The 57,671-nt window shown below is 42.6% G+C and carries 56 protein-coding genes (1 of these 56 running past the window's edge); 32 read left to right on the top strand and 24 right to left on the bottom strand.

What is annotated here, in order from left to right; genetic code table 11:
- Positions 1-1,101: the 3' end of a GAF domain-containing protein gene (locus L1283_RS08145; protein ID WP_429625999.1), read on the top strand. It extends 1,230 nt beyond the left edge of the window; 1,101 of the gene's 2,331 nt are visible here — the last part of the coding sequence; its start codon lies beyond the left edge, outside the window; its stop codon occupies positions 1,099-1,101.
- Here L1283_RS08145 and L1283_RS08140 read toward each other — a convergent pair.
- The 11 genes from L1283_RS08140 to L1283_RS08090 form a co-directional block, all read right to left on the bottom strand.
- Entirely contained in the window at positions 1,098-2,108 is a 1,011-nt protein-coding gene (locus tag L1283_RS08140; RefSeq protein ID WP_312352528.1) for an NAD-dependent epimerase/dehydratase family protein, read from the bottom strand. The two genes, L1283_RS08145 and L1283_RS08140, sit on opposite strands and share 4 nt — an antisense overlap.
- 63 nt (positions 2,109-2,171) lie before the next feature.
- Positions 2,172-2,747: a Crp/Fnr family transcriptional regulator gene (locus tag L1283_RS08135; protein WP_312352529.1), complete on the bottom strand. Its 576-nt coding sequence runs from the start codon at positions 2,745-2,747 to the stop codon at positions 2,172-2,174.
- A gap of 392 nt (positions 2,748-3,139) precedes the next feature.
- The gene (locus L1283_RS08130) at positions 3,140-3,982 is read right to left on the bottom strand and encodes a helix-turn-helix domain-containing protein (protein ID WP_312352530.1); all 843 of its coding nucleotides are present in this window, start codon (positions 3,980-3,982) and stop codon (positions 3,140-3,142) included.
- 221 nt (positions 3,983-4,203) lie between these two features.
- The gene (locus L1283_RS08125; protein ID WP_088161793.1) at positions 4,204-4,959 is read right to left on the bottom strand and encodes an SDR family oxidoreductase; all 756 of its coding nucleotides are present in this window, start codon (positions 4,957-4,959) and stop codon (positions 4,204-4,206) included.
- 439 nt (positions 4,960-5,398) lie between these two features.
- A complete protein-coding gene (gene mdlD / locus L1283_RS08120; protein WP_312352531.1) occupies positions 5,399-6,718 on the bottom strand; it encodes an NAD(P)-dependent benzaldehyde dehydrogenase MdlD in 1,320 nt (439 codons plus the stop codon).
- Between the two features lie 444 nt (positions 6,719-7,162).
- Positions 7,163-8,089: a helix-turn-helix domain-containing protein gene (locus L1283_RS08115; RefSeq protein WP_312352532.1), complete on the bottom strand. Its 927-nt coding sequence runs from the start codon at positions 8,087-8,089 to the stop codon at positions 7,163-7,165.
- A 58-nt stretch (positions 8,090-8,147) separates the two neighbouring features.
- Entirely contained in the window at positions 8,148-8,924 is a 777-nt protein-coding gene (locus tag L1283_RS08110) for an SDR family NAD(P)-dependent oxidoreductase (protein WP_312352533.1), read from the bottom strand.
- 147 nt (positions 8,925-9,071) lie between these two features.
- A complete protein-coding gene (locus L1283_RS08105; RefSeq protein ID WP_312352534.1) occupies positions 9,072-9,722 on the bottom strand; it encodes a transcriptional regulator in 651 nt (216 codons plus the stop codon).
- A gap of 273 nt (positions 9,723-9,995) precedes the next feature.
- Complete coding sequence (locus L1283_RS08100) at positions 9,996-10,439, bottom strand: hypothetical protein (RefSeq protein WP_088161798.1); 444 nt, start codon at positions 10,437-10,439, stop codon at positions 9,996-9,998.
- Between the two features lie 187 nt (positions 10,440-10,626).
- Positions 10,627-10,896: a hypothetical protein gene (locus L1283_RS08095; RefSeq protein WP_075992928.1), complete on the bottom strand. Its 270-nt coding sequence runs from the start codon at positions 10,894-10,896 to the stop codon at positions 10,627-10,629.
- A gap of 284 nt (positions 10,897-11,180) precedes the next feature.
- Positions 11,181-11,681, bottom strand: a complete 501-nt coding sequence (locus tag L1283_RS08090; RefSeq protein WP_312352535.1) for a helix-turn-helix domain-containing protein — start codon at positions 11,679-11,681, stop codon at positions 11,181-11,183.
- Positions 11,682-11,825: 144 nt separating this feature from the next.
- Here L1283_RS08090 and L1283_RS08085 point away from each other — a divergent pair, with 144 nt between their 5' ends.
- The 3 genes from L1283_RS08085 (at position 11,826) to L1283_RS08075 (ending at position 14,283) form a co-directional block, all read left to right on the top strand.
- Positions 11,826-12,185 (top strand): hypothetical protein, encoded by a 360-nt coding sequence (locus L1283_RS08085; protein ID WP_088161801.1) that lies wholly within the window; start codon positions 11,826-11,828, stop codon positions 12,183-12,185.
- A 100-nt stretch (positions 12,186-12,285) separates the two neighbouring features.
- Positions 12,286-13,281 carry an aldo/keto reductase gene (locus tag L1283_RS08080; protein ID WP_145326933.1) on the top strand — a complete coding sequence of 332 codons (996 nt, stop codon included), beginning with the start codon at positions 12,286-12,288 and terminating at the stop codon, positions 13,279-13,281.
- A 78-nt stretch (positions 13,282-13,359) separates the two neighbouring features.
- Positions 13,360-14,283, top strand: a complete 924-nt coding sequence (locus L1283_RS08075; protein WP_145326934.1) for a helix-turn-helix domain-containing protein — start codon at positions 13,360-13,362, stop codon at positions 14,281-14,283.
- Between the two features lie 63 nt (positions 14,284-14,346).
- On the opposite strand, the gene L1283_RS08070 is transcribed toward L1283_RS08075, so the two are convergent.
- The gene (locus tag L1283_RS08070) at positions 14,347-14,607 is read right to left on the bottom strand and encodes a hypothetical protein (protein WP_112376336.1); all 261 of its coding nucleotides are present in this window, start codon (positions 14,605-14,607) and stop codon (positions 14,347-14,349) included.
- 279 nt (positions 14,608-14,886) lie between these two features.
- On the opposite strand from L1283_RS08070, the gene L1283_RS08065 reads away from it, so the two are divergent.
- The 12 genes from L1283_RS08065 to L1283_RS08010 all read left to right on the top strand — a co-directional run bounded on the left by L1283_RS08065 (position 14,887) and on the right by L1283_RS08010 (position 28,361).
- Complete coding sequence (locus L1283_RS08065; RefSeq protein WP_145326935.1) at positions 14,887-15,690, top strand: SDR family oxidoreductase; 804 nt, start codon at positions 14,887-14,889, stop codon at positions 15,688-15,690.
- Between the two features lie 64 nt (positions 15,691-15,754).
- On the top strand, positions 15,755-16,666 hold the full coding sequence (locus tag L1283_RS08060) for a helix-turn-helix domain-containing protein (protein WP_286768085.1): 912 nt from the start codon (positions 15,755-15,757) through the stop codon (positions 16,664-16,666).
- Positions 16,667-16,975: 309 nt separating this feature from the next.
- A complete protein-coding gene (locus L1283_RS08055) occupies positions 16,976-18,037 on the top strand; it encodes a fatty acid desaturase family protein (RefSeq protein ID WP_286768086.1) in 1,062 nt (353 codons plus the stop codon).
- Positions 18,038-18,411: 374 nt separating this feature from the next.
- Complete coding sequence (locus tag L1283_RS08050; protein WP_075992936.1) at positions 18,412-18,858, top strand: Hsp20/alpha crystallin family protein; 447 nt, start codon at positions 18,412-18,414, stop codon at positions 18,856-18,858.
- 77 nt (positions 18,859-18,935) lie between these two features.
- The gene (locus tag L1283_RS08045; RefSeq protein ID WP_120334036.1) at positions 18,936-19,226 is read left to right on the top strand and encodes a hypothetical protein; all 291 of its coding nucleotides are present in this window, start codon (positions 18,936-18,938) and stop codon (positions 19,224-19,226) included.
- Positions 19,227-19,434: 208 nt separating this feature from the next.
- Positions 19,435-20,289, top strand: coding sequence for an NEW3 domain-containing protein (locus L1283_RS08040; protein ID WP_145326936.1), 855 nt, complete (start codon positions 19,435-19,437; stop codon positions 20,287-20,289).
- A 21-nt stretch (positions 20,290-20,310) separates the two neighbouring features.
- On the top strand, positions 20,311-21,312 hold the full coding sequence (locus tag L1283_RS08035; protein ID WP_312352536.1) for an ABC transporter ATP-binding protein: 1,002 nt from the start codon (positions 20,311-20,313) through the stop codon (positions 21,310-21,312).
- Positions 21,275-22,267: an ABC transporter permease gene (locus tag L1283_RS08030; protein ID WP_075992940.1), complete on the top strand. Its 993-nt coding sequence runs from the start codon at positions 21,275-21,277 to the stop codon at positions 22,265-22,267. Before L1283_RS08035 ends, L1283_RS08030 begins: the two co-directional genes overlap by 38 nt.
- A 378-nt stretch (positions 22,268-22,645) precedes the next feature.
- Positions 22,646-24,064 (top strand): SDR family oxidoreductase, encoded by a 1,419-nt coding sequence (locus L1283_RS08025; protein WP_312352537.1) that lies wholly within the window; start codon positions 22,646-22,648, stop codon positions 24,062-24,064.
- Between the two features lie 19 nt (positions 24,065-24,083).
- Entirely contained in the window at positions 24,084-24,692 is a 609-nt protein-coding gene (locus tag L1283_RS08020; RefSeq protein WP_145326938.1) for a flavin reductase family protein, read from the top strand.
- A 120-nt stretch (positions 24,693-24,812) separates the two neighbouring features.
- On the top strand, positions 24,813-26,789 hold the full coding sequence (locus L1283_RS08015; protein ID WP_312352538.1) for a PAS domain-containing sensor histidine kinase: 1,977 nt from the start codon (positions 24,813-24,815) through the stop codon (positions 26,787-26,789).
- 87 nt (positions 26,790-26,876) lie between these two features.
- Positions 26,877-28,361: a DHA2 family efflux MFS transporter permease subunit gene (locus L1283_RS08010; protein ID WP_312352539.1), complete on the top strand. Its 1,485-nt coding sequence runs from the start codon at positions 26,877-26,879 to the stop codon at positions 28,359-28,361.
- Between the two features lie 12 nt (positions 28,362-28,373).
- On the opposite strand, the gene L1283_RS08005 is transcribed toward L1283_RS08010, so the two are convergent.
- Together L1283_RS08005 and L1283_RS08000 are read right to left on the bottom strand one after the other, a co-directional pair.
- On the bottom strand, positions 28,374-29,180 hold the full coding sequence (locus L1283_RS08005; protein ID WP_312352540.1) for a helix-turn-helix domain-containing protein: 807 nt from the start codon (positions 29,178-29,180) through the stop codon (positions 28,374-28,376).
- A gap of 62 nt (positions 29,181-29,242) precedes the next feature.
- Positions 29,243-30,658, bottom strand: coding sequence for an aldehyde dehydrogenase family protein (locus L1283_RS08000; RefSeq protein WP_312352541.1), 1,416 nt, complete (start codon positions 30,656-30,658; stop codon positions 29,243-29,245).
- A gap of 198 nt (positions 30,659-30,856) precedes the next feature.
- Between L1283_RS08000 and L1283_RS07995 the strand changes: the two genes are divergently transcribed.
- The 3 genes from L1283_RS07995 (at position 30,857) to L1283_RS07985 (ending at position 33,286) form a co-directional block, all read left to right on the top strand.
- The gene (locus L1283_RS07995) at positions 30,857-31,714 is read left to right on the top strand and encodes a helix-turn-helix domain-containing protein (RefSeq protein ID WP_159332984.1); all 858 of its coding nucleotides are present in this window, start codon (positions 30,857-30,859) and stop codon (positions 31,712-31,714) included.
- A gap of 109 nt (positions 31,715-31,823) precedes the next feature.
- Complete coding sequence (locus L1283_RS07990; protein ID WP_159332985.1) at positions 31,824-32,237, top strand: OsmC family protein; 414 nt, start codon at positions 31,824-31,826, stop codon at positions 32,235-32,237.
- A gap of 5 nt (positions 32,238-32,242) precedes the next feature.
- The gene (locus tag L1283_RS07985) at positions 32,243-33,286 is read left to right on the top strand and encodes an alpha/beta hydrolase (protein WP_201303543.1); all 1,044 of its coding nucleotides are present in this window, start codon (positions 32,243-32,245) and stop codon (positions 33,284-33,286) included.
- A 108-nt stretch (positions 33,287-33,394) separates the two neighbouring features.
- Here L1283_RS07985 and L1283_RS07980 read toward each other — a convergent pair whose 3' ends face one another.
- A complete protein-coding gene (locus tag L1283_RS07980; protein ID WP_159332986.1) occupies positions 33,395-33,736 on the bottom strand; it encodes a winged helix-turn-helix transcriptional regulator in 342 nt (113 codons plus the stop codon).
- Between the two features lie 105 nt (positions 33,737-33,841).
- Here L1283_RS07980 and L1283_RS07975 point away from each other — a divergent pair, with 105 nt between their 5' ends.
- The 4 genes from L1283_RS07975 to L1283_RS07960 all read left to right on the top strand — a co-directional run bounded on the left by L1283_RS07975 (position 33,842) and on the right by L1283_RS07960 (position 36,589).
- Positions 33,842-34,804, top strand: coding sequence for an aldo/keto reductase (locus tag L1283_RS07975; RefSeq protein WP_201639139.1), 963 nt, complete (start codon positions 33,842-33,844; stop codon positions 34,802-34,804).
- 132 nt (positions 34,805-34,936) lie between these two features.
- Entirely contained in the window at positions 34,937-35,050 is a 114-nt protein-coding gene (locus L1283_RS07970) for a DUF1398 domain-containing protein (protein ID WP_236560215.1), read from the top strand.
- A 14-nt stretch (positions 35,051-35,064) separates the two neighbouring features.
- Complete coding sequence (locus L1283_RS07965) at positions 35,065-35,631, top strand: hypothetical protein (protein ID WP_159332988.1); 567 nt, start codon at positions 35,065-35,067, stop codon at positions 35,629-35,631.
- A 22-nt stretch (positions 35,632-35,653) separates the two neighbouring features.
- Complete coding sequence (locus L1283_RS07960; RefSeq protein ID WP_159332989.1) at positions 35,654-36,589, top strand: 1-phosphofructokinase family hexose kinase; 936 nt, start codon at positions 35,654-35,656, stop codon at positions 36,587-36,589.
- Between the two features lie 235 nt (positions 36,590-36,824).
- On the opposite strand, the gene L1283_RS07955 is transcribed toward L1283_RS07960, so the two are convergent.
- From L1283_RS07955 to L1283_RS07940, 4 genes are all read right to left on the bottom strand, one after another.
- Positions 36,825-37,181: a hypothetical protein gene (locus tag L1283_RS07955; protein WP_201639138.1), complete on the bottom strand. Its 357-nt coding sequence runs from the start codon at positions 37,179-37,181 to the stop codon at positions 36,825-36,827.
- A gap of 130 nt (positions 37,182-37,311) precedes the next feature.
- A complete protein-coding gene (locus tag L1283_RS07950) occupies positions 37,312-37,755 on the bottom strand; it encodes a DUF5675 family protein (RefSeq protein ID WP_201639137.1) in 444 nt (147 codons plus the stop codon).
- Positions 37,756-37,769: 14 nt separating this feature from the next.
- A complete protein-coding gene (locus tag L1283_RS07945; protein ID WP_070561183.1) occupies positions 37,770-38,324 on the bottom strand; it encodes a DUF6266 family protein in 555 nt (184 codons plus the stop codon).
- 70 nt (positions 38,325-38,394) lie between these two features.
- The gene (locus L1283_RS07940) at positions 38,395-39,039 is read right to left on the bottom strand and encodes a DUF6266 family protein (protein ID WP_070561184.1); all 645 of its coding nucleotides are present in this window, start codon (positions 39,037-39,039) and stop codon (positions 38,395-38,397) included.
- Positions 39,040-39,138: 99 nt separating this feature from the next.
- Between L1283_RS07940 and L1283_RS07935 the strand changes: the two genes are divergently transcribed.
- A complete protein-coding gene (locus tag L1283_RS07935) occupies positions 39,139-39,465 on the top strand; it encodes a hypothetical protein (RefSeq protein ID WP_312352542.1) in 327 nt (108 codons plus the stop codon).
- Here the strand turns inward: L1283_RS07935 and L1283_RS07930 are convergent.
- Positions 39,462-39,845: a hypothetical protein gene (locus L1283_RS07930; RefSeq protein WP_201639136.1), complete on the bottom strand. Its 384-nt coding sequence runs from the start codon at positions 39,843-39,845 to the stop codon at positions 39,462-39,464. The genes L1283_RS07935 and L1283_RS07930 overlap by 4 nt on opposite strands.
- A 100-nt stretch (positions 39,846-39,945) precedes the next feature.
- Positions 39,946-40,968, bottom strand: coding sequence for a hypothetical protein (locus L1283_RS07925; protein WP_115049132.1), 1,023 nt, complete (start codon positions 40,966-40,968; stop codon positions 39,946-39,948).
- A gap of 190 nt (positions 40,969-41,158) precedes the next feature.
- Here L1283_RS07925 and L1283_RS07920 point away from each other — a divergent pair, with 190 nt between their 5' ends.
- The 4 genes from L1283_RS07920 to L1283_RS07905 all read left to right on the top strand — a co-directional run bounded on the left by L1283_RS07920 (position 41,159) and on the right by L1283_RS07905 (position 44,351).
- A complete protein-coding gene (locus L1283_RS07920; protein ID WP_070561187.1) occupies positions 41,159-41,545 on the top strand; it encodes a hypothetical protein in 387 nt (128 codons plus the stop codon).
- A gap of 85 nt (positions 41,546-41,630) precedes the next feature.
- Positions 41,631-42,638, top strand: coding sequence for a helix-turn-helix domain-containing protein (locus L1283_RS07915; protein WP_201639133.1), 1,008 nt, complete (start codon positions 41,631-41,633; stop codon positions 42,636-42,638).
- 34 nt (positions 42,639-42,672) lie between these two features.
- Positions 42,673-43,347, top strand: coding sequence for a hypothetical protein (locus tag L1283_RS07910; RefSeq protein WP_312194235.1), 675 nt, complete (start codon positions 42,673-42,675; stop codon positions 43,345-43,347).
- 635 nt (positions 43,348-43,982) lie between these two features.
- Positions 43,983-44,351, top strand: a complete 369-nt coding sequence (locus L1283_RS07905; protein ID WP_070561190.1) for a hypothetical protein — start codon at positions 43,983-43,985, stop codon at positions 44,349-44,351.
- Positions 44,352-44,406: 55 nt separating this feature from the next.
- Here L1283_RS07905 and L1283_RS07900 read toward each other — a convergent pair whose 3' ends face one another.
- From L1283_RS07900 to L1283_RS07890, 3 genes are read right to left on the bottom strand one after another with little or no spacing between them, the layout of a single operon-like run.
- Complete coding sequence (locus L1283_RS07900) at positions 44,407-45,762, bottom strand: RagB/SusD family nutrient uptake outer membrane protein (protein ID WP_115049140.1); 1,356 nt, start codon at positions 45,760-45,762, stop codon at positions 44,407-44,409.
- A 6-nt stretch (positions 45,763-45,768) separates the two neighbouring features.
- Positions 45,769-48,870 (bottom strand): SusC/RagA family TonB-linked outer membrane protein, encoded by a 3,102-nt coding sequence (locus L1283_RS07895; protein ID WP_312905239.1) that lies wholly within the window; start codon positions 48,868-48,870, stop codon positions 45,769-45,771.
- A gap of 41 nt (positions 48,871-48,911) precedes the next feature.
- Entirely contained in the window at positions 48,912-50,321 is a 1,410-nt protein-coding gene (locus L1283_RS07890; protein WP_115049142.1) for a peroxiredoxin family protein, read from the bottom strand.
- A gap of 580 nt (positions 50,322-50,901) precedes the next feature.
- Here L1283_RS07890 and L1283_RS07885 point away from each other — a divergent pair.
- From L1283_RS07885 to L1283_RS07870, 4 genes are all read left to right on the top strand, one after another.
- Complete coding sequence (locus L1283_RS07885) at positions 50,902-51,420, top strand: hypothetical protein (protein ID WP_115049144.1); 519 nt, start codon at positions 50,902-50,904, stop codon at positions 51,418-51,420.
- A gap of 253 nt (positions 51,421-51,673) precedes the next feature.
- Positions 51,674-55,450, top strand: a complete 3,777-nt coding sequence (locus tag L1283_RS07880) for a hypothetical protein (protein WP_312352544.1) — start codon at positions 51,674-51,676, stop codon at positions 55,448-55,450.
- A gap of 71 nt (positions 55,451-55,521) precedes the next feature.
- The gene (locus L1283_RS07875; protein ID WP_167450469.1) at positions 55,522-56,661 is read left to right on the top strand and encodes an ATP-binding protein; all 1,140 of its coding nucleotides are present in this window, start codon (positions 55,522-55,524) and stop codon (positions 56,659-56,661) included.
- 16 nt (positions 56,662-56,677) lie between these two features.
- On the top strand, positions 56,678-57,595 hold the full coding sequence (locus tag L1283_RS07870; RefSeq protein WP_429625998.1) for a DUF4238 domain-containing protein: 918 nt from the start codon (positions 56,678-56,680) through the stop codon (positions 57,593-57,595).
- The last annotated feature ends 76 nt before the right edge of the window (positions 57,596-57,671 follow it).

Below are 57,671 nucleotides of genomic sequence, written 5' to 3'. Positions count from 1 at the left end.
GAATATACCGCTATACACCCGAGTGTTAAATGGCGGTTTCAGGAAGAAGCCATGCATTTCCTCAACGACCGCGCCTTTGGAAAAGACTATGCCCTGCAGGAAATCGTCTTTGACCATGTTTATCCGCTCTATGGGCAGATCGACGTACAGGGCTCCTCAGAATCCCGCAATCAGGCCATCCGTCAGGACCTCATCAATCAGAGCAAGGAACTGATCGCATTGTTCACGGCGGTCAACCAAACGCAGCGATTACCGCTCTTTGAGCAGAAGATCTTCGACCTGGAAAGAAACCTGACGACGCTGCAGCAAGTGCTGCTGACTGATACGGAACAGCTTATACTCGATTATTTTAACCAGGATATTCACCCTATTTTGGAGAATTTCAGGAAAAACAACAAAAATAGCGTCGCCACCGAAGCCATCGACCGCTATTTTGAGCGGATCAACCTCTCTATCGGCGGTTTTTATGAGGCCCGACAGGATTATGACAACTCCATCACGCTGATCAACAAAAAGCTAGTGGCGATCCTCGACGAAAAGCAGGTGGAAGCCCAAGAATACTTTCCTCATTATTACGAGCGCTACAAGACAGATGGTATCGAGCACAACATGTATATCGGGGCCTCCATCGCTCCCGGTCGGAATTTTGAACTCTACTACGTACGCAATTTACGGCTGTGGCAGCTGCAGGTGATGTGTGCGATGGAACGCGAGTTTAGGCAGCTCCAGCCCGCCCTTCCGCATCAGCTGGAGGTGACCTCATTGGTGTTGGTCTTTGCCACCCCCATTTCCATCCGCTTTCGCATGGACGAGAAGCAATTCGATATCGACGGCTCCTACAATGTGCGCTACGAGATTGCCAAGAAACGCATTGATAAAGCCAAGATCAAAGGCTCGGCAGAGCGCATCACACAAAAAGGCAAACTGGTTATTGTCTACTCCAATGTACATGAAGAAACAGAATACCTGGGCTACATCAACCTATTACAGCACAAAGGATTACTAGACGACAATATCGAGCAGTTTGAGGTGGAAGATCTGCAGGGACTGGTTGGCCTGAAAGCGATCCGTGTGGGATTCAATTTTCAAGATCTGCACTAAAGTAATTCCTGGTGTTCCATCAGGTAGGCCAATGCCTCACGTACGGCTTCCTCGCTGCTTTTTGGATTAAAGCCGAGTTCGGTGCGCGCTTTGCTGATGTCAAAATCCTGTTGCAGCCCCGAAAACATCGCAATATCCTTGGTGGTGATCACCGGAGCTTTCCCTTGCAGCCGTGCCGCAAATTGCATCAGGCCGGCAATCGTATAAAGTAATATTTTGGGAACAGCTGCTGGAATCTTGAGCTGAAGTTGTGGATATAGCTTTTGTGCCAGCCCGGTCGTATCACTAATACTCATGCACTTTTCATTGGCGAGGATATAGCGTTCTCCCGGTTTTCCGTGTAGGGCGGCAAGGTAGCAGCCCTCGGCGACATCTTTAACGTCTACCCAATTGAGGGCTATCCCCGTATCGACAGGAATCTGTTTGGTCAGAATAAGGCGTAGCACATCGTACGATACATTGAGGGGCAGAGCGGCTTCGCTGCCGATCATGGCACCGGGCATGACCGACACGAGTTCGATCCCCAATTCACGTGCTAGCTGAAAGGCCAGCTTTTCACCATCGTTTTTGGAATTGTAATAGGCATCCCTGCGGTCGGGGTTATAGCCACTGCTCTCCCGTGTGGGGGTATGCGTATAATCCAGTGCAGCGATGGAACTTACATAGATGATTTTTTTAACGCCTGCCGCCGCCGCGGCTTCGATGGTATTGCGGGTCCCCTGCATATTCACGTCGTAGATTTCCTTTTGCGGATCCCGGGCCCATAATTTAAAAGCTGCGCCCACGGCATAGAAGGTATCCACTCCCTGCAACGCCCGTATAAAAGAAGCCTTATCGGTGATATCTGCCGCCACAAGTTCGCAGGGCAAATCCTTTAGTGCAGCGCTATTGTCGAGATTTCGCACAGAAGCGCGTACCTGAAAACCCCGTGAAAGTAATAGTCTCACCAAGTTGTTACCCAGGTGCCCATTTGCGCCCGATACCAGTACCAATTTTTTTGTTGTCATGTGTCTGATTTTAAATGATAGCACAAAGTTCTGCTTTGACCATTCAAAACCAGTTCACAAATGTTACCTAATGATCTGTTTGCGGATACGGCTCAAACTTTTGGGGTTCATGCCGAGGAAAGATGCGATATATTGCATGGGTACGTTGTGCAGCAGATCCGGCTGTTCGGCCATGAGCTTGAGGTAGCGTTTTTCGGCCGTAAGCGTGGCTAGCTCTTTCGATCTCTTCTCATTATAACTCAAGGCTTGCTGAAACACATACACACTAAAGTCTTTAAATGCAGGCGATTGTGCAGTTAGCATATCAAGGTTTGCTTTGGTGATACGCAGCAGTTCGCAGTCGGTGATGCTTTCCAGGTTTTCTTCGGAACGCGTCTGATTGCTAAAATTCTGGTAAGAGCATATAAATCCCGGGGGACAGTTGATATGTGTCGTCAGTTCGTCGCCTTTATCGTTATAATGGAACAGACGTACAAAGCCCGATACAACGAAATAGAGGTAAGCCGGTACCTTTCCCTCCTCTTCGATGATCTGATGTTTGGCATAGCGCACTGGCTCCATATAGGTCTTACACAGATCAATCTCTGGCTCCGATAACTGGCAGTGTTGTTTGATAAGCTGAATAAACTTTGCGTGCATTGTATCTATTTTATTCGTGCCCCTCACCCTTGCGCTATGTACATTCCTCATGCTTTGAGCGTGATATTGCATCCGGGGAAACGTTTCATTGACTAAACAAATATACTAAAAGCGATTGACATACTAATAAAATTAGTAAATAAATATCGATTTATTGAAATAAATACTTGATTTGAATCAGGATTTGAAAAAGCAAAGTCACGATTTACAAAAGCCTTTTTTAAAGCTGTGGATATTGCTCCATATCAAATGACGCAGCCCGGGGGCTGCTTCATTGAAAAAATAGTCTTTGCGAAATGCCATTTAGGGTTTGCGGTTGCTTGCCCTCACCGGTCTGTCTGGTTTATACTCATCCCAGCCCTTAGACCGCAAATGATACACGTTATCCAAAATTATTGATCTCTTTCGTTACGGTACAAATGGGGTTGTTTGCCGGTATGTTTCTTCATGAAACTTCTGAAATTTGCGACATTACTAAAACCTATTTCGAAAGAAACCTGCGAAATGGATAAATTCGAATGTCTGATCAAGCGGATAGCCTCCTGGACTACAATTCCCGAAATGAATGCTTTTGCAGATTTTCCGCTGTTAGCTGCGCAGAGCTCGGAAAGCCTTCTGCTTGTAAGTTTTAATTTATTGGCATAAAAACTGACGGACGTACTTTCACGATAATACTTGTATACCAAAATGTTAAAGCTATTAAAAACAATCTGCTCCGATGAACTGCACAGCTTTGATAGAATCCCCTGAAGAGAGAGCCTGTAATGTCCTTCCAACAAAATTGACTCGACACAGTGATGAGCGACCAGATCCAATATTTCCGGTCCCTGTACCCGCGCCATTTTTATGCGTTCAATAATAGCCCCGTCAAAATAGGCCTGATTTCCCATTTTACCTTCAATCTGTATGGCATTCTGAATGCCATAGAACAATATGGAGTTGAGCATCTTCACGTCGGATTTCGATCTCAGATAAAACGCCGCGGTAAATGATAGCACATAGCCCCCTATTGGCGCATCGTTCATGAATTTGATTCGCTTCCTAGGCCCTACAAATAGTAGCTGTCCGCTATTCAGCGTATAAAACTCCCTATTTACAGCAATGACGATCGGTTCATCTATTTTTATGATGTAATAAGTATCACTTGCTATATCACTTTCGGTTTGTTGGAATTCGGCGAGTGTACAAATCCCAAAATCCTGTAGCCCTATTTCTAGGTCCTTACTATTCATCATCGTCTCGATAAGCGTTTATACAGTTATCAGCACTAAAACCTCCTGCAGATCATCTTCACTTGTCTGAGATCATAAGCTGATCCTATTTGGAACCCACATCGGATTGGAAGCTGTGCTATGTTATGAAGCTGTGCTGTATTATGAAGCTGTGCTATGTTATCATGCTCTGTTATCTGTGTATCAAAAGACAGTCAGCTTTGACTGCCTTTTGCTTACACATGTTATCTTGTGGTATACCCGCCATTGGCGAAAATAGTCTGTCCGGTTATCCACCAGCCATCCGTTACCAGAAACTCAATCAGTGGTGCAATGTCCTTAATATCGGTCAGTCCACCCAACGCAGACGCCGACTTGTGATAGGCCACAGCATCTTCAGATTCCTGTCCATAGAAGAAAGGTGTATCCATCGGACCAGGAGCTACCGCCGTAACTGAGATTCCACGCGGTCCGAATTCCTTAGAAGCAGCCCTTGTAAAATGTTCTACAGGAGCTTTCATTCCCGCATACGTCGAATAAAGGCCTGTATAGGCTGCTAATAAAGACGTAACGACAGTACAGATTTTGCCATTATCGTTGATCCGCTTGCCGGCTTCGAGAATAAAAAAATAAGCGACCTTCGAATTAATATCACTCATGCTGTCGTACTCAATCTCTGAAGTCTCCACAAATGGTTTTTTCAGTACTTTACCGACTGTATTGATTGCGATATCAACCTTACCGAACTTTTCTTCGGCTTTGTCGAATAGCGCTTTTATATTTGATAGCTGTGTAAGGTCGCCCTGGACAAGCAGTCCCTCGGCACCAAACGCCTTTACATCCGACAATGTTTTTTCTGCCTCGGCTCTTGTGCTCTCACTATTGTAGTGAATGACAAGCTTTGCTCCTTGTGCCGCAAAATCCCGGCTCAACAGTCCCCCTAAGTTTTTCGCACCACCTGCGATCAAAACTACTTTTCCATTTACTTCTTGATTTGCCATAAATTTGAAAATTTGAATCCATCGCCCACTGATTTGCCGTGGATGCGCTGGATTACAGGTTTAGATTCTATCAGCGCTTATTCTGGCCTCTCAAAGCCATTTTAACCCGCTAGAATCTCTCAAACCAAATATCAATAATTGAGCTGCCAATCAAAAAAAACAGGGTTTCACAATGCTATCACACTTATCAAAATAGCAGGTAGTCCCGTGGTTATCAATCCATATGCTTCGATAGCTAGAAGGAGTAGCTAGGTCGAAGTGATTTTCATTAAACAGTTAACTAATCTGATCTGAGGATTAAACAGTTAACTAACCCAATCTGAGGTTGAAACGGAAATATAAGGTCCGGAAATATCAAAAAAAAAGGACCACCCGTTGAGGTGGTCCTGATTAATTGATTAATTGTATGCGTGAATTATAGCCATTGCGTAAATTATCGCTATTTTACCTGCAGGATCGAACGCTGGTGACTAAAGTTTTCCAGACTAAATCTGCCGTGATATTTTCCCATTCCCGAAGCACCTACGCCACCGAAAGGAAGATAATGCGATCCGACGTGGATCAATGTACTATTGATCTCCGCATCGCCGCTGGTGGTTCTTGCGATCACGTCATCGGCAAATTGCTGACTTTCAGAAAACACATAAAGCGCCAATGGCTTGGGTCTGCTATTAATCTCTTTCAGCACTTCATCGATATTGCTGTAAGTTAAAATAGGAAGGATCGGACCAAAAATTTCCTGCTGCATCACCGCGTCATTCCAGTTGACATCGTCCATCAAGGTTGCTTCAAAATGGCGTGTTTCCAGATCATATTTTCCCCCATAAATAACTTTTTCGGGAGCGGCATCCAGGTATCCCGCTAAATTCCCGATCTGATGCTGACTTACAATCTTGCCGATTTTCCCTAAAGATTCGTCGTTGTATGTAGCTTTAAGATAAGATTTCAACTGATCGATAAAGGCGCCCTTCACAGATTCATGCACATACACGTAATCCGGAGCAACACAGGTCTGTCCGCAATTGATCCATTTGCCGGCAGAAATGCGCTGAACGGCTTTTTCGATATCCGCATCATGGTGTACGATCGTTGGGGATTTTCCGCCCAGTTCCAAAGTAAGCGGAATCAGTTGTTCTGCAGCTGCCTTCATGACAATTTTGCCAACATTAGGGCTTCCCGTAAAAAAGATGTAATCAAAAGCAAGGCTCAATAGATAGGTGTTTTCTTCAATAGCGCCCTGAAAAACGGCAACATATTGTTCATCAAAAGCTTCGCTAACAATATCTTCAATCACCTGGGCAACATGGGGCGTGTTTTCAGAAGGTTTGATGATAGCCGTATTTCCGGCCATCAGGGCCCCGATCAGCGGACTGAAAGTCAACTGCACCGGGTAATTGAAGGGACCTATAATATAGTTTACACCGTAGGGCTCATAAATGTACTTACTGATGACTTCCGCTCCCGAAGCATGCGGTTTTGATTTGACATAGGTTGGTTTTGCCCATTCTTCCATATTTTCGATCATATCGTCGAGTTCATCGAGAACAATCTGAACTTCGACGTATTCTGCTTCTGCCCTGCTTTTTCCAAGATCGATATTCACTGCTTCACAGATCGCATCCGTATAACTCGCAAAAACTTTACGGAAATTTTGCAACTGTCTTTTACGGAATGTGATTTCCTTCGTTGCTTGCGTGCCGAAAAAGTCTTTCTGTTTTTCGAATACTTCTTTTATTCTGTTTTTAATTTCTGTCGTCATTTGTTCGTGATTTTATGCATTTTAAAACACACCTAGCGCATAAACTGTTTGTTTTAATAAAGTAAAAGTGTCTAGTGTGTTTTATATCTTGTAGAACAAGATTAAGATGCTTTGATACAAAACAAAGGTAAAATAATTTTATATTGCGCAAAACATAATATTGTCATATATATTAGCTGAAACCTGTATTCATACCGCAGTTTAACGTTATTATTACCCTTGCAGAGTACGTAATTTTGCCCATTCAAAACTGGACTGTAACACCTATTTTAGGCTCATGAATAAAATTTTCTATCTGAAAGATCTATGGCGGACATCAATACCTTTGAAGGGTTACAACAATAAAACCTCCCTATCCCTGCATTGGGTCAACAGCGAAGGGGTTATAATCTGGGCCAATCAGGCAGAACTTGATCTGCTCGGTTATACTCCGAACATATATTTTTACTTTGATTTAAACATCCCTCTAAATTCCAGTGGCGTCTGGGCGGTTTTCTTTTTGAACAGTTTGCTGAAACTCTGTGCATGCTCAAAACCCAGTTCGTAAGCAATTTCATTTACGGTAAGTTGTGTCGTTGATAATTTCTCTTTTGCTCGCTCAATAAGTTTATGGTGGATATACTGCTGCGTGCTCTGGCCAATGAGCGAACGTAGCATATCGCTTAGATAACCCGCAGACACATTCAACTGCTCCGAAAGAAAATGGACCGTTGGAACTCCCTGAATTACCGAATGATCATGATCCAGATAATCATCCATCAGCGCTTCTGCCTTCAGTAGAATATCATTGTTGATATTTCTCCGCGTAATGAACTGCCGCTTGTAAAACCGGTTGACGTAGCTCAGCATCAACTCCACCTGCGAGATAATGACTTCTTGGCTAAATTCGTCTATCCGGTTGTCAAGTTCATTTTTCATAAAATTCAAGATCGCTATCATTGTTTCTCTTTCCTGATCAGATAGATGTAATGCTTCATTCACAGAATAAGAAAAATAACCGTACTTCCTAATTTTATGGGCTAAAGGGGAACCCAGGAAAAAGTCAGGATGGATCAGCAGCAGATAAGCATAGGTATCCCTATTATATTCTGTGCTACCCACCAATTGATTGGGCGCAAAGAAAAGCATACTTCCTTCATTAAAATCATAATAACCCCTGCCGTACTTGAGTTTTCCGCTGTTTTTTGTTATAAAAGTTATCTTGTAGAAACTTAGGACATCGTATATTGGTGCCATATCGGTATTGAATGGATTATCCTGATTGAAATGGACCAGGCTAATCAGGGGATGCTGCGGTTTTGGCAGGCCAAAAGCTTCGTGACTCTCGGATATAGAAATAAAGCGTTTTAACTTATCCTCTTTCTTTTTCATACAATAAATTTATAAAAAAACCTGTAGCTTATAGCTACAGGTCTTCCTTTGTGTGATTCTACCATGGCACTTGATCGCCTTGTTCTGTGCGATAGGTCGCCGGTCCCGTAAAGCTTCCATTGGGTATATCTTCCGCCAGTGCCACGCGTATCGGTTCAAGTGAGCCTTCCTCCACCGTATCTGTACCTTCAAAGTTATTCAGGGCTGTCGCTGTAAAACCCGGACTTACCAGATGTACCTTAACATTGGTATTTTCCAATTCATTTGCTAAAGAAAGGAAAACACCATTTAAAGCGGTTTTCGAAGCGCCATATACGGCATCAAATCCACTACGAAATGCATTGTCCGGATCCGCATTCAGGGTTAGTGAGCCTAGAGAACTTGAAACGGTTACGATCCTAGATTGTTTTGCATTCCGGAGGAAGGGCAATAAGGCCTGTGTTATGGCAAGCGTGTCAAAGACATTGGTTTCCCAAACCTGGCGCATTTCATCTATGGATGTGACGCTTGCCTTCTGGGCACTAAGAATTTCCCACATTGTACGGCCGGGGATCCCTGCGTTTGAAATTGCCGCATTATTGACCAGCAGAGTAAGGTACCCAAACTCATTTTCTATTTTACTGACAGCATTCCTGATTGAATTATTGTCGGTAATATCCAGCTGAATGGCATGCGCTTCACCTTCTATCTGATTGGCGGCATCCTTTCCTTTTTCTAAATCTCGTGATCCAACAAACACATGATATCCATTTTCAGCAAGAGCTTTGGCAATCTGAAAACCAACACCTGTATTGGCACCTGTAACTAGGGCTACTTTTATTTCATTTGTCTGCATGTTAAAATTAGTTTAAATGTAACAGGACAAAGTTCCACATCTACGAGCGGTCAATTGTAGCTGAATCGTGGATATTTCTAACCAAATTGAGGGTAGATTCAGATTCAACGGTTGGGCGACTGTACTTTATTTATTAATGTGGAATAATTAATTGCGCGCGGGATACGTTGGCGCTGGATAATCCCTATCGACATGCATCTGATTGATCAAAATCTCCTTGATCAGGTGATTCATTCGCTTATCATTGACGTCGATTTTTACGATTTTGTGGCTATAATAGGTGTCGCTTTCAAACTCACTTTCGATTTTCTCGGCGAACGCAGGCGATAGTGATTTGTAGTTAAGTACAACTTCGGTTTCCTTTTCTGCTATTTTTTTTAACGTCAAAGTCCAGATTACCCCATACTCCGGAGAGAAAAAGACTTTTCTTGGCGGCGGTACTTTCAATTTTTTATTCTTTAACGAGTACGTATACAGCATATGAATACTTGGTTTGGAAACATCTTTTGCCGCAGTCGTGACCAATTTATGGTACTCTTTTTCGTTATCCACAACCGTTTCAATGCTTATCCCCTGCTCCTCGATTTCAAAACGGGCAGTCGAATCTGTACTTCCCAGCGCTGTGATTTTAATTTTGCTGTCGACAAACTGACCGGACATATCGGGGATGCCCTCTTTTACGCGGTCAAAACTTGCAGCTAAACGCATCGGGATCAATTTCGTCGTCAGCGTTTGCCCATGTAGGCTACCCGCTGCTGCAATAAAAAAGAGCATTATACCAACATATTTTCTCATCATGATTGTTTTAATTTAGCGATTTCAAAACGATTAAAATCTGATCTTGAGACCTGATATTAATGTAAATTACACTTTTTGTCAGTTGTTTCTCCTGTTGTTCGAAATTTGGCTAATCGCATTTACAATCCGCTGGATATTAATTCATATTCGCAACAGTTGGCTAATCAGTTCAAGGCAATAGCGCTACGACACAGCAGCTAACTACCGTTGAACCGTAGCCGCGTAGCGTACAGTACCTATAAAGTTGTAATCAAAGCCCGAGCTATAAAAAATTTAGCGTTTTTCCATCGCTTTCATGGCCATTGCGGCTGCAATACCGCCGATGACATACCAAGCAACAGTCATTAACTTCGTACGATTGGTCTTTTTTATGGGTTTGGCATCGAGTCCGGCCTGTTCCGGAATAGTCAATGTTGCGAGCCCTACCACAGTACCGAGCAAAGCTCCTTTCAGCAGTCTATTTTTTTGACCGCCATAGCCGATAAGCGTATATAACATGGCATTTGAGGCCACATCGGCGCCAAATGTAGCTGCTACCAGCGCATTACCTTTGGGTGGTTTAAATCCGGCGACGCGTACTGTTTTTTTCATTGCCTCCTCACCAACCTTATCCACTTCGGGCGCCTGGGAATCAAATCTTTTGGCAGCGCTGTGCACTATATTGAGGACGAGTGCACCGATCAATCCGCCCAGCATATTTTTATTCAATCCGTTCATAGCTTGTCTTTTTACTTTTTCAATCTTGCTTGTTAAGTTCTCAATCTTGCCGAGCCCATAGATCGACAGGTTATTTTAGAACGAAAAGACCAGAAACCTCAAAGAAGCACCGGTCTTTTCTAACTATTTATCCATCAAATGGATTAATAGAAAGACAAGAGTCAGATTGAAATCGTTTAAAAAAGCTTCAATTATCTTTAACAGAAAACAGCCCTTTTATCTCCGCATGCCTCTTTTCGATCAGAAGAACCGTATGATCGTATTCCTCCTGAACCTTCTGATCCCTAAAGAATGGATGCAGCTCACCTTCAACCAACTTATGCTCGGCAAATTTTACCAAAAGTGATTTGAGTTTCTCCCTTAATCGGCCGATCTCTTCATCATTGAATGTGGCTTCTCTAATCTTACGTCCCACATCCGCATCACCATCCTGCCATTGATCTTCAAATTTTTCCATAACTTAATTTATTTTAAAGTATTCCATTCAATACCGAACCAACCCCCTGTCTTCTCGCCCCAATCTCGATTTCTTCGGTCCGCTATACATCCCCCCACACTCCTTTCGGTAGCCACTTTTTACACGTTTATTGCCGCTATTCACATACTTTCACACCTTTTATCGCCCTACTTTTGGATAACAACTTTTTTGCGGGTTGTTATTTAATATAATATTAATGGACACTGGGGCGAAGGGATTCGTTCCAGTATTTTTTTACACCAATCCGCACAAAAAAACAGCTGCTAATGCGCATATGCATCGCTCGCCGTTCGCATTCTTTCACGGTACTGCAGTGGATTGGAACCCGAATGTTTTTTGATAAAATGCCGAAAATTGGACTCTTCTGAAAACCCCATTTCATAGGAGATCTGGGAAATAGAAAGATCCGTATGTTCAATATAACGCAGCGCTTCTTTCAGAACGATGTCGATAATGGCATTCTTTGCCGTTTTATTCCAGACTTCTGTACATAGATTCGTTAGCTTTCTTGGCGTAATATGTAGTTTGTCTGCATAGAATTTGACGTTGCAATTTTCTTTATAATGCTTGTGTACGAGTATGGAAAAACGGTTGGCCATTCCCTGCACTGTACTGTCCGTACCCCTGCTGAGTTCCTTATCGAAATCTGTTTCCCATATCCCTTGTAAAAGGACCGACTCGATGAAGTTGTGCACGATCAGCGAAGTCACCGCGGCGTTTCTTGATGGATAACCTTGGATATTTCCCATGATCTGCATCTTCATCTCTTCCTGTTTTATCCGGCTTTTAACGGCTTTGAGCAATCTTTCACTGTCAAAAAATAGTCCTGAATTGATCAATGTCCTATCCAGGGCCGACCTTTCGTAAAACCGTGAAGTAAAGCGGAGCAAATACCCGTTCGGACCATATTGTCGGGCAATTTAAACGTATTTCCAGAGAAACTTACTGCGCAAAAGTATAATCTGCAGATCAAGGAAGTCGCGGAACTTGCCGGTATCAATAGCCTGGTCAAAGTCCGCAAAAGAAAGGGCTTCCGGGCGGTAGAAATGTTTGTCCAAAAATGGGAAGCGATCACGAGCCACATCGGAAGAAGAAGCTTTGCCTCAAATTTTTACGGTAAAATCCCTACTCCGCTACTGATGGAAGCTACAGGTCACAGTACCGAGCAGATGTTCCATCGCTACATCAGTACCATTGATACCGAGCGGACAAGAACGTTGGGACAGTACCTGGAAGATGCTTATAACGATAAATTCAGGGTAGCTTAATTAGCGATTAGATCCGTAATTCAGTTACAAGTTTCCGTAATTGGGGTAAACATGCTGCAGGCTCTGCTTTGTAATTTTGGGTAACAAAAATAAGAAGCAGATGAAAACAAGAAAATTAGGCACGCAGGGACTTGAAATTCCAATGATCGGCTTAGGCTGTATGGGGATGAGCAGTTTTGCGTCCACTGGCGATATCTACGGCAAGGCCGACGAAAAAGAATCCATAGCTACCATCCACCGGTCCTTAGAACTGGGGGGCAACTTTTTGGATACGGCCGATCTGTATGGACCCTTTGAAAACGAAAGGTTGATCTCCAGGGCCATACGGGGCAAGCGCAACGACTATATCCTCGCCAGCAAGTTCGGCTTTGAGATTGATGATAAGGACCAGGTGACCTGGCGCATAAACGGTCGGCCAGATTATATCCGAAAGTCTATCGAGCGCTCGCTGAAAAACCTCGATACCGATGTGATTGACCTCTATTATATGCACCGCCCCGACCCCAATGTACCCATTGAGGAAACCGTAGGTGCCATGGGCGAGCTGGTCACAGCGGGCAAGGTCAGGTACCTAGGCATTTCGGAAGTCAGTGCCGAGCAGATCCGCAAGGCACATGCGACCTTCCCGATCACGGCTGTGCAGAATGAAATTTCCCTGTTCGGACGCGAAGTAGAGACCAATGGCGTATACGATCTGACACGGGAGCTGGGTATAGGCCTGGTCGCCTACTCCCCTTTGGGCCGTGGATTTATCACGGGTGAGATCAAGTCGCCGGACGATATCCCCGAAGATGATTTCCGCAGGCTTATCCCGAGGTTTCAGGGCGAGCAGTTTTATAAAAACCTCGATCTGGTGCGTGAACTCGAACAGATTGGAAAAGAAAAAGACGTTACCTCGTCGCAGCTGGCCCTTGCCTGGCTGATCCAAAAAGGAATCGTGCCGATACCGGGGACAAAAAGAGTGCGCTATGTGGAGCAGAATATCGCCGCAACAGACATCCTATTGACCGCCGAAGAGCTGCAACGCATTGAGGCTATTCTGCCGATCGGACTGGATACCGGATCCCGCGATGTAAGTATTCCGCTGCAATCTTAAAAAATATAAATGCCATGCGAGCAAAAACCGCATGGCATTTTACTTAAATTAGGCTATTATTTAACAGGCAAAAAGAGCATGTCAAAGAAAGAACCCGTACTGATCAGGATCAATAGTATCGCCGACTATCATGAAGCGCTGCAGTTGCCCAAACCGCAGCATCCGCTTTTTAGCATCACCGATTTCTCCAAAAACAAGCATATACATCCAACGGTCGAGACCACCTTTCAGCTCAACCTGTACTGCATTTCCATCAAAGAAGATGCGCAATGCGTATTGGGTTATGGCCCACATCAGTACGACTTCCGGGAAGGCCTGATGACCTTTTTTAAACCCGGGCAGACGATCAGTGTTGATCCCGATACTGCCCATGCCGAAGTAGGTTATTCCCTTGTTTTCCATCCCGATTTTATCCGCACCTATGACCTGGCAAACAAAATCGGCAGCTACAGTTTTTTCGATTACGAAGTCAACGAAGCACTTTTTCTGTCCGACCGGGAAAAAGAGCAGATCCGAAACATCGGAAAAGGGATCTTAAGCGAATATGACAGTCCGATCGACAGCTATAGCCAGGATGCCATTGTCAGTTTCATCGAACTGCTGCTGGTGTATTCGCAGCGGTTTTATAACCGGCAGTTTATTACGCGTAAGGTACACAATGTACCCTTGGTGAGCCGGTTTGAACAATTGCTAGATCAGTATTTTGAAACCGAAACCGAACGCAAGGGTTTACCGCAGGTGGGCTACTTTGCTGAGCGGCTGAATATGTCGAAAAACTATTTAAGCGATTTATTACGGTTGCAGACCGGTGAAAGTGCGCAGAACCATATCCAGCATAAACTCATTGAAAAAGCGAAAGATCTGCTGTCCAGATCGCAACTTTCTGTTGCCGAAATTGCCTATCAGCTGGGCTTTGAACAGCCACAGTCACTCAATCGTTTATTCAAAAAGAAAACGGAGCTCTCACCGCTGGAGTTTAGACGGAAGATGGCCTCAAGCTAAGATAACATCCTTAAAATTTGCTGTATATTGAGCTGCGGGCCACCATACAGCAGAATTTTTACCTTAAAGGCGATATCGAAGCGATAAATTGCGCCAGATTTCTGTCGCAAAATGCTGATCTGAATGCCTATTTTCAAAAAACCAGTGGTCGCCTTTTTTTACGATTTTTTGATCAATTCCATCAAGCGAAATTGGCAATTCCGTATCGAGCTTTGATAAAGACTTTTTCAACAACACCAGTTGATAATCCTGTCCTTTGTAAGTTAAACGGAACACCTGTGAACGATGTGGTTCCCCGCTTATCCCGTCAATTGTGCCTTGCATAAATATAGATCTTCTAAAATTTTTAAAATACAGCAATTACGCCAATACGAATACGCCAAAAAGTATAAAATCGAGCAAAAATCAGCTTAACGTTGCCTTATTTTTATAACGAATATCAACAAATAATCGTGCCAAAGTCGATGATTTTTCCCCTCTATTGGGAATGATTTTTTTCACATATTTTGATTTCGTCATTTTGGCTACAATCAAGCTCAATTTGGCAACAGGTACCCGATGCCTTCTTTAGACATTTGTGGTATGGAATCAAACAATAACAGCATGCAAAAGACAATTTTCATTACAGGAGCTTCTTCCGGTTTGGGAAAAGCAACTGCCAAATTATTTCAACAGGCGGGTTGGAATGTGATCGCAACCATGCGAAATCCTGAAAATGAAACCGAACTTGCCGGGATCGAAAACATCAGGCTATTAAAATTGGATGTTACCGATCCGGCCCAGATCAAAGAAACTGTAGCAAAAGCGATCGCTATAAGTAACATTGATGTCGTTTTCAATAATGCAGGTTATGGGTTAATGGGTGCCTTTGAAACATTGAGCGACGAAAAAATACTTCGCCAAATCGACACGAATCTATTGGGCGTACTGCGCGTTACACAAGCCTTTATTCCCCATTTTAGAGCACAGAAAAGCGGTTTATTTATTTCGACCACATCAATTGGTGGATTTATGGGGTTCCCGTTACATTCGATGTATCATGCCACAAAATTCGCCCTGGAGGGTTGGAGCGAAAGCATGTCCTTTGAATTGAAAAAATTTGGAATAGCCATCAAAACAGTTGCTCCGGGAGGAATAGCGACAGATTTTGCAGGTCGTTCTTTGGATCTAAACCGAACTTCCGACTATCAGGACATCGAAGACAAACTGTTCGAACAAATGGGTCTGATGATGCAAAATGCATCCACGGCAGAGCAAATTGCCCAAGTGGTGTATGAAGCCGCCACAGACAATAAAGATCAGGTACGTTATCTGGCAGGCGAAGATGCACACGCACTCTATGAAAGACGATTACAAATCGGAAAAGAAGCGTTCAGGCAAGAAATCGCGAAACAATTTGAGGCCTAATTTTTAAATCAGCAACTGCCTTGCGAGGCAGTTGTTTTTTGTAAATTTGTATAACAAAAACAGGATGCATAGTATCAATTCCATATCCGAATTTCATCGGCAATTGTCCTTGCCGGCCCCATTACATCCGCTCGTCAGTGTAATTGATGTAGCTGGAATTAAACCCGATGAAAGCGACATCTGGGAGCAGTTCTACGTGAATTTTTACAGTATTTCGCTCAAAAAAGATGTTACTGCAAAAATAAAGTACGGCCAACAGTATTACGATTTCGACAAAGGAACAATGAATTTTATTGCGCCCAAGCAGATTCAATCGTTAACGATTGCCGAAATCAGAAAGATGAATGTCGAATGCGGAAAAGGTTACATGCTGCTATTCCACCCTGATTTTTTGTATACCCATCCCCTGACCACCAAAATAAAAAACTACAATTTCTTTTCGTATGCGCTTAACGAAGCGTTACATCTCTCCGAACGGGAAGAAAAAGACATTATAGAAATTTTTCTTAAAATCGAACAAGAATATCAGCATATCGACAAGCATACCCAAGACATTATTTTGTCGCAAATAGATATGCTCTTGCAATACAGCAACCGTTTCTATGAGCGTCAATTCATTACTCGAAAAGCGGTTAACCATGCGCTGCTGACCCAATTGGAAAAATTGCTGGACGATTATTTCGACAGCGAAGAAACCTTAAAACAGGGGCTTCCAACCGTAGAGTATTTAGCCGAAAGCCTCCATGTATCAGCACGATATTTAAGCGATTTGCTACGTTCCGTTACCGGTAAAAACACACAGCAGCACATTCACGATAAGTTAATTGAAGAAGCCAAGGAACAACTTACGGCGACAAGCCTTTCCGTGGCCGAAATTGCCTATAAGCTCGGTTTTGAACATCCGCAATCGTTCAACAAACTGTTTAAGAAAAAAACCAATGTTTCACCTTTAGCATTCAGGCAATCGTTTAACTGACAGAACAGTGTAAAAAAATTTTAGTGCGAGTTTTGTGTTACATTTAAAAAAACCTTCGCTCCGGCAAATTGATATGGAATAGTTAATTAGGAAGCAGGATACGTCGGCGCGGGATAAATACCGGCGGCTTCAAAAATTCAAAAGGTATATCTTCCGGACCATGGGAAATCAAGGATGGCAGAATGACCTTTAACAATCTTTAACTTTACTACCGGGATCTTTCAAATTTTATAGCGTATATTTACATTGTTCTATCGCTCAAGATCGAACGTTATAAAAATTAAGCATATCTCTCGAGTAAAAATCCAAATGTCCCAGTCTGTAAAATTCAGCAATGTAAATACATTGTTCTCTAAAACGTTAAAACAAAAAATCAATAACTATTTTCAAAATTCACTTCAGCCAAGAACCGGGAATCGTAAAATCTATCTGAAAGCCGCTATCCTCCTGATCAGCTTTGCGGTATTGTATCTCCTTCTGGTATTCGCACCTTTGCATTGGAGTGTTGCAATAGCATTATGTATCATTTTCGGAGCTAACCTCGCTGCGATTGGTTTTAACATTATGCACGATGCTGGGCACAATTCTTTTTCAGACAATAAAAACCTGAACACTGTGCTCTCCTACTCGCTCAATCTACTGGGCGGCAATATCTACTTTTGGAAGCTCAAACATAATATTGCACACCACACCTATACAAATATCGATGGCGAAGATCACGATATCGAAGTAAAGTTTATGCGTATACACCACGACCAGAAACTTCGGAAACACCATCGCTATCAGCGTTTTTATTTTCCGTTGCTCTATGGAATCTCCTATTTAGCGTGGATCTTTTATCAGGATTATGAGAAATATTTCCGTGGGCGCATGGGACATAAAACTGAGCAATTTCATTTTCCGGTCAAAGAGCGTATTATTTTTTGGGTCAGTAAGCTAATTCACTTCAGCTTATTTGTCATTGTTCCGATCATTTTCGTCGGGTGGCTGCCCACACTTATCGGTTTGCTGATTGCTGGTACTGTATGTGGTATGAGTCTGGCCACAGTATTCCAGCTGGCCCATGTGGTGGAAGAAACCGAATTCAAAACCATTGACCAGTCAAAGGTCGAAGAAGAATGGATGATTCATCAGATTCAGTCCACCGCAAATTTTGCTACGGGCAGCAAGGTACTTACCTGGTTGCTTGGCGGTCTCAATTTTCAGGTTGAACATCACCTTTTTCCAAAGATCAGCCATGTTCATTATCCTGCGCTCAATAGGATTGTGAAGCAGACCTGCAAGGAATATAAAATACAATACAACGAGTTTCGGAGCTTCTGGACAGCATTTAGATCGCATTTAAAAGTGCTGGAGGCCTTGTCAAAATAACCTAGTTATTAGCAAGTCGCTTCATTTCCTTTGTCCCTTCCCTATGGCCTTTATGTGCCATAGAAGTTGGTAGCTTTCAGCAAAAAAGAAAAGACCAGAAATCGCTAAGAAGCCCGGTCTTTTCTAACTAAGTTATCCATCAAATGGGTTATTATAAGGATAAGATTGAGCTGAACATCGTTTGAAACAAATTCAATTTTCGGTTTGTTGTAGGTAGATCTTATCATTTCTGTCAATTTATCAGGTAAAATTTGACAGTTTTGCTGCAAAAATTTCAGTTTTTTAAGCTCGGTACCTTTTTTGTGAGATTTTTAATACAGTCGGCCGACTGATAGATTTAAATTATTGTTATACTTCATTAAAAGGAGGTTACTATGAAACTTGCAAAAAGAAACTGGAACAATTTTTCACTTTTTTCGCCCATGTTTGATAATTTTAACCGCGAGCTTTTAAACTGGGACAACAAAAATTATTCATCAACAAGTACCACCGTTCCTGCGGTCAACATCAAGGAAAACGCAGATAGCTTCGAAGTGGAGGTCGCCGCTCCCGGCATGGCCAAAGGCGATTTCAAGGTGACCCTCGACGGCAATCTCTTAACCATATCCTCGGCTAAGGAAGAACAAAACGAGGAGCATAAGGACAACTACACCCGCCGGGAGTTCAGTTACCAATCTTTCCAACGCAGCTTCGAACTTCAGAAGGAGGTTGTCGATCAGGACAATATTCAGGCACACTATGAGAATGGTATGCTCCGATTGACAATACCGAAGAAAGAAGAAGCCAAACAGAAAGAACCGCGGATGATCGAAATATCCTAAAGATCCAGATAGCAAATTTTAATGGTTAGCCTCCCACGGAGGCTAACCTATTTTTTTCAGTCTTTAAAACGAAGATTATGAAAACGTCGAATTACTATATTGAATTACAGATGTACAGCCACGGACATTATATCACTATCGCCAGTTTTGACCAAAAAAGCTGCGAAAAGATTATTCATGAATTGTTTGATGAACTGCGCGGTGAGCCTGAAGCCTCAGACAGCAGACGTCTTCGCATCAATCTTCTTCTGAACGACGCTACAATTCAGAGGACACAATTACGATCCATCCACTGTACACTGGATGAGTTGGCCGAGAACACCAAGATTATCATCAAGAAGACATTCCGCTCAGTAAACTTTGACTGACGGAAGTGCATTGCAGCATACAACACAAGCTATCAGCCTATAAACCATTTAAACACATTCTTTTTACACTATTTTTTTATTTCAATCTTGATTTTTATCAAATTGATTTTTAATTTGGGTGCGGTTTTTCAAAAAGGTAGCTGATACCCAAACCGACATTTTTTAAAAGCTAATATTCTATTTAAATATAAATTTTAGTTATTGGATCATGTTAACAGAATTACTAATTACAAACACAGACCGACGTTTTTCTTTCAGGCCATTTCTTATCGCACTTATTGTGCTGGCTAACAGTTTTTATCTATCGGGGCAAGCCTTGAAGCCCCTCAAATCTGGTTTCGAAGCGAGGCTCATCAATATTGAGGCCCCCAGCAACGAACCCTTTCGTTATTCGGCCACCTTGACCAACGGATCCGCTCAATTGGTTAACTACAGCCTGAATGCCCAGCTACCCGATGGATGGCAGATTAGCTACCGCGTAGAAGGCTCGCAAGTGACTTCCCTTCAGATGCAGCCTAATAAGGCCCAGGAAATCAGCATTGAAATCAGCTGCCCGATCACGGCCAAGCCCGATAAATATAAAATTCCGCTACGGGCCATATCCTCAACCGATACCTTAAAGCTTGAACTCGAAGCAGTCGTCAAAGGCTCCTATGCCCTTGAGTTGACCACCCCCAGTGGGCGGCTGAGCGACGAAGTGGTATCCGGTAGCAGCAAGGAGATTCTACTTAAAGTCAAAAACACGGGCACCCTGCCACTCAATGCCTTGGAACTGACGTCCCAATTACCCAGCCGATGGGAGGCAAGCTTCGATCCGTCGAACATCAAACAGCTCGAAGCAGGGAAATCTATTGACGTCAAAGTCAACCTAAAAGTTCCCGACAAAACTATTGCCGGTGACTATGCTTCCAAATTTGAGATCAAATCATCCAATAGTAGCGCCGACATTTCATTCCGTATGATTGTGAAAACTTCTTTGCTTTCTGGCTGGATCGGTATGCTTGTCATTGTATTGGCCATTGGTTTGGTGTATTTTCTCATCCGCAAATACGGCCGCAGATAAGGGCGCTACAAAAAGATTATCATGATGAAGGATCCTATCATTCAATTGACAGGCCTGACAAAAAGCTACGGCAAAGTAACCGCTGTAGATCAGTTGGACCTGCACATTTATCCCGGAGAGATCTTTGGCCTGCTCGGCCCCAATGGTGCCGGCAAGACAACCAGCATCCTCATGATGCTGGGCCTGACCGAACCCACTTCCGGCACAGCCTATGTCTGTGGTCATAATGCTACGCGCAATCCGATCGCCGTGAAACGAAAAGTCGGCTACCTGCCCGACAATGTAGGTTTCTACCCGGATATGACGGCCCTGGAAAACCTAAGCTTTATTGCCAGATTAAATGGTCTTTCGGAATCCTATGCACAAGCTTCTGCAAAAGACATGTTACATGTGGTGGGGCTCGAACGGGAAATGCATAAAAAAACGAGCGCTTTTTCTCGCGGTATGAAACAACGTCTAGGCTTGGCCGAAGTGCTGATCAAGGCTCCCGAGGTTGCCATCCTTGATGAGCCTACGCTTGGCATTGATCCCAAGGGTGTTGACGAATTCCTTGAGCTCATCAAGCAGCTCAGCAGGGAGCATAACCTAACGGTACTGCTTTCTTCACACCACCTCCACCAGGTGCAGCGTGTATGCGATCGGGTGGGTATTTTTGTTGGCGGAAAATTACTGGTTGAAGGATCGCTCGAAAGCCTTGCCCATAACCTGCAGCAGCAGAAAGGCATCAGTACCGTCATTACCCTTGACCATGCCCAGGGCGATACCAAACGGTTTGCAGAAGCATTAAAGGCCCTGCCCGGACTCCGTGATCTTAAGGTGGACGGATTTACGATCGAATTAAAAACAGACAGCGATACAACAGCAATGGCTGTACGCCTGCTGGTAAACAATGGCGCCGATATCGTTTCCGTGAGCCGCAACGACTACCAGCTCGACGATATTTATAATACATATTTTGAGAACAGCATAACTACAGATAATGCCTATGAAAAATCCAAGGGTTTCTTCAAAAGATACCAATAAACGGCCATCCTTTCCGATGCAGGTGCTGGTCCGCAAAGAAATTGCGGCACATATCCGCAGCTGGCGTTTTATTATACTGATCCTGCTCATCGTACTGACTTTCGGCGCATCCCTATACGTTTCATCCATAGGGCTGAAAGACGCTGTCAGCAATATGCGCGATCCTGATCAGTCATTTCTCTATCTCAAGCTACTGACCACAACGGATAATTCCATTCCGCCATTTCATGTTTTTTTAAACTTTCTAGCGCCACTTTTGGGCATAGCCTTGGGTTTTGACGCCGTCAATGCAGAATACAACAACGGTACACTCACCCGTTTGCTGGCGCAGCCAATTTACCGAGACAACCTGCTGTTCGCCAAATTTCTGGCGCCACTGGCCGTGGTGGGTACATTATTTGTTGCGCTGGTCATGCTGATGATCGGTGGCGGTCTCCTCGGTACAGGTGTCCGGATAGAACCCCAGGAGTTGCTGCGTATCTTCGGTTTTACCTTGATCAGTGTGCTCTATGTCGCCTTCTGGCTGAGCCTTTCCATCCTGTTGTCGATCCGCTTTCGCCAGCCGGCCACCTCAGCACTTACCGCGATCGGCATCTGGTTGTTTTTTACGGTATTCTTTCCTATTCTGGTCAATCTGGCAATACGCCCTTTTTTACCTAACCCCAATTACATTTCGGAGCAGGAGTACATCGGCTATAATGAGCTCATCTTAAATCTGCTCCGCTTATCACCGAGTCAGCTCTATACCGATGCCACCACTACCCTATTGATGCCCTCGGTACGCAGCTTAGGTCCCATTTCCATGGAACAGATGGTCGGTGCCATCCCCGCACCACTTTCCTTTCGGGAAAGTTTTCTGATGGTGTGGCCACAGGTCAGTGGCCTCTGTGCAGCCATGATGATCTGTTTTGCCTGGTCCTATTACATTTTTATGCGAAGGGAAATCAGAAGTTAAGCGTTTCCACCAAAGCAGCTTGTCAGAACTGCTTTCACAAACTGTAAGGCGCACGCTTCCGTGCGCCTTTAGTATTTCCTTTTCGCTCGCTCTTTTCGATCATTTAGCAAGCACCCTATTCACGTAGCCTATAGGTGGGGATGGTACAAGCACTCTCTTCAAAGGCTCCAATGCACTGGAGCTGACCGAAGCCAGGGCACAGCCAAAAACGCTACACACATGATGTTGCAATTAAAGTTTTGCTTACTGAAGAAATAAAAGATCAATAGCGTGCGTCTTGCTGCATTAGAATAAAAACACACCAAATAAAAACAAATTAGACTGCATTTTGGTATATTTGTATACACTAAATAACAATTGAACTTAACAAATCAGGCTATGAAAATTCTATTGACCGGAGTGACGGGGTATATTGGAAAACGTCTTTTGCCTGTGTTGTTAGAACAGGGACATGAAATTATTTGTTGTGTAAGAGATAAGAATCGTTTTGATACCTCGGCAATCCCGGGGCATGTTCAAGTTGTTGAAGTCGATTTCCTGGATAACGAAAGTCTGAAAGAAATACCACTTAAAATTGATATTGCTTATTTCCTGATCCATTCCATGGCGACGCAGTCCGGTGATTTCCAGCAAATGGAAGCGCAATGTGCGACCAACTTCCGCAACTTTATGGAAAAAACCTGCGCACAACAGATCATTTATCTGAGCGGAATAATTAATTCAGATCACTTATCGAAGCATCTCGACTCGAGAAGAAACGTTGAAAACATCCTGGCCAGCGGGCGGATTCCGATCACCACCTTGCGGGCCGGTATCATCGTTGGCTCGGGAAGCGCATCTTTCGAGATCATTCGGGATCTTGTGGAAAAACTTCCGGTTATGATTACGCCCAAATGGTTGCAGACGAAATGTCAGCCTATCGCCATACGCAACGTGATCGAATTTATGATCGGTGTTATCGCCAACCCGCATACCTTTAACAAAAGCTATGATATCGGCGGTCCAGACATCCTTAGCTATAAAGAGATGCTGCTGCAATATGCTGCCGAACGAAAACTGAGGCGAAAGATCTTTGTTATCCCGCTCATGACGCCGCGGCTTTCCTCCTACTGGCTCTATTTTGTTACCTCGACGTCCTATAACCTAGCCAAAAATCTGGTCGATAGCATGAAAGTAGAAGTGATCTGTAAACCCAATAATCTGGCAGAAGAACTCGGTATTATGCTGATCAATTACAGGAAATCCATCCAATTAGCATTTCAAAAAATTGAAAGCGACAATGTGGTGTCCAGCTGGAAAGACGCACAGACCACTCATATTTTATCGGGCGGACTCACCCGGTTGCTGGAAGTGCCCAGTTATGGTTGCTTTAGGGATGTCCGCTCGGCTCCCCTCCACAATAGTGAAGCATCATTGACCAAAATCTGGTCCATTGGAGGAAATTCCGGCTGGTATTATGGCAACTGGCTCTGGAAAATCCGTGGATTCATGGATCAATTGGTCGGCGGAGTGGGGATGCGAAGGGGACGAAAAAATAAAAGCGATCTGGCTGCAGGTGATGCACTTGATTTTTGGCGCGTACTGATCGCCGATAAAAAGACAAAACGATTGCTGCTCTATGCCGAAATGAAACTCCCGGGAGAGGCATGGCTAGAATTTAAAATCGAGAATAATATCCTGCTGCAGACCGCGACCTTTAGACCCCTGGGCCTTGCCGGAAGGCTCTATTGGTATGCCGTATGGCCTTTTCACGGCTTCATATTTAGGGGCATGATTAATAGAATAGCTAAACCTTAAAAATAAAAATTCATAAACGATGATTTATAATGAGAACGCAATTGCTGCATTTGAAAGAAGATACAGAGCAAATTTTATAAACTCGCTGGGCGGCTTTAAAAGCCTGGTATTGATCGGTACAAAAAACAGGGACGGAAGTGAGAACCTTGCCACGTTCAGCAGTTTGTTCCACCTGGGCGCAGATCCGGCACTCTGTGGCATTATACTTCGGCCGGCGACAGATTTTAGCAGCACCCTGGATAATATCCTGGAGCAGAAATGGTATACGATTAATCATGTCTCATCCGAATTTGTACATGAGGCACACCAATGTAGTGCAAAATATCCTAAAGATGTTAGCGAATTTGAACAGGTTGGACTTAGCCCTGAATACCTGGAAAATATTCCGGCCCCTTTTGTTCAAGAAAGTAAAATAAAATTCGCCTGTAGCTTTGTTCAGAAAACAGCTATTGAGCTGAACGGTACAACATTGATCATCGGCCAAATAAAAACAGCTTTCGTGCCCGATAACTGTTTAAAAGAGGATGGTTATATCGATATCGAAGTAGCCGGAACCGTGACTTCTAGCGGTCTTGACAGCTATCATACCACAAGCCGGATTGAACGATTACCTTATGCGAAGCCTTAAGCAACTTTTCGCAAGGATTTTCATAAAGAAAGCACACAGTTCGGCTTTCTTCAAGACTTTACTTCCCAGAGCGGAAGATAATGTGTTACGCTATAGAATGTATTCTTTATCTTTGGTCTAATGGACATCAAGAAAAAATTTGGTAGTGCCTCATTTGGCGAAGACCTTATCTTACAGGCACTGAGTTGTTCTCCCGAGCCTACATCAATCTATACTGGAACAGAGATGACCATCCAGTTTGCCAATGAGGGCATGCTTTCCCTTTGGGGCAAAGACGCATCCGTTATTGGCAAAGCGCTGATCAGTGCTATTCCGGAACTGGAAGATCAGCCGTTTTTAGCTATTCTGCAAGAGGTTTGGCGTACGGGCAAATCCTATTCCGTGACCGAGGCACCAGCCAGACTCATTAAAAACGGTGTTCCGGTGACTGATTATTTCGATTATGAATATAGAGCCCTATTAGACGAAAACAATAAAACCTGGTGTATTTTAAACACTGCCCGTAACGTTACTTTAAGAAGGCAGCATCAGCAACAGATTCGGGAAAAAGAAAAAAAGGAACAAGGGCTGATGGAGGAAATGGCGGCAACACTCGAAGAATTGACCGCTACAAATGATGAGCTCAACAGTTCCTTACAACTTCTGGCAGAAAGCCGTGAACAAGTGCGGACAATTATTGAGCAGGCACCGGTCGGCATAGCGATGCTGAAGGGGCCGGAACTGATTATTGACATAGCCAATCCAACAATATTAAAAATCTGGGGCCATCGATTAGCGGATGTGCAGGGCCGGCCCCACGAAATCGCAAGGCCTGAACTGCAAGGCCAGCCAGTGAATCAGTGGCTCCGGGAAGCGTTCGAAAAAGGCGAACGTAAAACAAACAATGAACTCTCCATATTGCTGCGTCACAATGACGGACTGCGAGAGGCTATCGTAAACTCGATCTATCAACCTATTTTTTCAACTGACAACAAAGTCACTGGAATTCTGATTATCCTTGAAGATATTACCGACCAAGTCCTTGAACGGCGGAAAAGTGAAAAAGATCAACACATGCTGTCCATGGCTATTGATGCCGGAGAGCTTGCGACGTTCTATTATGAGCCCAAAAATAATCTGTTCTCCGGAAATGCCCTGTTAAAATCATGGTTTGGTTTAGCCGATAAGGATCAATTGGATTTATCCGCCGCTATTTCTTCCATCGTAGAAGAGGATCGGGAACGTGTAATGGCTGCCATAACTGAAGCACTTAGCGAAGAGTCGGATGGCAATTACTTTATTGAATACCGTATTGCCCATGCGCAGTCCCCGAACGGCAGACTCGTGCAGGCACGTGGTAAAGTATTTTACGATGCTAAGGGAAAAGCAGTAAGTCTGAACGGTACTTTACGGGATATTACCGAACAAAAAGCTGAGGAACAGCGGAAAAATGATTTCATAAGCATCGTTAGCCACGAACTGAAGACACCCCTGACCTCTATAAACGCCTATCTTCAATTGATGCAGCGTCAGGCATTCCTTACAGCAAACACGAGTTATCAAGACATTACAATGAAATCCCTTCGACAAGTTCGCAATATGAAGAACTTAATCAATGGATTCTTGAACATCTCGCGATTCGACTCCGGCAGAATGATGATAGAAAGAGAAGTGTTTGATCTGAAGGAATTATTTGCAGAACTTGAAGATGAATTTAAATTGAGGATAAACTCCCATCAGATCGTCGCTGACCTGACGCAAAGTCTATCCATTGCTGCTGACCCGAATAAAATTTCGCAGGTAATCCAAAATCTTGTAGAAAATGCGGCCAAATATTCGCCGATAGGAACCCAGATTACATTTGGCTATTTGCCTACTGCAAATCAGGATGTAGAGATTTTTGTCAGTGACGAGGGTATGGGAATTGCCGAAGAAGACCGGGATCAGATATTCGAGCGATTTTACAGGGCAGGAAAAGATAAGGTCGGAACAATTTCGGGATTTGGCATAGGCCTTTATCTCTGCCGTGAAATTGTAGAACTGCATAATGGACATATCACTGTGGAGAGCAATTCAGCGGGCGGAACCACATTTAAGGTGCGGCTTCCAGCTCAGTAAATGTAAAAATTGTTAATATTATAAGTTCTTTTCTTCGGTTCTTAGCAAACACATACGCGGACATATCGGTCATTTAATTGCCTTTTTATGACTTTTCTTTTTTACGATAGGCTTACTTTTGTCGCAAATGTTTCCCGTTCGGGATTTAAGAAGAGCAAGATGAAGAAAGAATCGCGCATCATATCGCTCATTGTAGGTGGCACTTTACTTATGGAGATGCTCGACACCACAGCGATATCGACGGCCTTACCCAAAATGGCACATGATTTTGAGAGTGATGTTGTACACCTCAGTGCAGGTATTACCTCTTACACCGTCATGTTAGCTGTATTTATTCCAATCAGCGGCTGGATTGCCGACCGCTACGGCGCAAAAAAGGTTTTCAATATGGCGATTATCGGATTTATACTTTCTTCAATCGCATGTGGACTGAGTACCAACTTAACATCTTTCGTCATTGCACGTATCTGCCAGGGGACAGCCGGAGCCCTCATGGTACCCGTGGGACGTCTCATTGTGCTCAAGCACACCGAAAAGAGAGATCTGGTCGAAGCGATCGGTTATATTGCCTGGGCCGGATTGTTAGGCCCTATTATCGGTCCCGTACTGGGCGGATTTTTTACAACCTATTTTAGCTGGCACTGGATTTTCTTTATCAATATACCCGTCGGCATATTTGCGCTGTGGGCCGTGCATCAATTTGTTCCAGCGATGGATTCTGAAAATAGCCGTCCGCTTGATATTATCGGTTTTTTTATCAGTGGTATCGGTCTTGCCGGCATTATGCTGGGGACTGAAATGATCGGCGCAGCCCAAGGCGATTATACAAAACCAGCGGCGACCATTGTGGCAAGTTTTGCGCTGATGGCCGTTTCAATCTGGCACTCCAAACGTATCAAGTACCCGTTGATCGATTACAGTATTCTGAACGTAAAAACCTTCCGGATTACGGTATATTCGGGCTCCATCACCCGTATGGTCATCAATGTTGCTCCTTTTATATTGCCCCTTATGCTACAGCTGGGTTTTGGACTGAGCCCTTTTCACGCCGGACTCCTCTATATGGCCAACATGTTCGGTAGTATGAGCATGAAACCGGTGGCCATGTGGATCACACGGCGGTATGACTTCCGCAAGGTCCTGATCGGCAACGGTATTATTTTAACAGTGGTAACCGCTGGACTCTCCCTCCTTTCCATACAAACGCCGATCTGGCTGGTGGCGATTGTATTCTTTTTCTCGGGACTTACCCGCTCGCTCCAGTTTACCAGTCTAAATACCCTGGCGTACGCGGACGTGCCAAACGAACAGATGAGCAATGCAAATACGCTGTACAATACGGCACAGCAAATGGCACTTGGCATGGGTATCGCCCTAGGCGCAGTGACGCTACACCTGGCAAGCAGTTATTATCAGGATACGGTTTATCAGATGCGGGATTTTAGCTTGGCCTTGCAGTTAATTGCTGGCTTATCACTGCTATCCTTAATCGAGTATTTCAAAATTAAACCAAGTGACGGAGCCAATTTAAGGGGTATCTCAATTAAGAAAGAAGTTCAGAACGCTGCTTAGTTTTTTTTAATATTAGGTAGGCTTTTCGGTATTAGGTAGGCTTTTCGGGCTGTAGCCAAACTGTTTTTTAAACGCATGGGAAAAATGCGACAGATCTTCAAAGCCCAGATCAACAAAGATGTCGGAAGCAGACCGCTTTTCTTCCTTTAGGAGATAATGTGCTTCATCCAGTCTTTTTTTCAGCATCCATTGGTGCGGCGAGGTTTGGAAAACCTTTTCAAAATCGCGCTTAAATGTGGCCAGGCTCCTGCCTGTGAGACGGGCAAAACGCTCTAAATTGACGTTATACCTGTAGTTCTGATTCATAAAGGCTTCAAGGTCTATTTTATGCGGTTCAGAAAAATCAAACAGGATATTTTTGAGCGCTGGTTTCGTTTGTAGAAGGATCAGCAAAAGTTCCTTGATTTTGAGGTCGGTGAGCGATTTATTATTCAAATTGCTTTGGAGAAGGGCCTTCAGCGACACGATAAAATTTTCAAGAACCGCATTGACATCAATTTTAACCAGCGCTTCTGTTGGCGTCGAATGATCGGATCTCAGCTGGTACTCATTCGCAAAATTCTTTAGCGTTTCGTCACTCAGGTAGATATTCAGACTTTCACAGGCGCCGTTTGGTGGTGGAATCTTTGCAAATTTCACCAGCTGGTTTTTTCGGATGAGATGAAAATCGCCCGGATGCGCAGTATGCTGGTCTCTATTGTCGGACAACATAAAACTTCCCGAGAGCTGATAAGAAATCGTATGCTGAGCCACAAAATTTTCTCCTTTTCTGCTCACCTGGTGGTAACAGGAATAGACAATATCCGAATTTTCTATCATAAGACGATCGATCAAGACAAAGCGCCGTGCATACGACAACGCTTTGTCAAATGTATAAAAAATTAGCTTAGTACGGCTTTGATTTCAAGGTAGGGTTGCAAACCATATACACCATATTCCCGTCCAATGCCCGACTGCTTGAATCCGCCAAACGGAACCATCGGGTCGTGACTGAATCCATTGATACAGATCCGTCCGGCATCGATCTCTCCGGCCACACGTTTTGCCCTTTCGCTATCCGCCGATGAGATGTAGGCCGCTAGTCCGTAAGACGTATCATTGGCAATTTCTATGGCTTCCGCTTCCGTTTGATAAGGAATAATACACAGAACGGGGCCAAAAATTTCTTCCCGCGCAATGGTCATCGCATTGCTGACATCGGTAAAAATGGTGGCTTTCACAAAATTACCCTCTTCCAGACCTTCGGGTTTTCCCAATCCACCGGTCAACAAGGTTGCCCCTTCCTCGATACCCGTTTTAATATACTGCTGTACGCGATCAAACTGCTTCACGCTCACCATCGGTCCGATGTTGGTATCGGCATTTTGTGGCAGGCCGACAACCATACTTTCCGCAGTGGCCTTTGCTAGGACATTTACCCGATCCAGCTTATGCTGCGGCACCAGGAGCCTTGTCGGTGCTATACAGGCCTGACCGCTGTTCATATAAGCGCCGTATACGGCCATCGGAATTGCTTTATCGAGGTCTGCATCATCCAATATAATATTGGGCGATTTTCCACCCAGTTCGAGCGTAATGCGTTTCATGGTATCTACCGCTTGTTTGGCGATGGATTTCCCTACGGCTGTAGAACCTGTAAATGAAATTTTGGCAATTCCGGGATTCTCGGTCAGTTCCGTGCCCACCACATTTCCGAGACCTGTTACCACATTGATCACACCTTTTGGTAAACCCGCTTCGTGAAAAGCTTCCATCAGCACATTCGTCTGCAAAGCACTCATTTCACTGGGTTTAACCACTACGGTACATCCTGCGGCAATTGCGGTAGCGACTTTACTGGCCACCGAACTGTTGCTGGCATTCCAGGGGGTAATGATCGCCACAACACCCACAGGCTGAAATCGTACCGATGCGGCGTTAATTGTCCGTTCAAATTCAAAGCTTTTAAGCACTTCGATCATACTGTCAAACCAGGCTCCGGTATGCGCATTGCTCATCGTGACAAATTGATGCGTTCCACCGTATTCTTCGATCATCACATCGATAAAATCCTGCTTTCTCTTTTCAATCGCGGTTTTCAGTTTTGTTAAATAACCGATACGTTCCGAAACGGTGGATTTTGAAAATGTCCGGAAGGCGGCTTTTGCAGCTGCAATGGCATTACTTGTGTCGGTTACATCGGCTAAAGTGACTTCACCGATCTTTTGATTCGTTGACGGATTGATGAGCTCATAAATTTCCGTTCCGTGCGGGCTTACAAATTCCCCGTTGCTATAAATCGTATTGACTGTTTTCATTTTGTTTCAATTTATAGTACAAATTTAGCTGTACCCTATTCACCTAACTTGGTAAAAAAGCTCAATTATACTTTGCAAAAAAGCTCAGGTCCTACAAAAGGCACATGATCTATGGTTTGTGGTGTCTGCAGTAAATTGAATCGTTTATTTTAGTTTTATCAGCAAAAGAGATACATTTGAGCATAAACAAACGTCCTTATGAACAGTGCTACTTCCATTTTCGAATCGAACCATAAAAAATTAGGCCTGATTTCTTTCGACTCCTCTTCGCTGGACCTGGTAAACGGCGAAACGTTCCGCCATTACATTAAAATATTGCTCATTCCAACTGGTTACGCTCTAACGGTGGACTTCACTGCTTATGAAACCCAAAATCCCACCTTGCTTTTCATCAATACCAATCAATATCTTGACATTCAGTCGGCCAATGAAAATAAAGCCTTTTTAATCCATTACAACCGGGATTTCTACTGTATTCAGATTCATGATGAGGAGGTTGCCTGTGACGGACTCTTGTTCAATAATATTTTTGAGAATCCGATAGTGGACCTATCCGGCGATGAGCTGCACGCTATACCCCAATTATTCGCTCAGATCAGCAATGAGCTTGATTTTCAGGACCGCTCTTCGGAAGAAATGATCCGAACGTACCTCAAGCAGATTATCATCCGTGCAACGCGGCAGTGGAAAAAGCAGAACCTCCAAAATGAAACGCTCGACCTCGTCAGCATGGATCAGGACTTTTTCAGAAACTTCAGCCGACTAGTCAATATTCACTACAGGGAAAAACACAGCGTAGCCGATTATGCAGACCTACTGAACCTTGCCCCGAAAACGCTTTCCAACAAATTCCATAAACTCAACCTTGAAAATCCGAACGAGATGATCAAAAACAGGATCGTCCTTGAAGCCAAACGCCTGCTCCTATACAGCGAGCTTACCATAAAGGAAATCGCTTATCAATTGGGTTATGAAGACCCGGCTTACTTCAACCGGATCTTTACTCAGAAATCAGGAAAAACTCCGGCGGCTTTTCGGAAAGAAATTAAAAATTAGACTATAAAAGGAAAAAAGTACAATTTATATCGACTTTTTGCTCTTTATTTAGATTACCTATATGACATACCTTTGTCCTATAAGAAATTAACAATCAAAAATAAAGCGTATGAAACGTAATGCTACAGCCGTTTGGAACGGCACCATCAAAGAAGGAAACGGACATCTGACCACACAAAGTTCCGTTCTGAACCAGACCCAGTATTCATTCAACAGCCGCTTCGCTGAAGGTGTCGGTACAAATCCCGAAGAACTGCTTGCTGCTGCCCATGCAGGATGTTTTACAATGAAGCTGAGTCTTGATCTCACACAGGCGGGTTATACCCCTAAAAGACTCGAAACAAAGTCCATTATTACCTTGGATAATGGAAAGATCACACAGTCGGAACTGCTACTTGATGCAGAAGTAGACGGCATCTCAGCAGAAGAATTTGAAAAAATTGCCCGAGAGGCCGAAAGAACCTGTCCCGTAAGCGCAGCATTCAGCTTCAAAATCATCTTAAACATCAACCTAAAAAAATAATCACCATGAAGACAATCTATTCAACAATTTTAACATTGGCGGCACTCGCCATCATAAATTCCAATATCATGGCACAATCAAACCCCGCATCTCAAGACCCCAACATTGGCCGGGAAACAAGAGCATTCTTAAAAGCTTTGAACAGCGGCGACGGAAAACCGCTGGAAACACTTTCACCAAAAGACGCTAGACTGGTGTTGGTAGGCGCTCAAAAATCAGTAAGCTTCGATTATTCCGATATCCAGGAATCAGACAGAACCATTACCCAGGACGGGCAGACCCTAAAAATACATATCGTAAAACCCAAAGGTGCCCAAGCTGGCCTACCCGTATTTATGTTCTTTCACGGCGGCGGATGGGTATTGGGAGACTACCCTACCCACAAAAGACTGGTTCGTGACCTTGTTGTCAACAGTGGTGCAGTAGCCGTGTTCCCGGATTACACTCCATCTCCAGAAGCCAGATTTCCCGTAGCCATCAATCAGGCTTATGCCGCAACAAAATGGGTTGCCGAGCATGGAAAAGAAATCGGGGTCGACGCGAGCAGGCTTGCTGTTGCCGGAAACAGTGTCGGTGGGAATATGGCAGCAGTGGTGGCTTTGATGGCCAAAGACAAAAATGGTCCCAAGCTAAAACAGCAGGTACTTTTGTGGCCCGTAACAGACTCCGACTTCAGCAGAGCATCGTACACAAAATTTGCACAGGAACGGTTTTTAACAACGCCGTTGATGAAATGGATGTGGGATAATTACCTGCCTGACTTAAAAGAACGCGACAACAAATACGCGTCCCCACTGAAAGCTTCTCTGGAAGAGCTGAAAGGTTTGCCTCCTGCACTTGTTCAGGTGGCCGAGAATGATATTCTGCATGACGAGGGTGTCGCCTATGGAAGAAAATTGGATGAAGCCGGTGTTCCAACGACTCTTACAGAGTATAAAGGCTTTATTCACGATTATGGGATGCTGAATCCGCTAGCGCATATCCACGCCGTACAGGAATCGGTGCTGGATGCGGCAACTGCTTTAAGAAAAGCGCTGTTTGCAAAGTAAAATACCCTGCATTTCCAAAGAATAACACCAAATAGGTATCTCTGTTTGGTGTTTTTTAAGTTTATAATAGCGTCTTAAGCATGTATTTCCCCTAATGAGCGGGATTTCTTACAAAATCTTTTCCAGTTCATTTCTGTGATCCTCGCCCCATTGGGCTGTTACCGCAATGACTGGTATAAGGCTTTCCCCCAGACCAGTCAGTTCATATTCTACTTTCAGTGGAAGCTGATCAAAGACGACTTTATTGATTAATCCATGTTCAATCAATTGGCCAAGCTGCGCATCAAGTACACGGCGGGTTGCATTGGGGATTTTCCGCTGCAGCTCACCCGGACGCTTGATACCTGAATGAATGGCCCAGAGCAGGTTTATTTTCCATTTGCCCTGAACGACCTGCAAAAACAGATGTAAACCGCAATCTAAATTAACCGGAAGCTTTTTTTCGTACATAGCTGATATTATTTACCTAGGGACAAAGTGGGTATAGATAAATTTATCCGTAATTGACACGGTTACTTTATGCCCTTAACTTTGCAACAAAGTAAATATAAAAATATGAAATACAAGTTATTTGGATCAAAAACAGGACTGCATGCCAGTGAAATAATTTTAGGAGCTGCCAACTTTGGAACAAGAAAAGGCTACGGAGCCGATCCCGATGAATCAAAAAAGATTTTAACAGCTTATGCAGATGCGGGTGGTAATTTTATCGATATATCGGATGTCTATCAATTTGGAGAGGCAGAAGAAATCGTTGGCAACTATTTAAAGGGGCAGCGAAATAATTTTATTGTCTGCTCAAAATATACCCGAAGCAGCGATCCCAACCCTTCCATCAGTAATTTTGGGAATAACCGTAAATCTATGCGACAGGCTGTTGAACAAAGTCTGAAAAGACTGAAGACGGACTACATCGATATTTATATGCCGCATTATGATGATGGTGTAACTCCATGGGAAGAAATAGCTTTGGGACTCCAAGATTTGGTCAGTGAAGGGAAAATAGTGTATGCGGGACTCACTAATTTCCCCGCATGGAAAGCATCGGCCATTGCATCAGCAACAAAGCTCACCGCTTTACAGATTGAATATAATTTATTGCAGCGTACCGCAGACCGTGAACTGATCCCGATGGCAAAGGAATTTGGTCTTGGTGTGATGATGTACTCGCCAATGGCTGGCGGCCTGCTGACCGCAAAATATAGAAAAGGAGAAGCTGGGCGAATCAGCTATTCTTCTGGCGCTGAATATTCCGAGGACGAGAAAACCAAACTGATCATTGATGAACTGGTATTAATCGCAAAAAAATATGAAGCAACACCCGGTGAGATTGCATTTGCTTGGAACTTATCGAAAGAGGCATTTCCATTACTGGGAGCACGCAATATCAATCAATTTGAGCAAATTATTAGCGCTATTGAAATTAATTTGACAGCTGATGAGCTGACCAAACTGGACGCTTTAAGCTCCATTAGCCTCGGGTATCCACACGACCTGCTGAATACAGTACGAGGTTGAGAACAGCATGAATTTCAGCAGCAGTATCGGAGTTGAAATATAAGGGAGCTAAAGAGATTCTTTAGTATATTTACTTTACTATTAAATGGGAGGATATTGGAGAGGGGTTTAACACGTGTAAATCAAGAAAACATGTTTACAATAGAACAAATTGAAGCTGCTCATAGCAACGTAAAATCAGGCGCTGACTTTCCGGCCTATATCCGGGACATCAAAAAGTTAGGTGACACATCGAAGTTAAATTAAATACATAAAAGAAAATGGGTCAATACTTTTGGATTGCGATACCTGCCGAGCTGTTTTTTCAGTATTGCGGAGAAACGATGGAAAAACATCGGACGCACGCCTATATTGAGAAGATAAACCGTCGTTCAGGCAAACGGAGTTATCTGAAATACAGCAAGGAAAATCAGTCGGCGTTTTTGGCAAGCTTTTCCTCAGTAGATTATCAGGGATTTTTCCTTTCCACCTATCCTTTTTCAGATCAGGAAACTATCTTAGATTCAGGTATCTTCTATGATTCACCTGTAGCCGAATATACCATTGCAGGAAGCGGGGGCTATGAAACTGACCGGACAAGGGAAATTATCCACTTGCGTCAGATCATGAAACAAGCGGACAAATCCGCAAAAGCATTTTTTGCGGCCTTGCAGCGCAACCTCAAAAAAATCCCCGATCTGCGCGATACCCTGAGCAGTGGAAATAAAAACCATTTTTACCTTCCGACATCAAAAAGTATTATTCCCCAAAATGCCCATAGTCGGCTTATAACACTACCCTGGGAAGAACACTGCCTGAGCAAAGACCTGGTCTACCAACAGCAATGATTCAAATTTATAACATAAACAAATGGCAAAATCTATTTTAACAATTACCCTGAATCCATCCATAGACAAGAGTACCCGTGTACAACATATCGTTCCTGAAAAGAAATTACGATGTGAAGCGCCTGTATATGAACCTGGCGGTGGGGGAATTAACGTATCTCGGGCATTGAAAAGACTTGGTTTGGCATCAACAGCCCTTTTTACATCCGGGGGAAAGACAGGCAGTTTACTCGAAAGCTTATTGAAGCTGGAAGATATTGCTATAGAACCTATTTGGGTGAACGGCGAGACCCGCGAAAACTTTATCGTGGTTGACAGCGCAACGAATCAGCAATATCGATTTGGGTTGCCAGGCGAACAGTTTGAGTCCAACGAACTGGAGGGGATCAGGACTTCGATTGAGGAAATCACCTATGTTCCGGATTTTGTCGTTATCAGCGGTAGTATGCCCGCTGGTATGCCGCCCGAGTTTACACGATCGCTGATCAATACGTACAAAACGAAGGGCAGTAAAATAATCATTGATACCTCTGGCGATGCACTTCGCCTTGCACTGGAGGAAGGTGTCTTTTTGATCAAACCAAATGCCGGCGAGCTTGCTGCGCTTGTGGGAAAAGAGGAATTGGGGCATTCCGATCTGGATATGGCCGCCCAGCAGCTAATTTCGGAGGGTAAAGCAACTTTAATCGTTGTCTCTTTAGGTGCTCAAGGCGCTATATTATATTCAAAAACAGAACGAATACAGCTGCCTTCCCCACTGGTCAAGGTACGCAGTACGGTGGGCGCAGGTGACAGTATGGTTGCCGGAATGGTGTCTGTCTTAGCCCAACAGGGAGATATGGAGCATGTCCTTCAAATGGGAATCGCCTGTGGCTCGGCCACGACGATGGCGGAAGGAACTGGGCTATTCGCTAAGGAAGATGTCGATCGGCTGTTCTCGGAAATAAAAAAAAGATAAATATTGAGGATTCTGCCTTACTAATGAAGATATTGCTTTACAAAAAGGCGCACAATCCCGTGCGCCTTTTTGTTCTGCTCATCTTTTCCGTTTACCCAGTTTCGCCAATAACCTACTTGTAGCGAAACTGACCAGGGTACCCAAGGCAGCCGTCAGGGCGGTCTGCAATACATCGCCCAGCGAGATGCTGGCCCAGATGGAACAGATGGTACCGCCGATGGCCGAGATGCGGATATCATTCACTTTCATCCATCGCGCTCCTTTCTACGGTATCTTCGCTTCCATTTTTAACGGACCTATTCTCCCTGACGCCCACCGAAGCATCCTTATCGGTAGGCGATTCAGCTGCCGACATCGTATCATCCATTGCCGACTGATTCCTTTCGCCATGGTCCGGATTGTATTTCCCTTCCTGCGGCTCCTTGCCATCGTCTACCTCGGAATGTGATTTAGCCTCGTCCAATATTGTTTCCACGATACCAAGCCCCAAAGCCAGATATTTTAATACATTTCCCACCTTACCCGGCAGCTTTACAGGTGCCACCAACAGCAGTTGCAGCACCTGTCCTATTTTATTGAAGATCTTTTTCATCTGTATAAATTTGTTTTTCAATTGAGATGAAGCTATCAGATTTATTCATTCCCCAATATGATTGAATAAATCATGATGGTTTCATGTTTACTTTTTTAAGGATGATCAATTATTTAGCAGGAACCTCTACTCACTCGACCTGTACTTCGACCAGTCCCTGCAGCATTAGTTCGACCACTAGCGGATAGAACTTTTTGTAAGCGACGCCCGAGGCTAACAGGCGATAATCACCATCCTCCAGTACATATTGCGTGCCTACCAGGATGCAGCCCGCAGTCTCTTTGTAGCTGTTTCCTTTGTGGAAGTAGACATAGCTAAAATTCGGAATATCAACTATTTCAAGCATACCCCGATGCATCGCTGGATAGTCGTCATAATAACGGCCATTCATTGCCCCCTCGCGGTTAAAACCCAGCGGGTAATGCCCGGCTGGTATAGCGGTTTCGCCCCTTATTTTCACGGGACGCGGAATATTCTCCAGTCCGTAGCAGACAAACTGATTGTTCACATAGATCTCGGACAACGTGCTATGCTTGCCCTGTTTTGTGCGAAGTACTTTTATTGTTGATTTCATACGCTAGCTATTCATTAGAAAAGACCGAGGTATTGACTTCTGGAATACAGGTTTTCATCACGATCATGCAAGAAAAGGTACAGGTGCACCGGTCGATCATGCAGGATGGAAGGCAGCTCGATCGTCATCTGGAGATCCTTCCGCAGCACCTGTTGTTCATTGATGGCTGCCTGTTCCCCAATAATATCATAAGCACAGAGTATGACCTGGTCATCCCATTGGTTATAATCTTTGATGTTGGATTCGGTTACATCCCAGCTCAGCTGTATCGTATTGGACGTACGCACACAGGTATTCACTGCGAGCGGAGACAGCATGCCATTGCTGATTTTTGCGAGGGCGGGCACCACCTCAAAATCCGGATATTCCCCCTGTATCACGTTCGTCAGCGTATGTGACATGGCGCGGCCAAAAGCCGCCTGCACCGTGCACTTGCTGTGGGCAAAACCTTTGCGGATGAGCGGGTACAGCGGATTTAAAAACCGGCGTGCCAGCCGAAAGCGTTCCTGCGCAGCCTCCCTACGTGTCGGATCTGTAACCTGCTTTTTAAACTCAGAAATCACCAGCATATCTTATCGTTTTGTGTTCAAAAATCAGGAGGAGCCACATGCTCCTCCCTTTCAATTAATCCTTTAGCGGCTAAGCCAGGTCAAATTCGCCCAAATAGGTACTTTTGGATACCTTTTCGGCCTTGCGGTCGGTAAAGAAGATCCAGACATGCCCCTTGCCACCGAGCAGGTGGGCCGGAATCTGGATGTCTATCGTACCGGCGGCACGGGTGGGCGGTGTAGGTGCTGTCATAAATTCATCCTTTTCGGGTGAATAGACCAAGATAATGACCTGATCATCGGCCTTGGTCTTGTACAGGCTGTTGAGGATGGTATCCCAGTAGATAGAAAGAATTCCATTATCCACAGCAGCCTCCATGCCGCCGCCGTTGAGGTAAGAGCCCGTACTGATTTCGATCTTGCTGTAATCCAAGCTAAAGTTTGGATAAGTACCGCTTACCGCCTGTGCGATATTGAGCTGCAGTGCCACGTTTGTGGGCGTCATCTTTTCGGTTTTGGAAAGCCCAAACCCCACCTGCAGGATCGGCGTGATCGGCATCAGAAATTTGGAGATTTTCAGGAAACGGTCCTGTTGGATCAGCTGTTCTTCGGACATCCCTTTCGTCCGCTTTTTGGGTAGGCCTTTGAGGTAGTTGATGGATTTCCAGGACGAAGCTATCACAGCGCCCACTTTACCACTTGCTCTTCCGATTACACCATTGTTGATTGTTGCCATGTTTTTATTTTTTTTTTAAAAAGTTAAACCCCATAAAGCTTTCATTTATACCGGTATGTATTGCTTTACTTCGACAAACATACTACATCATATAGCCCCTTGTCAATAGCACAAAGCAGCTTGGCGGAGACTCGTCGGCGTTACCCCGATTTTTGTCGGCGGGCTGTCGGAGGCAATCGGACATGTTCCAGATACGGGGTCGTCTGGCACTTCAAAAACTACGGGTTTGAGCAGCAGTCTCGGGCCTTTGCTTCGGACCTTCTCCGTACCTGCTTCGGATCAGCAATAGATCTTGTACAGATACTGACCAGACCTTCACCAGTCTCCGAACAGGGAAATACTGTTCAGCAACGGATTAACAGTGGCTGCTTTTACATGCAGCCCCGAAGACAATACGAAGCAGGTACGAATAGTGTAGGGATTTAAGGCATTTGCCGCGGCCATTTTTTATATTCGGTCACATACAGCTGCACCACATCTTTTTTGAGAAAGAGATCCGCATTACCCTCTTTATAGGTGGCTTTGAGCAGGCCTTTGGCGATACGCCGCTCGATGGTGCGCACACTTTTGCTCAAAAAATAGGCGACTTCGTGGATGGTCATTGTACCGGTCAGCTTGTGGAGCTCCGTATACTGCTGTTCTTGCAGCAGGTCGAGGATACGGTCCAGCTTGGCCGCTAAGGGCGTATATCCGATGCCTGGTTTTAATTGAAAAGAATAGTGGATTTTAAGGTGAATAGCTGTCGCATTGGACACAAAACGGGGGGTGATCTCCTGTTGATCAGGAGATCCTTTTACAAAAAACATAAACGGGTAAGGTTAGCTCGACTAACCGCCGAAATCCAGCGCAGCAGCAGACCTGTTGTCTACTGCGCTCGGTCTATCTAAGTTTATAAAGTGGGATGATTCAATTGAGCCGAATAAGGTTATCCCATCCCTCATGCTCCAGGTTATTGACGTTATCCAAAAAATCCTTTAGTTTTTTTTCTTTGCGCATCCATTCAGTTATCTGCAGCAGGTTGCTGATTTCCAATTCCGTCATATTCAACTTGAGGCTGTCAAACACTTCCTTACGAAACTCCAGGTAAGTGGCATTTGGCAATATCGGTTGACGGACGAGCATCATATTTACCCTACAGGTTTTATTGATGCGGAAATACCATTTATCAAGCCCCAACCTTTCTAGCTCCTGCATGAAATGATGGGCTTCCAAACGGATACCATTGATCAGGACGACTTCTTTTTTTCTTTTTTGGGAAAAATAAAAGGGCACATCAAACATACGTACAGCATCCATCTGCAAGGTATTTAAATTGAATGGCGAATCTTTATGCAGCACATCATAGAGTGATCCGATTACGATAGTCCTATCCAATGCACTTGGAGGTGCTATAGTTCCCGCTCTATCTGTTGTGTTTTCCTGCGACATGACCTCTTTCCCTAACAAAGCCATCACATTTTCAGTTGTTAGCCACCATAATTCGCCGTTACGAAAAACATAGATCACGTAGGCTATAAAGCCTAGACCAATAAAAGGCATATAATGCAGCAGATAGCTTCTTAACAAGCTGTACGTATCTTCGCTGCGGACAGAAGCGAAACAATAGATAATGAAGAGATAAATCGATAGAATCGATATAGTTGTAACAAGAATTGCACAGCAGAGCTGACCTTTGGGTATACTCTTGGTCATGACCCTCCCCTTGCTCATGAGTATCAAATCAGGGTACCGCTTCTGCCAATAAGTCCCAAAGGCTTCAAGAAACATCTGCGTGAACACGACCGCAACACCAATCGCAATTGCAAATGCCACTGTCCACATCCAATAGGTCTGTGTCCAAAATCGATTCAGGTAAATACCGTGATTTCCGATTAAATTAAAAAGCATGGAGATGAGTAAACTCTCCACCGTTAGTTTTAATACTTTCATATGTTATGTCAAGCTCTCTTAAATGGCTCAGGTTTATACTGGTTTACAGAACCAATTTACTAAATAAAATCAAATATTAAGCAAAATTTAATCACCCAAAAGAAGATTATCCTCCAAAATACCGGAGGTTAGGACAGGTCGGTTGCTAATTTGATCTATTTAAATAAATATTTGCAAAAATACAATTTGAATGAAAGAGAACTTCGACAATGCAGGTGTGGCGCAAAAAGTAGCCACGCTTCTTGCGCTACCCTTAGCGGAGCGCGCGCTAGAGATGCAACTTCTTAAAGACGATTTTGCAGCCTGGATGGAACACAATTTTGACTTGAAGCCCCATCAGGTGGAGCAGCTCTATGATTTTTCACCTGGATTTCGGAAACAACTTGGCACGGCTATCAGCAATTATCTCATGCAGGGCAACGTACTTCAATTTCAAAAAGAAGACAAGGGAGATGATGATGATCCAGAATTTAAGGAGCTTATGGTTCACGGCCTCGATGAATGGCAGGATGGTGTGGCGACAATGATGTTCACTCCCCTGTTTATCCGGATTTCCTACACCGGTCCGCAGCAGTAATCCAACCCTACGTTATCCAAAAACCATTTCCCCCGATCATACCGAAATCCTGACCGGGGGGATTTTTATTGACCTATACACCATTATGAAAACAGCACTACAGATCGATATCGCACAAGTATTTGACCAGCCGATCAGTCCGAGAACTGATACGCTCAAGCCAAGCATAAGCATGTCCAATGCGGACTATCAACATTACGAAAACCAACATGGGCAAGCCTGCCTGCAGCAGTTTGACGGCATGCTCGGCTACATCAATATATTGGATATGCATCTACCTGCGGATATTGTCATTCCGATGCAAGTCACAGCGTCGGATATGCATATCTTTTATCTCTTTACAGAAGATCGTGCTATTCAGATCAGGGATGTCCAGAAGCGGATCAGTTACAGCATCTCTTGCAATCGCGGCCGCTACTTTTACTTAACCAGAAGTGACTATGAAATCCATGTTCCTGCCGGAAGGTATACCCTCATTAACTTTTATTTCCGCGGCAGCATTTTTCGCGATGGCAATGAGCGTCCCTTCCAGTTTCTTCACCCCTTGATCCATGCCTATCGAAAGCACGATCCGAATTCGTGGTGCAGCATTGATTTCCGTGCCGGCACCAGGACCATTTCATTGCTAAAAACCATTGCGTCAAAAATCAAGAAAGGCGACCTCGACAGTGAGGTCAATATCCTTTGGGGTATCAAGAAACTGATCCAGCTATCGAAGGAAAAGATCTTTGAAGAATATGACAGGATTTCGGAATCCCAAATCAAATCCAAAGAAGCCCATGCAGCTATTAAGCAGGCCGTATCCGAGCTTGGCCAGGATTTTAAACTGGGCGATATTGCCTGGCAGCTCGGAATCAGTATGGACTATCTGCATCAGCTTATCCAACTTTATTATGGACAGAGTCCCCAAGAGCTGAAAATAGAATTCATGCTAGATCTTGCCAAGAAATATATTGTAGACGGTATGCCTACAAATGAAATCGCCTATGAACTGGGCTATGCGTCACCCAGCAGTTTTGCACGCTTTTTTAAAAAGAAAACCGGCATGACTGCAACGGAATTTTTTAAGCGGTATAACCAAGACTATTTATAAATTTATTATTAAATTAACCTAGTGACCTAAAAACATGAAAGAAATCATTCAAAAAACCGGAAAATTTTTCAGAGCGATCGGACAACTTTTTGTAGCTGAGCCAGCTGACAAAAGCACGATTATTGCGAGAAAAGTCTGTGGAAAATATAGAGCCTGGAAATATGGCCCGCTACGTATTTGTATCGAGATGGCCGCCTCCTATTTCCCTGAAAATTATCAGCTTGATGAAGAGGTACTCAAGGCAGCAAATGCTGCTGGCAATATTTATTCTCCAAAGGCTATGCTTTATTACCTTTTGTCCCATGCAAGGAAGATAGCAGCACCGCGGCAGCCATTGCCCATTAAAACGAGCTATAGCTATGTGGCATGGCAGATGATCAATCTATCAAAAGTGGATATCGTCACAACCCTCACCAAACACCCCCGTTTAATAGAAATCCGTGAGGAAACGCTGGAACTGTCTGCTGCGAAAGCCGAGATACTGATCTTGAGCAGCGGTGGTGATTATTTTGAAGTAAACCATCTTCTTTCGAAGATTGACCTGACAAATAAATATGTCATTATCTGTTCTGTTTTTGAAGAAGCCTTTATACGCGATCATATTCTTTATCGAGTAGATCGGAAAATTACGCCAAATTTTAAAAGCGAAAACGAATATCTGGCATTCATTGACGAGATTATCCGAGAAGCCACCACAATACACCTTTGAAATTTTAACCATCCCCTTCCGAGGGGATTTTTTTATTGCTCTACCTTTTCATTATTCCAAACCTGTATATACCCGACTCCAGATTCGGTCAAGTCCAGCTGCTCTTTACTGGCGAACTTTGGTATAAGTTAACGACGAAAACGTTAACCGGATAAAACGAAGAAATAATAAAAGTCAAGTGGGCAGGCCATGATAAGGAGGCGCCGCTGCCAACAGACAAATGGATCAGGTAATACAAGTTGTATGAACAAAATGCACCCTATATTGAACATAATGACGGCTCTTTTCCGTTGCATCGGAAAGCTATACTCGTCCCTGAGGACGCAGGTATATCCGCTGATTATGCCCAAGAGTTTGGTCTGTAGACTGGTCAAAGACAACCTTCAGCTGGACACTTTACCGCATCGGATTGCCTTCGCCCAGAAGAGAGTTGTACAGCGAAGGTCGCGCAACCGTAAAGGGGCACTGTTCACGGAAATCCCGGATGGCTCTCAGGGCTCATCTGGGAACAGGCAGGCTGCGTATCGGGATGCAAAGCCAGCCAGCGAGGTCTGCTAAAAGACACCCCACAACATAAAATTAATCAAAGTTTTTTGAGGCAACCTTTTTTTGATCGGATAAAAAAGACCACAACCATGATTTCAAAAAAGATCATTAAAAGAAGTCTAATTACCGTTGGCTCGGCATTGACTTTAGTACTAGGTATCGCATTCGCGGTGAATGCAATGGAAAAGAAGGATAGTTTTATTGAGGAGCAACCTGCAACTCAAACATACTACTATCAACTAAACAGTACAACTCCTGCGGATGTTAATAACCGCAATAATTATGCATTGACCAAACCTGGCAACGGACAGGTGGAATGCGGTAACGGAATATATATCTGTGAAATTCAAGATACTCCACACCCATCCGACGCTACAAAACCGGCCATGTCATTGGGTAATGTGACCGATAATCCTGATGATTACGAAGCTGCCGAAAGACCGGCATTTTCAAATTAATGGGATAGTTTTTAAGGAGGGACAGCTCGGCTGCCCCTCCTTTTAGTGACACACTTTATCTTGGGTTTTGGGGCATGCCTGTCAGTTCAATGATCTCAGCAGGTAATGGTAACGCATATCTGTTATCATTTCTCTTAAGCAAAAACTCGCTGTCACCTAACTTGCGAACAGGAATAATCACCCCATCATCAATCTTATTTAAACGTTTGATATCCCCCCATCGGGAATCCCGCATGATAAATTCCTTTCGTCTCTCATCCAAAACTAGTTTTAAGGCGCTCTCCTGCGACATTGAGGCAAGCGGCGGGCTATAAGTCTCATCGTAACGATGACGTTGGAAAATTTCAAGAAATCGCAGTCCTTCCTCTGTTTTATTCAGGCGTATCAGTCCTTCCGACAGATTGAGGTAAGCATCCGCTACTGTAAGTCCCATAAAAAGCCCTCGGGAACCGACGTAAGACCCCTTGAAATTATACGATCCATCTTTATTTCTTTCAAAAAACAGCTTCTTTCTAAGATCATGTATGTCATATGAAGAATATAATAGTGTATCAATTTTACAATAGGACTTTCCAAGCATGTTATAGATTCCTCCTCCGGCCACTATATAAACGATTTCGTCATCAAAACCAAAAAACGGATATCTGGCTTCCTGCGAATACTCTTTATAATCTTTAAGTTTGCTATCGATTTCAAGTGCTTTCTGTGCATACAGAATTGATTGATCAAATTCAGCTCGTGCCTGATAAATCCATGAAAGTAGGACATAAGCTGATATCCTTGACGGTAAGTGCATATTATCTGATTTCAGCGGCAATAAACTTTCCGCTTCATGTAGATCCTGTAATATCTGTTGATAACATGCCTCTACTGTTCCCCTTTCGGAAGGTATATTAAAGTCATCATTCAGTCTTAATGGGATGCCAAGATCAGTTTTAGAAGCGTCTTTATCATATGCATTAGAGAAGAGTGAAAGCAATTTATAATGACCAAATGCCCTGAAGAATAATGCCCTTCCCCTAAGCTCCATTGCACGCCCCTTTATTTTCTTCTCAGAAGCGATCTTATCCAATTTGGCTAATACATGATTGCTGTAATATATGCTCTTATAATAATCCAGCCAAGGATTGAGGTAAAACTGGTAGAAGATTTCTCCTCCCCATGTATATAACTGTCTTTCGTGCTGATCAAATGCTTCCCAGCTAGATTTGTCGAGGTAATAATTATCAGCAGAAGCCTCGCCAAGTCCCATGCTATAATAATTCATGATCTTAGTATTGTTCAATAGCGCATCAAGGTCTTCGAGGCTATTGGCTTCTTTTAGACTGGCATCAGGTTTTTCATCCAAGAAATTTTTACATGAAACCTGAAGGATGATCAATAGATATAAAAAATAGTTGAGCGTTTTCATTTTTTTCTAATTATAAGTCAAATTAATGCCTAGAGAAATCTGTTTCTTAGGCCTGAATTGTGAAAGGTAATCGGGATCAATTCCTTTATTGTTTTTTCTCCAAATAATTCCAAGATTAGTGGCATTGCAGAATAGCCTTCCGGAAACAATTTTATTGATCCTGAATTTATATCCTACAGAAAGATTTTGTAAACGTACATGGCTTGCATCTTCAACTAAAACGGAAGAACTTTGATAGAAAGAGCTACGCTCGGTATCAACAGGGTAAATAAAAGAAGGTATATCTGTTTTGGATTCGTCACCACTCACTTTCCATCTACGGTCAAAATCCCCGCTACCATCGCCTAATCCACCCATGGCAACCAATTCATTATATCCTACTGGAGTCCGTCTAAGTACATGTCCTAATTTATATAGAAAACTGGCGGAGACATCAACGTTTCCTAGCGACATACCGGGGTTAAAATAACCCGAATAGCGCGGAACCACAGTACCTTTGTATTCGAGTACAGATTTATCCTGCAGTTTGATGTTTGGATAATCGATCGAACGCTGACCATCCAGTTCCCCGACAGGATTTCCGTTGGCGTCTAGCCCATTCCACTTATATGCGAGAATAGAATATACCGGATAGCCTACCTGTCCCGTTACTGAAGTACCATAACTTAGAAACTCATAAGCATAATTGCCCTCATAATAATAATCGGTTACTTTATCAGTATTGAAATTGATCATAAGCTGGGGCGTAAAGAAAACACGATTTCCAAATGGAATATTTCCATTAAGCTTTAGGTCAACACCATTGCCTTTCATTGCGGCAATGTTCCGAAGTACACCCTTGTTTGGTATAGCCGTATAATCCACGGGATATCTGCCAAAAAGGTCAGTTCCCCATTTTTTGTAATAGTCAAGAGAACCATTGATCTTACCCGATATAAATGAAAAATCAATTCCAGTATTCCATATTGTATTTTTTTCCCACCTTAGATCAGGGTTGCTGTACTGGGAAATAATAGCCTGCGGCAAGTTGGTATAGCGGTCCGGGCTTGTGTAGCGAATAGTTGTAATGGCTGAGCGCGATTGATCCACATTTCCACTGATACCATATGATCCGCGTAAGCTCAGCGCATCTATCCATGCAATCTTAAAGAAACGCTCTTCCGAAAGATTCCATTTGTAGCCGATAGACCATAGCGGTTGCCACCTTTCATTCGTTTTTACACCGAATAGATTTGAAGCGTCCCGCCTAACACTCCCTGTCAGGACATACCTACCGTTATAAGAAACCGATGCATTTGCATATTGAGATCTTGAACGGTTTATTTTAAGGCTCTTATTATCTAAATATGGAACATAAATGGTCGATTTATCAATAAAGTGAGTGTATGGGTTCCGGTAATCTACTTTTGAAACAGTATACGTGTCGGGATCAAATCCATAGAATCTGTATTGCGCACTCTCGGCATTTGACTGTCTCCACTCCGTTCCCAGTAAAGCTGTAAACAACAAACCCCGCCACCTCTTTTCATAGTTAACACCAAATCTCACATTATGCGTCTTTTGTATCTGATCAGACTGATCCAGAATACCGCCAGTAGGAATTGCCGATGTTACAGTTCGTTTGGCATAGTCTACCATAGCATAGGAATTGATTAGATTTCTGACCATGTAACTATCCTCATCATAACGTTGCTTATCCCGGGTGGATACAAACTGAAAACCATAGTTCCCCTGCAGATTCAGGCCCTTCAAGAGTTTGATATCAGCTGTCACATTTGCCAGCACCATATTTGATGCAAGTATAGAATGCTTTTTTTTGTATTCTATCAGCGGGTATTCGAACCAATCATTTAAGAGCCCTTGCCCTACAGTGTCAAGATATCCTACCCTATTTTTAGCTTGTCTAATTGGATTGCCATCTTTGTCTGCAAGCATGAGGTATGGTCTACCGTTTGATGGACTATAAGCAGTTCTTCCTTCTTGAAATTTATTGTCTACATATTGAAGGTCAGTTGAAAGCCTGATTTTTGGATGCAGTTCAATCTCAATAAAAGTCCTTATTAAATTCTTCTTCAGCTTTTCATCCAGTGTGCCGGTATTGTTGTCCATTCGTGCAGAAAATTGGTAACGCAAGTTCCTGCTACCACCTTCAATACTTAAGTTGTGATATTGGTTGACAGCCGTTCTGTACATATACTTACTATAATCGTCCCTGACATCAAGTTTTCTGTAGTTCGCTATAGCCTGCTCATGATCCTTTCGATCTCCTATCCCATCTCTAATGGCTATTAAATGCTCTACTACAGGCGAAAAATAAGGCATGTTGAAGGAATTTTGATTATCATAACGGCCTTTTTCAAACAGGAAGTTTTCGAGATCGACAACACCCGAAGAAGAAATTCGATTCAAGGAATAAAGGTCCGGTTTTTCCTGTATCTGCACACCGCCTGCTATTGTGACCCGATTCGGTGAATTGTATTTCCCTTTTTTCGTCGTGATTACTATAACCCCATTACCTGCACGGGTGCCCCAAATAGCCGATGCAGCAGCATCTTTTAATATTGTGATATCGTCGATATCTTCCGGATTGATCCAGTTCGGATCACCTTCGTAGGGAAAATTATCGAGCACGATGAGGGGAAGGTTTGTATTATTTATACTGCTCAATCCACGGATAGTCATCGACCGTTTGCTGTCACCCGTCTTATCGAATAGGATCGGTGAATTGCCTTCTAACTTCTGAAATATATTGCTGCCGTACACATCCCTGCTTCGTTGGAGATCTATTTTATCGACTGCGCCTGAGGATATACGCTGATTTATTTTCTGATATCCTGTATTAATTGTAACTGTTTCGAGCATATTATCTTTGCTGGCCAAAGTGACGGACCTGTCTTTAAGCAGCTGACTCAATGCAATTGTAACAGTTTTGTATCTGATATGCGTAAAGGTCAAGCTATCCATATTAAACTTGTTCAGAAGAAAAGATCCTTCATGGTCAGTTTTTGCGACAAAATCTCGTCCTTTGACATTTACCTCTTCCAGCGGATTAAAGCTATCCATGTCGGTGATCTTTATCTTTATTACCTGAGCCTGGCCGTTCACCATCTTTATAAAAATGAAAAGCAAGAATATTAAGTAAGTCGTTTTCATAAGCTTCTCCTTTCTGTTACCTCTATAATTGATTGTTTAGCGCGCTGATTTTTGATTTTCAGCCCATATTTAGACAATATGTCCTGTAAATATTCCTCGTCCCTTATCTTATGGAGATCTATAGAAATCCGGTCCTGTTTATCGATTAAATCACTGGACAAATAGATTGGCACCCTCCGCATATCCTTTTGTTGGTAGTTCAGCGACTTCAGTAGTTCCTCAATCGTCACATTGCCTGCTGGCCTATATAACTTTTTATTTCCTTTTGGATATATCAGTTTGGTTTCAACTTCTTTCTCAACGACTGCAAGGTCATATCCATTTGTATTGAGCAGTGCGATCAATGCATTCCACTTTAATTCCTTTTTTGGGATGTTCAATGGGGCGATAGATTCTAAGCCAGCACCATATTTGGTCAACCATACAGTGTAAGGAAATTTTTGTTGATCTTCGAAGCCGAAGTAGTCGAACTGATCTTCATTACTTATCTTTAAAAAGATCCTATTATGCCAATAAACATCAAGGAGCTTGTACATTGCAAACAACAGACTATGGTTTGTTAGGTAGAGCCTTTGTATGCTATCAGTCTTTTTATAAGATCCAAACGCTGAAAGTCCGCTTATAGGCCCCATTATAACGGTCCGGGATTTTATAGCATCCTTAATTCTACTGTTTTTTTGGTCCAGGATGACTTTGGTTTTATCAAAATTAAGGATATCGCTCTTTGCAAGATATTCTTCATATTTACCTCCTTTCAATTTTTGGACATTTTCAGGTAACAATATTTCAGAGTGGGCAATAGTCAAAACTTTCCCCTGTTGGATGACTACGACGTGCGGAATTATCCTATATGGAAAATAAGCGCTGAGCACTGTATCGCCAATTATTGTTGGAAAGTTAAGCTTAAACCTTCCGTTGAACTTGGTGACTTCTTCCTTGTCCTGATAAGTGACACCGAGGAATGCTATATCTGCATCAGTATACGCATCTGTTTTAACATACTTTTGTATTGATCCAATACAGGCACCACACCATGTAGCCCAGAAGTCCAGAATGATCAGTTTTCTATTTTTGAGTTCATTAAGAGTTACTGTATTCTTATTGGATCTGTTGTACATAGCGTTTAAGGATGCAGTCCAAAATCCATCCGGAACTGTATCACCTATTTTCAGTGGTTTGATTATTTTCAGCCCATCAGCCCCGCTGTCCCTGCGGGGCGTCTGAGCCGATAAACTAAACATATGAAATACAGTAGCAATTACTAAAAGAGTCCTTATGGTTAATAGTTCTCTTAAGCTATATGCTTTATTTTCAATACACGTAGGTCGCGCATTTATTAAATTTACATACTGGGTTGCCTGTTTTGAACAGGCAATACCGATCCCAGTCCTTATAAAATTGTTCATTTTAAGGTTTTAAAAATGGTCATAATTTTTCCCTTTCCTCGCGGAGACGCTGGATCAGGTCATTAGAATAACTCGTAAAAATGTTCCGATATAGTAGTCTCTAATTGGTTACAAAGCAGATGATATATTTACAATGACACTTTTTCGGATGGTCAAAATGACCTCTAGCCTTATACGGCTAAGGGGGATTGGGATTAATCGAATGTTTGTTTTTAATAATCATAACTCGTTATTGGTTAAACGAGTCTTGTATCAGGAGGTAGCTTGATAAATATAGGGCTACATGCTGTGGCTACAAATTAAGTTTCTGACGCCTAACGTAACACAGACTAACAGTAGCCCCATATCTATCTTATCAAGCAAATATAATAAAAGCTTTTATATAAGAATAGACATGGGTATTCATAACTACTGCCTTGCGTTACGGCGTCAGAAAATGTAGCCGCAAGACTCTTTGTTTTAAATACCTAAGTTCTTTCCGAAAGCATCTGCTCTCTTCCTATACAAAGATAATAAACAAATCACAAAAAAAGAATTAAATGTCACTTTTTGTAACTCGATAGTACTCCATATTTGACTTATGACCAGTATAAATAGAAAAGTAATTACTGAAAATATCCTGAAGCTAATTGACAGTAATGGTATTGAAGATAGTGATTTTGCAAATCTTATTGAGAAATCAACTAGAACTCTATCTAGAATAAGAAAGGGGCAATCTTTATTTAATATAGATGCAATTAATGTGGCAAGCTCATTTTTTGACAAATCGTTAATAGAACTTAATAAACAATACATAGTGATTGAAGCTGATTCTCGTAATAAGTTAAAACACATCCATAAGAATAATGTTGCGTATTCTAGCTTGCTAGAAAAACGACCAAGCATCACTTATGCGATAACCTATCACCTATTGAATAACAAAGAGTTTTGTTCAACAGGTATGATAGTCGATAAAATCAAAAAGCTTTTTGATTCTTTGGGATGGAATTATTCTAGCTCATATATATCTAGTTCCATGAGGAGAAACAGTAAATACATTGCTGTCGCTGGTACTGCGATAGTTGATGGCAATGAAGTAAATGTCTATAAATCTAAATAATTTTGTTCTTTTGAAATCTCTAAAATGTTTAAGTGTTTTGGGCGTAGCATTAGCTATCTTGGGATTAACATTAAAGAAAAAAGGAATTATCAAAAGCTAGAAACACTTAATAAAACATCAAATTATAAATTTATGAAGTTGGATATACTGTTTATATAATTTAATACCCGCCGCCAAGAGGGGTTTTGCTTACAAATCGCATAGTAAAGGGCATAGTATTTTGTATATTTATAGAAATAATATAAAATAATCTATGAATACACTTACCCAGATTGAAAATGCTTTAAAGGCAATAGATCAAGCAAAATTTCAAACGCTAGTAAATCACTTATTGTATTTGCAGGGAAATAATTTCATAGGTGCACCTGGTGCTGTCGTGGGCAAAGAAAAAACAAGTAAAGGGACTCCGGATTCTTTCTTTTTTGATGGCGACAAATACATATTTGTCGAGTGTACTACGCAAGAAAAAATCAGAGACGCTAAAACTTTCTGTAAGAAGCTCAGCAATGATATAGACCATTGTTTTGAAGAAGGCAAGACAGCCGTCAATAAAAAAAAGGTGGCTAAAGTAGTTTTAGCATGTAACGAGAAAATCACCGTCGAAGAGCACGGTTTGTTAGATGCCAAAGTAAAGGCATATCATGTCGAAGCTGAATTCGAGGTATTAAATATTCAGAATCTCCCAATGCTTATCTATGAGTTTCCTAAACTGGCAGAAGAGTATTTAGAGATTTCAATTTTAAAGGGAGATATTTATCCACTTGAGGATTTTCTTCTCAAAACAAAGACCGGACTGCAGCCATCACTCACCAATGAATTTATTGGCAGAGAAGAAGAAATAAAAAACGGCATTGCGGCACTAAAGAAGCACGACATCTTACTATTGTCAGGTGGTGCCGGTGTAGGAAAATCGAAATTAGCGGTAAAGATACTTGATAAGCTTTCAAAAGCAGACCACATCCCCATAGTCATTCAAAGTTCAGGTGTACCGCTGTGGGACGACTATCAGCATCTATTTTTACCGAGCAAGCAGTACATTATATTATTTGACGATGCCAACAAGTCGGTCAACAATCTAAACTACCTGCTCAGCAAACTCAGGGAGTCAAAATCGTACGCAGCAAAATTGGTCATTACGTCCCGGGACTACGTGAAAAAACAGGTATCGGCTGCCTTGGAAGACTGGTCCTATCAGGAGTTTAATATTCCTGAATTCAAGGACGCAGAAATCGAGAAAATAATTGTCTCAGCACTACCCAATCTTAAGCATTATCCTGATATCATACGAAAGATCGTTGATCTGGCCAAAGGAAATGCCAGAGTGGCCTTGATGGCAACCTATTCGGTTACTCCCGATGCGGAAACAAACTACCTGACTAGTCCAGTCCTTCTTTACGAAAAGTATTTTAAAAAGATAGCGGAAGAGATCGGAATTTTCGATGACCCATTAACCCTGAAAGCCCTTGCCATTGTTTCATTCTTTGGCGTTTTAGATAGAGATAATGAAGAACAGAAAGCTGTCCTTGAAGACAAATTTGGAATTGACTGGAATGACGTATGGTCTGCTATACTGGAACTGCATAACAGCGAAATCGTAGATGTGTATTCAAATGAAATAGTAAAAGTATCAGATCAGGTTTTGGCAACATATGCCTTCTATAAATGCTTTATCGATGACCAGACCGCAGTGATAGATTATGCAGAATGGATTTTAGCTTTTGTTGAAAAGCATTCTAACAAGATTCGCACTACACTAGTTGACGTGAATAACACCTTTACAGATCAACATATAAAAGATTTAGTATTACCTCATTTGAATAAGGTAGCTGAACGTATGGTATCGGAGGGCCAACAGTACACATTCTATAATCTTTTTTGGTTCTATAAGGGTCGTGATTGCCTGCTTTATATTAGAAAATGGATTCAGGCCCTGCCACAAGAAGATCTGCCAGCAACATTTTCCTTTAACGACGAGGCTAATGACCATGTGTATACCACCAAATACTTTGAACTTTTAACTGGTTTCTGGAATTATCCAAATGAATTGTTCAAACCTTCATTGGAATTGACATTAGCGCTGGTCAGTAAACAACCAAGTCGATTGCCCGAAGTTTTAAAGTGTCTTCACGATCGCCTCAGCTTTAAAGTTCAAGACTTGGAACATGGATACAGGAGACAACACTTGCTATTGGATGTTCTATTGGACGATAAATGGACTGATACACAAAGATCAATTGCGAACGGTATCTTTCTCAACTTATCGAAAGTCTTCTTTGGCTGGCACTTTACCGAATATGGACCAACTAAAGGACATGAATTTACGTATTACAATATCGAACTACATAAATCAGATCAGTTAATGAGCCTGAGGGCACGTATACTAGATCAGGTATACCAACTCTTTGATCCAGAAAATGAACAATGTTCTGAGCTATTATCAAAAATCGTTTTTCCAGGAGGAAAAATTGATAAAAGCATTTATGTAGATGAGTTGCCAATATATGAAAGAATTATTTCGGACAAATTAGATGAAAAACAAATCTCGCATTGCAGGTTTGTATCGGATATGTCCCAACACCTGGCAGAAGCGGACACAGTATACCCTGAAAGCTGGAACGATTTCATCAATTCTGATATAAAGAAATTGGAGCATTTTCTACGACCAGATTGGAAAGAAAGGAAAAGTAAATCTACGGAAGAACGTCAAAAAGAAAGGCTTAAGAAAATCAATGATTTTGTAAACGGAAGCGAATGGAGAGATTTAGAGCAACTGCTGATAAATGTGGATGCGCTTTACAATCAAGAGAAAATCAATAAAGGTGGTTATATAGAGCCATCCGTAACTTCTATATATCTAGCTGTAGCTCGCAAGGACAAAACGGATTTTGAAAAGGCTTTGCGCCTACACTTTAGCGGGAAAGTGAATTTCCCTATGCGTTCAATGGTTTTCCATATACCTTTACAAGAAGACGTCATAACAGGTGAAGAGCTACTTAGCATCGTACATAACTACGATTTTGAATATAGATTTTTTTGGGAATCTGTATTGATAACTTCGTTACCAGAGCAACAAATAGACGAGCGTTTTTTAAAGCTGCTTTTGGCGCTCTTTGGCAATAGAGACAAATCTGTCAAGGTCCATAGTATGCTTGACTATCATAAATACTGGACTGTGTTTGAAGAATACAAAATAGGCAACAAAGAACTGGAGCAGCATAATATAATCACTTATCTTACCAGCCTTGTACTGTCAAAAAAAGATTGGACTAGGGCAGATTTAGGTTATGATTTTTGTTCTGACTGTGTGTCCTACTTTACAAGCCATTATGAATTACTAAAGAGCGCGTACTGGGTGCAATATGTAATCGACCCTCATTTTGATGATGATGAAAAGGAACTAAAAGCAATACTTGATTTGGATAGATATTTCATTCACCATAGCTATACAAACGACATTATAGGCTTAGGATATTCAGCCAAGATAGAGCTTAGTGATATTAACACCAGCTTACTATGGGAATACCCGGAATATGAAGAATTGATCGAGAGTCTATTATTAGAGGTTTTACATAAAGAGCATTTGAGTTCTACTTACGAAGATGCCATCTTTAATTTATTTGCTCTAAAAAGGGTTGAAGACGGCAAGATAGAGAAAGTGAAGTCTCTCATTTCCGATTTGACCCGTAAGCATGCACACAACGACAAAATACTGTTAATACTGATACGGATGGTTTATAACAATTATAGCGATTGGATAATACCTTATTACAAGGAGTTTCTTTTATTACGTAAGGAGATTGAAATTACCAGAAATATTAGCTTTAGCAGAAGCTGTAACTATACATTAAGCAGGGTCCATCTTTACCAGGATAGAATAAACTTTTACCGGGAAATTATAAATATGATCAATACTCTCCCCGACCTGCTCGACTACACTGAACATATAGATCACTTTGAACAACTGATAGCATGGGAAAAAGAAGCTATCAAAAAGGAGGTTAAAGTAGACTTTATGAGTGAGTATTATTGATAATATGACAAATCCAAATAGTAAGTTTTGAACCGAGAAATAATAAGCTACATAAAACAAATAACAATATTTTGGAGCAGATAGAAAAAATTATAGGCAACCTCATCAATAGCAAAAAAGAGGGAAACTATTGGGATTTTAAGGAAATTCCTCACAATAATAATGCAGATCTATTACATGACATATTATGTCTCGCAAATGCAAAACATAAAGGAGACAGATTTTTAATTTTGGGGGTCTCCGACCCCAGCTCTGGAGCAAACATAGTTGGCCTGACCACTGGTATGGTTGATCGCAAGACCCAACAACAGTTTATTGACTTTCTGAATCGCAAAGATTTTGGAGGTGGCATTAAGCCAGATATTAGCTTACATACCTTGACCATCGACAAGAAGCAAATTGATGTATTACAGATAACCAATCATCCTTATAAGCCATACTATCTCACATCTACCTATACAATTGGTAGAAGAAACGTTAGAGCTAATCATATTTATACCCGTATCGGTGACACCAATACGCCAATTGATTCTTCAGCTGATCTACTGCATATAGAGCATATGTGGCGTGAGAGATTTCATCTTGACGTTCATCCCAAAGAAAAAATGCTGCATCTTCTTTCAGATCCTAGTGAATGGACAATGGATTTGGGTAATTCCGAATATGCATACAACAACAACCATCCAGAATATAAAATAGAATTTTCGCAACCCAAGAAAGTTGAGTCTGCTGAGGCTTATTGCTATTTCTACCCAAATCCCGTAGCATATCTGGGTACGGCAAAATTCTATTATCAATCGACCCTGTTGCTCGAACAAGAATACATGACCTGTGATGAAATGCGAAGACACCTTCCGGTTCCTCAAGTAGCCTATGTATCTAAAAACGGAATTGAAGGTTGGTATTATTATTTTACCAAGAACGCTATAAGCGGTCTCTTTTTAAAGTTCTTGACTAGAGGCACGTATTCATTTTCGTCAGGACGAGGATCAGAACCACCGTTCCTGATTTTCAAAGATGAAATGGAATCCAAAGCATTTGAAGATCATGTTAACCAACACCTGGATGATATTATTAAGCTCATTCCAACAACCTTCGCAAAAATGGCTAAGCGTGAAAAAGAAAATGCTAATGATACCACACCAATTGATCCAATCTTTATGGATCAGATACACCAATATTACGCTAGCTTCCAGTCTGGAAAAATATAAAAACCAAATCTGTTATATGGGATCTCCTAAGCATCAACATTTTATTCCAAAATCATTCCTGAAGCAGTTTGCTCTTAAGAATGAAAGAGACAAATACCTTATTGATACTCTAATGCGAGGGGATGCAAAAATTACGACCCTAACTACGACACAGGTATGTGTCCAAAAAAATATCTATACCTTCCCTGAGGGTGTCGAAGGTGATCGCTTCGCTTTAGAAAAGCGTTATGCAGTTGAAGTCGATGCTGTCTATCCAGAGGTATATGCGCTACTTTCTGATCCAACCATTCATAAACTTACTCTTGAACAGAAATCGAAAATCCTGAATACAGTATTAAGCCTTTACTTTAGGACACCTTTTTTCCTTAATGAGAAAAATGAAAGACTGGATGTCAGATTTGATAGATTCTCCAACCTTTTGAATAATAATAAAGAGCAACTGATCTACAATCATGATAACGGAACAAGTTATACGTTGACTAAAGAAAATATCGAGGATGTGAGAGCGATGCTAAAAATTGAAAACAAGATAAAATTTTTAGAAGAGCATTTGGAGCAATGGAAATCTTTTGTAGAACACAAAATGGTCTGTGGAATGGAAGTAATCGAAGTTTCTGACGAGGTTCCTTTAATATCCTCAGACAATCCAGTACTAATACTAGGAAGTGACGGCAGGCCTAATTACCAGGATATCTTCCATCCTGATAACATTATTGAGGTAGCTATCGATCCCAAAAAATATTTAATAATCTATCCTAACGCTGTATCTGAGGAAGAATCGCTGGATTTGAAAAGGGGAAGTCGTGATAAATATTTCGCGGCAGGAGTAAATCTGCGTACAGAAGAGACATCGGATGGACGAGTTTTGGGGTATCCAGGCGATGTACATAAACACTTTGAATCTCAGCAGAAACTCTGTCTTGTCCTGATATAGCTTTACACTAAATTGTAAAGTATATGACAAAAAAGACTAAAGTGGATAATTCCAAGCCGTTCCAAAGAGTTGGAAG

It is taken from the genome of Sphingobacterium sp. HSC-15S19, assembly GCF_050433745.1.
Taxonomy (GTDB): domain Bacteria; phylum Bacteroidota; class Bacteroidia; order Sphingobacteriales; family Sphingobacteriaceae; genus Sphingobacterium; species Sphingobacterium siyangense.
The sequence above is the reverse complement of the archived record's forward strand: the minus strand, read 5'-3'. Positions and strand labels throughout refer to the sequence as shown.

Coding starts and splice junctions, on each gene's coding strand:
- L1283_RS08070 (WP_112376336.1), bottom strand. CDS start 14,607: ATGCAAGGCACAATTGACGGGATAAGCGGGGAACCACATCGTTCACAG.
- L1283_RS08015 (WP_312352538.1), top strand. CDS start 24,813: ATGGACATCAAGAAAAAATTTGGTAGTGCCTCATTTGGCGAAGACCTT.
- L1283_RS07880 (WP_312352544.1), top strand. CDS start 51,674: ATGAATACACTTACCCAGATTGAAAATGCTTTAAAGGCAATAGATCAA.
- L1283_RS08060 (WP_286768085.1), top strand. CDS start 15,755: ATGCATAGTATCAATTCCATATCCGAATTTCATCGGCAATTGTCCTTG.
- L1283_RS07905 (WP_070561190.1), top strand. CDS start 43,983: ATGATTTCAAAAAAGATCATTAAAAGAAGTCTAATTACCGTTGGCTCG.
- L1283_RS07975 (WP_201639139.1), top strand. CDS start 33,842: ATGAAATACAAGTTATTTGGATCAAAAACAGGACTGCATGCCAGTGAA.
- L1283_RS08065 (WP_145326935.1), top strand. CDS start 14,887: ATGCAAAAGACAATTTTCATTACAGGAGCTTCTTCCGGTTTGGGAAAA.
- mdlD (WP_312352531.1), bottom strand. CDS start 6,718: ATGACGACAGAAATTAAAAACAGAATAAAAGAAGTATTCGAAAAACAG.
- L1283_RS08010 (WP_312352539.1), top strand. CDS start 26,877: ATGACTTTTCTTTTTTACGATAGGCTTACTTTTGTCGCAAATGTTTCC.
- L1283_RS08115 (WP_312352532.1), bottom strand. CDS start 8,089: ATGAAAAAGAAAGAGGATAAGTTAAAACGCTTTATTTCTATATCCGAG.
- L1283_RS07955 (WP_201639138.1), bottom strand. CDS start 37,181: ATGAAAAAGATCTTCAATAAAATAGGACAGGTGCTGCAACTGCTGTTG.
- L1283_RS07940 (WP_070561184.1), bottom strand. CDS start 39,039: ATGGCAACAATCAACAATGGTGTAATCGGAAGAGCAAGTGGTAAAGTG.
- L1283_RS08020 (WP_145326938.1), top strand. CDS start 24,084: ATGATTTATAATGAGAACGCAATTGCTGCATTTGAAAGAAGATACAGA.
- L1283_RS08075 (WP_145326934.1), top strand. CDS start 13,360: ATGTCAAAGAAAGAACCCGTACTGATCAGGATCAATAGTATCGCCGAC.
- L1283_RS07910 (WP_312194235.1), top strand. CDS start 42,673: ATGAAAGAAATCATTCAAAAAACCGGAAAATTTTTCAGAGCGATCGGA.
- L1283_RS08105 (WP_312352534.1), bottom strand. CDS start 9,722: ATGATGAGAAAATATGTTGGTATAATGCTCTTTTTTATTGCAGCAGCG.
- L1283_RS08005 (WP_312352540.1), bottom strand. CDS start 29,180: ATGATAGAAAATTCGGATATTGTCTATTCCTGTTACCACCAGGTGAGC.
- L1283_RS08135 (WP_312352529.1), bottom strand. CDS start 2,747: ATGCACGCAAAGTTTATTCAGCTTATCAAACAACACTGCCAGTTATCG.
- L1283_RS08045 (WP_120334036.1), top strand. CDS start 18,936: ATGAAAACGTCGAATTACTATATTGAATTACAGATGTACAGCCACGGA.
- L1283_RS07995 (WP_159332984.1), top strand. CDS start 30,857: ATGAACAGTGCTACTTCCATTTTCGAATCGAACCATAAAAAATTAGGC.
- L1283_RS07895 (WP_312905239.1), bottom strand. CDS start 48,870: ATGGTGAACGGCCAGGCTCAGGTAATAAAGATAAAGATCACCGACATG.
- L1283_RS08110 (WP_312352533.1), bottom strand. CDS start 8,924: ATGCAGACAAATGAAATAAAAGTAGCCCTAGTTACAGGTGCCAATACA.
- L1283_RS08050 (WP_075992936.1), top strand. CDS start 18,412: ATGAAACTTGCAAAAAGAAACTGGAACAATTTTTCACTTTTTTCGCCC.
- L1283_RS07990 (WP_159332985.1), top strand. CDS start 31,824: ATGAAACGTAATGCTACAGCCGTTTGGAACGGCACCATCAAAGAAGGA.
- L1283_RS07890 (WP_115049142.1), bottom strand. CDS start 50,321: ATGAACAATTTTATAAGGACTGGGATCGGTATTGCCTGTTCAAAACAG.
- L1283_RS07945 (WP_070561183.1), bottom strand. CDS start 38,324: ATGCTGGTGATTTCTGAGTTTAAAAAGCAGGTTACAGATCCGACACGT.
- L1283_RS08095 (WP_075992928.1), bottom strand. CDS start 10,896: ATGGAAAAATTTGAAGATCAATGGCAGGATGGTGATGCGGATGTGGGA.
- L1283_RS07980 (WP_159332986.1), bottom strand. CDS start 33,736: ATGTACGAAAAAAAGCTTCCGGTTAATTTAGATTGCGGTTTACATCTG.
- L1283_RS07985 (WP_201303543.1), top strand. CDS start 32,243: ATGAAGACAATCTATTCAACAATTTTAACATTGGCGGCACTCGCCATC.
- L1283_RS07920 (WP_070561187.1), top strand. CDS start 41,159: ATGAAAGAGAACTTCGACAATGCAGGTGTGGCGCAAAAAGTAGCCACG.
- L1283_RS08000 (WP_312352541.1), bottom strand. CDS start 30,658: ATGAAAACAGTCAATACGATTTATAGCAACGGGGAATTTGTAAGCCCG.
- L1283_RS08130 (WP_312352530.1), bottom strand. CDS start 3,982: ATGATGAATAGTAAGGACCTAGAAATAGGGCTACAGGATTTTGGGATT.
- L1283_RS08140 (WP_312352528.1), bottom strand. CDS start 2,108: ATGACAACAAAAAAATTGGTACTGGTATCGGGCGCAAATGGGCACCTG.
- L1283_RS08100 (WP_088161798.1), bottom strand. CDS start 10,439: ATGAACGGATTGAATAAAAATATGCTGGGCGGATTGATCGGTGCACTC.
- L1283_RS08125 (WP_088161793.1), bottom strand. CDS start 4,959: ATGGCAAATCAAGAAGTAAATGGAAAAGTAGTTTTGATCGCAGGTGGT.
- L1283_RS07970 (WP_236560215.1), top strand. CDS start 34,937: ATGTTTACAATAGAACAAATTGAAGCTGCTCATAGCAACGTAAAATCA.
- L1283_RS07960 (WP_159332989.1), top strand. CDS start 35,654: ATGGCAAAATCTATTTTAACAATTACCCTGAATCCATCCATAGACAAG.
- L1283_RS08040 (WP_145326936.1), top strand. CDS start 19,435: ATGTTAACAGAATTACTAATTACAAACACAGACCGACGTTTTTCTTTC.
- L1283_RS08080 (WP_145326933.1), top strand. CDS start 12,286: ATGAAAACAAGAAAATTAGGCACGCAGGGACTTGAAATTCCAATGATC.
- L1283_RS07870 (WP_429625998.1), top strand. CDS start 56,678: ATGGGATCTCCTAAGCATCAACATTTTATTCCAAAATCATTCCTGAAG.
- L1283_RS08090 (WP_312352535.1), bottom strand. CDS start 11,681: ATGAAGATGCAGATCATGGGAAATATCCAAGGTTATCCATCAAGAAAC.
- L1283_RS08030 (WP_075992940.1), top strand. CDS start 21,275: ATGAAAAATCCAAGGGTTTCTTCAAAAGATACCAATAAACGGCCATCC.
- L1283_RS07885 (WP_115049144.1), top strand. CDS start 50,902: ATGACCAGTATAAATAGAAAAGTAATTACTGAAAATATCCTGAAGCTA.
- L1283_RS08055 (WP_286768086.1), top strand. CDS start 16,976: ATGTCCCAGTCTGTAAAATTCAGCAATGTAAATACATTGTTCTCTAAA.
- L1283_RS07965 (WP_159332988.1), top strand. CDS start 35,065: ATGGGTCAATACTTTTGGATTGCGATACCTGCCGAGCTGTTTTTTCAG.
- L1283_RS07925 (WP_115049132.1), bottom strand. CDS start 40,968: ATGAAAGTATTAAAACTAACGGTGGAGAGTTTACTCATCTCCATGCTT.
- L1283_RS08025 (WP_312352537.1), top strand. CDS start 22,646: ATGAAAATTCTATTGACCGGAGTGACGGGGTATATTGGAAAACGTCTT.
- L1283_RS07900 (WP_115049140.1), bottom strand. CDS start 45,762: ATGAAAACGCTCAACTATTTTTTATATCTATTGATCATCCTTCAGGTT.
- L1283_RS07915 (WP_201639133.1), top strand. CDS start 41,631: ATGAAAACAGCACTACAGATCGATATCGCACAAGTATTTGACCAGCCG.
- L1283_RS07950 (WP_201639137.1), bottom strand. CDS start 37,755: ATGAAATCAACAATAAAAGTACTTCGCACAAAACAGGGCAAGCATAGC.
- L1283_RS07930 (WP_201639136.1), bottom strand. CDS start 39,845: ATGTTTTTTGTAAAAGGATCTCCTGATCAACAGGAGATCACCCCCCGT.
- L1283_RS08035 (WP_312352536.1), top strand. CDS start 20,311: ATGATGAAGGATCCTATCATTCAATTGACAGGCCTGACAAAAAGCTAC.